The sequence below is a fragment of the Streptomyces sp. NPDC005551 genome, assembly GCF_042871785.1.
Classification (GTDB): domain Bacteria; phylum Actinomycetota; class Actinomycetes; order Streptomycetales; family Streptomycetaceae; genus Streptomyces.
Window position 1 is genome coordinate 200,334 of sequence record NZ_JBIAJE010000005.1, and the last position, 56,856, is coordinate 257,189.

A 56,856-nucleotide genomic window follows, 5' to 3' on the forward strand; every position below is an offset into this window, starting at 1 on the left:
CGTCTCCACGCTGGCACCCGCGCGCCAGCGCGACGACGTGACCCTGCTGCTCGCGCGCATGATCGGCCACCGCAAGGGGGACACCGCGACCTGGCGGCTGCCCGCCCGCGACGACGCGCCCGCCCGTGCCCGCGCGCACGTCTCCGCGCTGCTGCGGCAGTGGCGCACCAGCAACGACACCAGGGACGACGCGACGCTGCTGGTCAGCGAACTGGTCACGAACGCGGTGCGCTGTGCCCGCGGTCCCATCACGGTACGACTGATCAGAGGCGGTCAGGGCCTGCTCTGCGAGGTGGGCGACACCGGTAACGGCAGGCCGCGTCTGAGCCGGGGCGGCCTGCTCGACGACGGCGGGCGTGGCCTGCACATCGTGCACAAGCTCACCACCCGGTGGGGGGTGCGGTGGACGGACACCGGCAAGGTGGTCTGGGCGCAGGTCGGGAGGTGACGCGGCCGCGTATGCGGGACCGGTCGCGTGCCCGATGATGCGGGCGCCCGGTTCGCCGACGGGGTTCGCGTGGGCTCGTACTACAGCCACTCCCCTTCCAGGGCGGTGGCGGTGAGGCCAGGAGCGGCCGCGTACAGGACGGCACGGCTGCCCGGCTGCTGCCCGGCGTCGTGCGCCCGCCTCAGGATGTCGAACACGGCCGCGCCTCCGCGGTTGCCGCTGGTGTAGCTTTCCCGGCTGTGGTCCAGCAGCCCCGACGGCCACGCGTCGGGCATCGTCTGCTCCATGTACTCCAGCACCCGGGTACCGCCGGGGTGCGCGAGCAGCACGTCGGGGTGCCAGGAGCCGGGGGCGTCCTGGTAGCGCAGGCGCAGCCACTCCCACATCGCGGTGACCGTCTCCTGCACGGCGCGCGGCCCGCGGCGGTCCATCACGAAGTGGGTGCCGTCCGCCCGCGTGTCCAGACGGTGCAGGTCCTGGGTGCCGGGCAAGGTGTGGTGCCAGGCGGCGTCCAGCCGCACGATCGACTCCCGCCTCGGACGGCCCGTCACCACCGCGGCCACCGCGGTGTCCGCGAACAGCAACCGGACGATCAGGGACTCGAGGGTGTCGTCCGCCGGCTGGTAGGTCGTGCTCAGCGCCTCCGCGATCACGACGAGGACCACCCGGTCGGGGTCCGCGGCCACGAGGTCCGCCGCCAGGGCAAGCGAGCGGGTCCCCGCGACACAGGCCCACTGCGTGGCCGGCAGCAGCAGCACGTCGTCGCGGAGCGGAAGCCTGTTGGCCAGGGCGATGTCCAGACCCGGGAGCGCCGGGGTGGTGGAGTGACTGGTGATCAGGCAGTCGACGTCCGCGGCGTCCAGGCCGGCGATCTGCAAGGCCCCGCGCGCCGCCCGCTCCCCGTAGGACTGCACGGCCTCCCAGGCCGGCGCGGTGCGCTCCTGGACGGTCTGCGGCGCGGGTATCGCCTCGAGGGCGGCGATCACGCGGTCCACGTCCTGCCGGGTGAACCCGTCGCGGGCCAGCGCCTCTTGGGCGTGCCCGACGCCGGCAGCCCCCAGGCCGCCGCCGTTGCCGGGCGCCAGGGCGGTCTCCAGCGGCAGCATCCACCCGCGGGTCTCGATGCCCGTACTGGCCGCGATGCCGTCGATCCGCGGCGCCCACGGCGCGTGCGGGTGCCGGTCGCGCACCTCCGCCACGATCCGGCTGGTCTCCACGGTGTGCTCGCCGTGTATGACGGCAGGAGGACAGAGGTATGCGGCCATGATGGGCACCTTTCCAGGGGAACGCGGAAGAACGTCACGAGGGCTGCGTCATGGGCCACTTCGGAGCTTCGTGCCCATGAGGAGGGGCTCCGCTTCGGGAGTCGCTGTCCTAGAAGCATGGACGCCAAAGGGACATTTCCGCTGTGACGCAGACAACTTGGGCGCCTACTGGAAGGGGTGATTCGGCACACATCGCCGGAAGAGGGACCTCGGAGTGGTTCCGCGGCTCACGACTGACTGACCGCCAGTCCGGAAACGGGATGATCTGCCGTACAGCGTCACCTGAGGGCGGCCGGAGCCTTCACGGCCAGGATCTCGGCAGAAGCCGAGCGCCGACAGACCGGAGGCCGGGCTCGAGCGGCCCGGCCTCCGGTGAAGTGCACCGCGCGTCTACTGGGCCATCTCGTACGTGCCGGACAGCGCCTCGACCTGCTGCCAGACCCGCCCCGTGCGGGCCTCGTCGACGACCGGTCGCCGCACGGCACCCAGCGCCCACTCCTGCTGCGCCTCGGTCGCCGAGTCCTTGCCGTGCAGTTCGACGGCGTGGGCGGAGAAGTCCCGCACGAGCACGGCGAAGAGTTCGTCGAGCACGTCCTCGTCAAGTCCGGTGAGGGCCGCCTGCTCCAGGACGAGCTGCCCGTGCACGACGAGGGCGAAGAGCTGACCGACCGCGAGGGCGAGGTCGAGATCGCGGCTCTGCTCCGCGTCGGGAGCGGCGGTGGTGACGAACGCGCAGAGCGCGTCTGCCTGTTCGCGCAGACGGCTCACGTTGGGCAGGTGCGCGTATGCCTCGAAGGCGGGCCGCCAGTCGTGGAAGCGCACCGCGCCGAGGCCGCGGGCCGGCCCCTGCCGGAACAGGAAGTCGTCGTCGGTCGCGTCGAGGCGGGTGGGGACGCCGGGATACTCGACCGGGTCGAGGAGGTGGTTGCGCATGAACTTCAGGATCAGCGCCAGGTTGACGTGGACCGTGCCCTCCAGCTTCGGCAGACCGCGGATCTCCACCGCCGCCTGGGCGAAGTAGTTGTCCTTCTCGAAGCCCTTGGCGGCGATCACGTCCCACATCAGGTCGATGACCTTCTCGCCCTCCGTGGTCACCTTCATCTTCGTCATCGGGTTGAAGAGCAGGTAGCGGCGGTCGTCCGGGCCCGCGGAGCGGAAGTAGTCGACGGCGCGGCCGCTGAACAGCTTCATGCCGACGAGCCGGACGTAGGCGTCGGTCAACTCGCGCCGCACGTGCGGGAAGGCGGTGACGGGGCGGCCGTACAGGATGCGGTTGTGGGCGTGGGTGACGGCCTCGTACATCGCGTGCTCGCAGATGCCGATCGAGGCGGTGCACAGGTTGAACTTGCCGACGTTGACGGTGTTGAGGGCGGCGTCGAAGGCCGCGCGGCCGGTGTGCAGGACGTCCGCGGCCGTCACGGGGTAGTCCTCAAGACGGAACTCGCTGACGAACTTCGAGGAGTCGACGACGTTCTTGACCAGGTGGTAGGCCGGGTGACGGCTGTCGGCGGCGAAGAACACGTAGCCCTCGGGGCCCTCGACGTCGCTGCGGCGGCCGAAGACGGAGACGAGTCCGGCGGCGTTGCCGTTGCCGATGTAGTACTTGGAGCCGGTGGCGCGGAAGCCTCCGTCGCCGTCGGGTTCAAGCAGCATGTCGGTGGAGTAGATGTCGGCGCCGTGGACCTTCTCGGACAGGCCGAACGCGAACACCTCTCCCTGGGCGAGGAGTTCCGCGGCGCGGGTGCGGGCGGCGGCGTTGTCGCTCTGCCAGACCGGACCGAGGCCGAGGATCGTCACCTGCCAGGCGTACCAGTAGTCCAGGCCGTAGAAGCCGAGGATCTCGTTGAGCGCGGCGATCCGGGCGGTGTCCCACCGCTTGTCCGGCTCCCCCTCCCCCGCGGCGGACGACGGCGTCAGGAAGGTGGCGAACAGGTTCTCCTTCGCGGCGAAGGCGAGGAAGTCACCGAGCCACGCACGCGTCCGGTAGTCCTCCAGCAGCCGACGCTTCCCGCGCTCCTCGAACCAGTCGACGGTGGCACGCAGCAGGCGGCGCGTCTCGGGGTCGAAGTGCGCGGGGTCGTAGCCGCGGGGGTTGAACAGTAGCTGGTCAGCCATGGTGGGACGCCTTTCGGCAGAGGTGAGGGCGGACATCGGGAGATCTGACGGCCGGGCGGTGCGGCCGGGGAGGAGCCGCGGAGCGGGGCGGCGGCGGGTGCGGGCCGGCCCGGAGCGGCGGAGGGTGCGGGCCCGGTCCGGGAGGAACGGAGGGTGCGGGCCGGCCCGGGACGAGCGGCAGGCCGCAGGGCCTCTCGGGCGCGGCGCCGATCAGCGGACCGGACCGAACCGGGCCAGCGTGACGAGTACGTCGTCCAGCCAGTCGATCATCATCCGTTCGTACGCGATACCACCGCGCAGGACGACGTGCTGGAGTTCTCGTTGCGCGTCGAGCGGCGCCCGTGTACCGGCTGCCTCCGCCTCGGGTCCCGTGAAGTCCCTCGCCTCGCCCACGAGATAATGCGCGAGCCGGTCCCGGTGTGTCTGCCGGTGTCGCTCCACCTCGCGGACCAGACCGGCGGGATCGTCGAAGGCGGCGCCCCGGATCTTCACCGCCAGGTCGTGGCGGACACTCTCCGGCTCGATCGGCTCGCGCAGCCAGGATGACAGCGCCGCCCGTCCGAGGTCGGCGACGGAGTACTCCTTCTTGTCCGGCCGCCCCTGCTGCGGGACGTCGCGGACGTCGACCCAGCCGTCGTTCTCCATGCGCTTGAGCACGCGATAGATCTGCTGGTGCGTCGCGGTCCAGAAGTAGCCGATGGACCGCTCGAAACGCCGGGCCAGTTCATAGCCGGATCCCGGCTTTTCCAGGAGCGACACCAGGATCGCCTGTTCGAGCGCCATGACGCCGATCCTGCTATGCAACTCGTTGCATAGCAAGCCTCGCCCGCCCCGATGCGACGAGGCTCACGCCGCGGACGCCCCTTGCGCGTGGAGCCCTGCTACGGCGATTTCGAACTCCGGACCTGGGCGGTGCCGAGCGGGACGGCGCCCGCGACCTCTCCATGGTGGCCGCGCGCACTCCCGCGGTCAGAACTATGGTGTCCCACCACATACGCCCCTGCCCTGCGCGTTCCTACGGTGTGGCGACACGCAATCGTCCCCGTCGAACGCCAGGAAGTGGTGCCGATGTCCTCCCCCGCGACCGCTCCGCCAGCCCCGTCCAGCCTCAAGCGCATCGTCGCCGCGAGTCTCATCGGCACCACCATCGAGTGGTACGACTTCTTCCTCTACGGATCGGCCGCCGCGCTCGTCTTCAACGAGCTCTTCTTCCCCAACTCCGAACCGCTCGTGGGAACCCTGCTCTCGTTCCTGACCTATGCCGTCGGGTTCGCGGCCCGCCCGGTCGGCGCCCTCGTCTTCGGACACTACGGCGACCGCCTGGGCCGCAAGAAACTGCTGGTGCTCAGCCTGTTGCTGATGGGCGGAGCGACCTTCGCGATAGGCCTGCTCCCTACCTACGGCACCATCGGCGTCGCCGCTCCGGTGCTGTTGACCACCCTGCGCCTGGTCCAGGGCTTCGCGCTCGGCGGCGAATGGGGCGGCGCCGTCCTGCTGGTCTCGGAGCACGGGGACGCGAAACGGCGCGGTTTCTGGGCCTCCTGGCCGCAGACGGGAGCCCCCGCCGGACAGCTTCTGGCGACCGGAGTGCTCTCGCTGCTGACCGCCACCCTGTCGGACGACGCCTTCGGCTCCTGGGGCTGGCGCATCCCGTTCCTGCTCTCCGGCGTACTGGTCGTCGTCGGTCTGTGGATTCGCCTGTCCGTCGACGAATCCCCCGTGTTCAAGGAGGCGTTGGCGCAGGCGCAGGCCCGCAAGGCGGCACAGGCCGCCGGCGCCCCGGCCGCGGAACCGGAGAAGATGCCGCTGGTCTCCGTCCTGCGGTACCACTGGCGCGACGTGCTGGTGGCGATGGGTGCGCGCATGGCGGAGAACATCAGCTACTACGTGATCACCGCCTTCATCCTGGTGTACGCCACCACGTCCGTCGGCGTCTCCAAGCAGACGGCGCTCAACGCGGTGCTCATCGCGTCCGCCGTGCACTTCGCCGTCATCCCGGCCTGGGGCGCCCTCTCGGACCGCGTCGGCCGCCGCCCCGTCTATCTGCTGGGCGCGGCCGGAGTCGGGATGTGGATGTTCCCGTTCTTCCGCCTGATCGACACCGGCGGCTTCGGCAGTCTCCTCCTCGCCGTGACCGTCGGCCTGGTGCTGCACGGGGCGATGTACGCGCCCCAGGCGGCCTTCTTCTCGGAGATGTTCGCGACCCGGATGCGCTACTCGGGCGCGTCCATCGGTGCCCAGTTCGCCTCCGTCGCGGCCGGCGCGCCCGCCCCGCTCATCGCGACCGCCCTGCTGGCCGAGTACGACGACTCGACTCCGATCGCGCTGTACGTGATCGCGGCGGTCGTCCTCACGCTGATCGCGGTGGGCGTCGCCAAGGAGACCCGGCACCGGGACCTGACCGACGTGGACACCCCGTCCGACGCGGAGCCCACCCCGGCGGCGGCGCCGGCGGACGTACGGGCCCTCTGACCCGGGAACGCGCCACCGACCCTCGTACGCCGACGCGTACGGGGGTCAGTGCCGTGCCGCAGCCGACAACCGGTGCAGGCGCAGGGCGAGTTGGATCTCCAGCGCCCGGGCCGGGCGCTGCCAGTCCTCCCCGAGCAGCCGCCCCACGCGCTCCAGTCGCTGCGCCACCGTGTTCACGTGGACGTGCAGCTCGTCCTTGGTTCGGGCCGGACTCATGCCGCACGCGAAGTAGGCGTCGACGGTCCGCACCAGGTCGGTGCCGCGCCGCTCGTCGTACGCCACGACCTTCCCGATGGTGCGCTCGACGAACCCGGTGATGTCGCGGTCCCCGGCGAGCAGCAGTCCCAGGAACCCGAAGTCCTCGGCGGCCGCCCCGTCCCCGGCGCGACCGAGGAGCCGGAGGGCTTCGAGGGACCGCAGCGCCTCCGCGTACGCCGCGGCCACGGCGTCGGGACGGGTCGCGAGGTCCTCCACGGGGGGCGAGGCGCCCACGGTGACGGCCTCGTGGACGGCCTTGCCGAGGTGTCCGGCGGTGCGGCGGGCCAGGTCCGTCGCCGCGTCGCCGGGGTCGAGGGGCAGCAGCAGGACGGTGCCGCCGTCCCGTGCGGCGGCCAGTCCACGCCGGGTGCCTGCTAGATGCGACGCGGCGGACCACAGGCGCCGGCGGGCCGCGGCTTCCTGGTCGGCGTCGGCCGCCGGGCCGTCGAGCCGGGCGGCGAGCACCACGTGGCGGGCGTCGAGGTCGGCGTGGAGCCGGGCGGCGCGGTCGCGCAGCAGACGGGGGTCCCGGTCGCGGGAGTCGAGCAGGTCGTCCAGCAGCTCGCCCCGCACGCGCTGTTCGGCTTCGGCTGCCGAGCGTCTGGCGAGGAGGAGCAGGGAGGTGACCATCGCGGCGCGTTCCAGGGTGCGCTGGTCGACGGGGTCGAGGCCGGGCTGGCCGCGCAGCACCAGGGCACCCAGGAGCTCTCCCCCGGCCGTCACGGCGGCGATCCAGTCGCCGCCGCGGCGCACGGCGTGCCCCTCCGCACGCGACGCTTCCAGGGCCGCGTCGGTGGTGGTGCCGTCCTCGGTGAACTCCACGGTGCCGTCGAGTACTTCGGACACCGCGGCGGCCACGTCGTGGACCCCGCCGCCGCGCAGCACGAGCTCGGCGAGGCGGTCGTGGACGTCCGAGGCGCGCTCGATCACCGCGCTGCGGTCCTGGATGATCTCGTTGGCCCGGCCCAGCCGGTCGAGGGCCGAGCGGGTCTCGGTGAGCAGGTTCGCGGTGTCGATGGCGGCCGCGGCCAGGGCGGCGAAGGAACCGAGCAGGGCGATCTGCTCCCGCTCGAAGACGCGGGCGCGCCGGTCGGCGGCGAACAGCACGCCGATGACGTGGTGCCCGATCATCAGCGGTACGCCGAGGATCGCGACCAGCCCCTCGTCCCGCACCCCGGTGTCGATGGCGTGCGTGTGCTGGAAGCGGTCGTCCGCGAAGTAGTCGTCGGTGACGTACGGGCGGGCGGTTTGCGCGACGAGTCCGCCGAGTCCCTCCCCCATGCCGAGCCGCAGCTGCTGGAAGCGGGCGGCCACCGAACCCTCGGTGACCCGCATGTAGGTGTCGCCCCTGACCGGGTCGTTCAGGCTGAGGTACGCCACGTCCGTGCCCAGCAGCGACCGGGCGCGCTGGACGATGGCCTGCAGCACGGCGTCGAGGTCGCGCAGTCCCGCCAGGTCGTGCGCGGTCGCGAAGAGCGCGGAGAGCTCCGCCTCGCGGCGGCGCCGCCCCTCCATCTCCGAGCGGACGCGCAGCGCCAGCGCTTTCGCCTGCTCGAGCGCGGCGACACGCTCGGCGGGCCGGCCCTCGGCGCGGGCCAGCAGGACCGGCTGCTCGTACGCCTCGGCGGACGCGCCGCGGGCCAGCAGCTCCAGGAAGGGCGCCTCGGCGCCGGCTGCGGAGCACTCGGCGGACTGCACGTGATCGCGGGACATGCTCACAGGATTACCTGTCGGCGGGCCGGCGCCGCCAGCCCTGTGGACAACTCGGCCGGGGGTCCATCAGTGGGCGGTCCAGCCGCCGTCCAGCGCGAGGGAGGTGCCGGTGACACAGGACGCATGCGGACTGCACAGGTACGCGACGGCCTCGGCGACCTCCTCGGGTTCGATGAGCCGCTTGACGGCGCTGTCCCGCAGCAGGATCTCGGTCAGCACCCGTTCCTCGGGGATCCCGTGCGCCCGGGACTGGTCGGCGAGCTGCTTCTCGACCAGTGGGGTGCGCACATAGGCGGGGCTCACACAGTTGGAGGTGACTCCATGGGGGGCGCCTTCCAGGGCGGCGGTCTTCGAGAGTCCTTCGAGGCCGTGCTTGGCGGACACGTACGCCGACTTGTAGGCCGAGGCCCGCAGGCCGTGCACCGAGGACACGTTGACGATCCGGCCCCATCCCTGCCCGTACATGTGCGGCAGTGCTCCGCGGATGAGCCGGAACGGGGCCTCCAGCATCACGGTCAGCACGGTGTGGAAGACGTCCGGCGGGAACTCCTCCAGGGGGCGGACGAGTTGCAGTCCCGCGTTGTTCACCAGGACGTCGGTGCCCGCGGCGACGAGTTCCGCCGCGTCCAGGTCGGTCAGGTCGAGGACGTGCGACTCGACGGTGCCGGGCAGTCCCCGCCCCTGCTCGGTGAGGGAGTCAAGGCCCGCGGCGTCCCGGTCGACCGCTCTCACCTTGGCGCCCGCGCCGGCGAGCCGCAGCGCGCAGGCACGGCCGATGCCGCTCGCGGCACCGGTGACGAGGGCGGTGCGGCCGCCGAGGTCGAGAGGCGGGGCGGGGAGACCCGGAAGGGCACTGGGCGCGGTCATGTCTCGACCCTAGGCAGCCCCCGCACCCCTCCCGATATGGTCACCACCCATACTTCGCGCTCAGTTCATGGGGTCGAACCACGTGGGTGCATCGGACAGTGCCTGCTTGATCCGGAACCGTCCGAACTCGTTGAGCTCCGGCAGGGCGTCCATGCCGAACCAGCCGACCTCGAGCGACTCGTCGTCGTTGACCCGGGCCTCGCCGCCGACGGCCCGGCACCGGAACGTGATGTCCATGTACTGGCAGGTGTCGCCGTTGGCGTACGTGACCGGTTCCAGGGCCTGGACGAGCACGACGCGTTCGACGACGCAGCGCACCGCCGTCTCCTCGAAGACCTCCCGCACGGCACAGGCCGCGGGCTGCTCGCCCGGATCCGGGATGCCACCGATCACCGACCACTTGCGGGTGTCGGTGCGGCGCCCCAGGAGCACTCTGCCGTCGTCGTCGAGGACGATGGCGGTGACCCCGGGGAGCCAGAGCAGCTGGTGGCCCGCGGAGGCGCGGATCGTGCGGATGAAGTCAGGAGTGGCCATGGAGCGACCCTAACGGCCCCGCTCCACAGCTCCGGCCGCCCCCGGTGTCACCGTCGACCAGGCCGGCCGTTCTGCGGGAACGCCGACCGGCTCTCCACCGGTGGTGGCGCTGTTTCATCCGACGGGTCGGGCGCGCGTCCGGGCGAGCCCCGCCTCGGCGCTGTTCAGCAGCGTTTCGAGGAGTACCGGGTATGCACTTTGCGTCATCCGCCCGGCGAGGAGCGGCGCCGTGGCCGCGATGTGCGGGTGGGTGTCGGCGGACAGTTCGGCGTAGGTGGAGTTCCACATCTGCTCGTCCGCTGCGCGGGTCTCGTCGCTCAGCGTCAGGGATCCGGCGTCCAGGGCGGAGAAGGCCAGGGCGAGGTCGATGAACGCGTGATAGACGACGACCGCGTTCGCGTCCGGGAAGCCTGCCGTGCGCAGGATGCGGAGGATGGTCTCGTCCGCCGCGATCTCACGGGGGCGGCCGGTGACTCGGCTTGCGGTCAGGACCGCCGCTTGAGGGTGGGCGAGGTAGGTGGCGTGGATGGACCGGCCGAGGGCACGCAGGTCGGTCCGCCACTCCCCGGTGGCCGTCCAGGCGTCCAGGGCCTGCCCCATCAGCTCCTCGCCGATGGCTCTGGTCAGGTCGTCCATTCCGGCGAAGTACCGGTAGAGGGTGCTGGCGTCGGCACCCAGCGCTGCGCCCAGTCTGCGTGCCGTCAGTCCCGTACTGCCGTGCTCGCGCAGCATGCGCAGAGCGGTGTGCACGATCACCTTCTCGGACAGGACCGTGCCCTGTCTCGTCGGCCGGCGCCTGCGTCGCGCCGCCTCCGGTACCACTGGTTTCGCCACGCCCGGTCCCCGTCTCGCACTCGCGGCTCTTATGCCAACACCGTTGACCTTAACTCGGGCGTTCCCGTTGTATCGCGTCCAATCCCGGGGCGTCCGTCCCCGGCAACCGGAAGGTGTGGGGCATGCGGGTTCTTCTCGTGGGCGCGGGCGGCGTGGGCACGGCCATCACCCGGATCGCGGCTCGTCGCGACTTCCTTACCCACATGGTCGTCGCGGACTACGACCTCGCACGCGCCGAGGCGGCCGTCGCGGCGCTGGAGGGACACGGGGACCGGTTCAGCGCCCTGCGTCTGGACGCCTCCGACGAGGACGCCGTACGGCGGGCGCTCGTCGAGGAGGAGTGCGACGCCTTGCTCAACGCGACCGACCCACGCTTCGTGATGCCGTTGTTCGGCGCCGCCCGCGCGGCGGGCACGCACTACCTCGACATGGCGATGTCCCTGTCCACGCCACACGCCACCCACCCGTACGAGCAGTGCGGCGTGAAGCTCGGTGACGCGCAGTTCGAACAAGCCACTGCCTGGGAGCGTTCCGGGCGGCTCGCCCTGGTCGGCATGGGGGTGGAGCCGGGCCTGTCGGACGTCTTCGCGCGGTACGCGGCGGACGAACTCTTCGACGAGATAGCGGAGATCGGCGTCCGCGACGGAGCCAATCTGGTGGTCGAGGGTTACGACTTCGCGCCGTCCTTCAGCATCTGGACGACCATCGAGGAGTGCCTCAACCCGCCAGTGATCTGGGAGAAGGACCGCGGCTGGTTCACCACGGCTCCTTTCAGCGAGCCGGAGGTCTTCGACTTCCCCGAGGGCATCGGCCCGGTGGAGTGCGTCAACGTCGAGCACGAAGAAGTCCTGCTCATGCCCCGCTGGATCGATGCTCGCCGGGTCACGTTCAAGTACGGCCTCGGTGACGACTTCATCGCCAAGCTGAAGACTCTCCACGAACTGGGTCTGGACGCCACCGGGAAGGTCACCGTTCCCTCGGAGAACGGACCCGTGGACGTCTCCCCGCGGGACGTGGTCGCCGCCTGCCTGCCCGACCCGGCCACCTTGGGCGACCGCATGACCGGCAAAACCTGCGCGGGCACGTGGGTCAAGGGGACCAAGGACGGCTCACCACGCGAGGTCTACCTGTATCACGTGGTCGACAACGAGTGGTCGATGCGCGAGTACGGGTCCCAGGCGGTGGTGTGGCAGACCGCCGTCAATCCCGTCATCGCACTCGAACTCGTCGCCCGCGGAAGCTGGTCCGCCGCCGGCGTGCTGGGCCCGGAAGCGTTGCCGCCGCGTCCCTTCCTCGACCTGCTCGACGAGTACGGCTCGCCGTGGGGACTGCGCGAGGAGAGCTGAGCCCCCGGAGGACGGTCACGAACCGAGAGCTACTGGCCCCGGGCATCGTCGCCGCGCCGGGCACGGACCGCAGAGGCGCCGGCCCAGCCGAGTCCGCCGAGTGCGAGCGCCACGAGGACCAGCTCGGGGAGGATCCCGAGGCGGGTCGCGGGGGTCTCGGAGGAGCGCAGCGGCACCGTCTGGACCAGGGAGTCGGCGACGAACATCCCGGTCCGCCGGGTGATCTGCCCGTCCGGCATGATCACGGCGCTGACTCCGCTGGTCACGGGCACCGTGACGGTGCGGCTGTGCTCCACGGCGCGCACGCGGGACATGGCCAGCTGCTGGTAGGTCATCTCGCTGCGGTCGAAGGTGGCGTTGTTGCTGGGCACCGAGATCATCCGGGCCCCGTGGGTGACCGTGTCGCGCACCGCCCAGTCGAAGGCGGCCTCGTAGCAGGTGGCGAGACCGACCCGGGTGCCCGCCATGGTGAACACGCCCGGTTCGCTGCCGCGGCTGAAGTCCTGGCGGACCATGGACGTCCAGTTCTCGTTGACGGCACCGAGGAGGGAGCGCATCGGGAGGTACTCCCCGAAGGGCTGCACCTGTCGTTTGTCGTACCGGTCGACGGGGCCCTCGTCCGGGTCCCAGAGGATCTGCTCGTTGTAGAGCCTGCCGTCGCGCTCGACGACGCCGCCCACCGAGATCGGGGCGCCGATCGCGCGGGCCGCGCCGTTGATCACGGCGCGCGCGTCCGGGTTGGTGAACGGGTCGATGTCCGAGGAGTTCTCCGGCCACAGCACGAAGTCGGGCCGGGCGGCCCTGCCCGCCTTCACCTCGGCGGCCAGGCGCTCGGTCTCCTTGACGTGGTGGTCGAGAACGGCGCGCCGCTGGGCGTTGAAGTCGAGTCCCGCCCGCGGCACGTTGCCCTGGATCACCGCAACGGTCGCCGTGCCGTCCTCCGCCCTGTCGCTCACCAGGGAACGCGCGGCGAGCGCGCTCAGGAGGGGCACGGCCACGCTCAGCAGGGCCACCGCGGCGGCCCCGCGCCTCACGGCACCGGTGCGGCGGCCCTCGACGACCAGGCGGACGACGTCGTGGAGGCCGAAGCCGCACAGCACGACCGCGAAACCGAGCACGGGAGTCCCGCCCACGGCGGCCAGGGGAAGGAAGACACCGTCCGCCTGACCGAAGGCGATCTTGCCCCAGGGGAAGCCGCCGAACGGCGCACGCGCGCGTGCCGCCTCACCCGCCGTCCACAGGGCCGCCGCCCACAGGGGCCACGCGGGCAGCCGGGAGACCGCCGCGATGCCCGCGCCGACGAGCGCGACGAACACCGCCTCGACGACGACGAGCGCCACCCACGGGCCGGGGCCGACCTCCACGCCGGTCCACACCAGCAGCGGCAGCAGGAATCCGAGGCCGAAGAGGTAGCCGAGGCCGAGGGCCGTCTTCCAGGTGCGCCCGCGCAGGGACCAGGCGAAGACGGCGAAGGCCGGCAGCGCGAGCCACCACAGCGTGCGGGGCGGAAAACTGACGTAGAGCAGAAGGCCGGAGAGTGCCGCGGCGGCGCACGGAACGAGCCGCCGTACCCGTCCGGCACCGCGGGAGACGAACGGGGCCTGGGGTCCGAGCTGCTCCGGCTCGTCCACGGAGGTTGCGGTCGCGGTCACCCGGCGAGTCTACGGCGCGTGACCTGGGCACCGACAGCACGGTCGGTCCCGCCCGCCCTGGACGGACCCGCCCGCCCGCTGGGCGCGGAAGCACCCCCGGAAGAGGCCGGGCGTCACGGCGGTCCCGACCGGGTCCCGCGGCTCGCCCTGCCGACCTGGCCGGCCCACCGGCACGGCGAGCCGCGCCGGGTCCCGTCAGGGGGCTGCGGGTGTCCCCGTACCCGGGCGCAGGTGGTCGCGGATGATCCGTACCGCCGCCTCCGCGTTGTCGACCGTGATCGTGAACGTGTGGCCGTCGCCGAGGCGCAGGACCACGCCCTCACCGCGCCGGACGATCACTCCCGTCCCCTTCTCGGGCCGCCAGCGGTAGCCCCAGCCGCCCCACTGGCGCGGGGTGACCTGGGGCGCGAAGTCCGCCCCGACCACGTGCGCCAGCGGGATGCGGCGGCGCGGCAGACCGATGTGGCCGCAGCGCACTTCCAGGCAGTCCTTGTCGACGGTCACGGCCACGTGCACGAAGGCCAGTGTGCCGAAGAGGATCAGCAGTCCCGCCGCGATGCATCCGACGACGGACATCACGAGCGGCGCGCTGCCCGAGGTCCATGTGGAGTCGACGGCCAGCTCGATACCGAGCGCCATGCAGGCGGCACCGCCGAGGGCCGGCAACCACTGGACGCGGTTCCTCGCGCGTCCCGTCCAGACCTTGGGGTGGGGGGCGTTCTCGCCGTGGGGGTGGTCCCTCATGAATATGAGACTACTCAGATTTCGCAGCGCGCGTACCCGGTGGCGGACTGTGACTGCTCCGGCCGGGCGGCCTGCCCCGCACGGTGGCGCCGGGGGTTTCCGGTCAGCGGGCGGGGCTGACCGTCTGCAGGAGGCGGCCTTCCTCGTACGCGAGGGCGGCCTCGGGCAGGGTGCCCTCGTGTCCGCCGAGCAGGACGGTGAGGGAGCCGGTGGCGGGTGCGTCCGGCGCGGGGGACGCGCCGATCCTGCGCAGTGCCTGGGCGGCCACCGCACCGGCCGAACCGTGCAGCACGAGCGGCGGCAGACCGGGCTGCTGGACGGCCTCGCGGATCCGCTCGGCGACCAGCTCGTAATGGGTGCAGCCCAGGACGACGGTGGTCACGTCGTCCGGGGTGCGGTCCGCGGCCGCGGCGATCGCCGCGTCGACGGCCGCCTGGTCCGCGTGCTCCACGGCGTCGGCGAGCCCGGGGCAGGGCACCTCGGTGACCCGCACCCCGGCGGCGAACTCGCGGATGAGGCCGCGCTGGTACGGGCTGCCGGTGGTGGCGGGCGTCGCCCAGATCGCCACGGGTCCGCCACCCGCCGCGGCCGGCTTGATCGCCGGGACCGTGCCGATCACGGGCACCTCGGGCTCCAGGCGGGCACGCAGGGCGGGCAGGGCACGCACGGAGGCGGTGTTGCAGGCGACGATCAGCGCGGCGGGCTCGAGCCGGGCGGCCGCTTCGGCGACGGCGAGAGCGCGCGCGGTCACGTCCTCCGGCGTCCGGGGCCCCCAGGGCATGCTGCCGGGGTCCGAGGAGAGGACGAGATCGGCGTCGGGCCGCAGACGGCGTACCGCGGTGGCCGCGGCGAGCAGACCGATTCCGGAGTCCATGAGCGCGATCTTCACCCGGTCACCATAGACGATGGGCCTCTACGGGCCTGCGGGGTGGGGCAGACTTCGCCGGGTGAGCGCCGTTGTGTGGACTGCCGTGGGATCACTCGCCGCCTGGCTGTGGCTGCTGCTCTGCCAGGGCTTCTTCTGGCGCACGGACGTACGGCTCCCCCCGCGCCGGGAGCCGGACGACTGGCCGTCCGTGTGCGTCGTCGTCCCCGCGCGGGACGAGGCCGCGGTGCTGCCGGACAGCCTCCCGTCGCTGCTGGCGCAGGACTACCCGGGGCGGGCCGAGATCTTCCTCGTGGACGACGGCAGTACGGACGGCACCGGGGAGCTGGCCCGGGAGCTGTCCCGTCGTCACGGCGGCCTGCCGCTCACCGTGGACTCCCCCGGCGAGCCCCCCGCCGGCTGGACGGGCAAGCTGTGGGCCGTACGGCACGGAATCGGCCTCGCCCGCGCACGTACCCCCGCCTACCTGCTGCTGACCGACGCCGACATCGCGCACGCGCCGGACAGCCTCAGGGAGCTGGTGGCGGCGGCGCGCACGGGCGGCTTCGACCTCGTCTCCCTGATGGCCCGGCTGCGCGTCGACAGCAGGTGGGAGCGGCTCGTGGTGCCCGCCTTCGTCTACTTCTTCGCCCAGCTCTACCCGTTCCGCCGGATCGGGGCGCGCGGGTCGCGGACGGCGGCAGCGGCGGGCGGCTGCGTCCTGCTGCGCGCCGACGCCGCCGAGCGGGCCCGGATCCCCGAGGCGATCCGGCACGCCGTCATCGACGACGTGGCGCTGGCGAGAGCGGTCAAGAACAGCGGGGGCCACATCTGGCTGGGGCTCGCCGAGCGGGTGGACAGCGTGCGCCCCTACCCACGGCTGCACGACCTGTGGCGCATGGTCTCCCGCAGCGCGTACGCCCAGCTGCGGCACAGCCCGCCGCTGCTGCTGGGCACGGTCCTGGGTCTGACGCTGGTGTACCTGGTGCCGCCCGTCACGCTGGTCGCCGGACTGGCCGGGGGAAGTGCGGGAGCGGCGATCGCGGGTGGTCTCGCCTGGCTGGTGATGACGGCGACGTACCTGCCGATGCTGCGCTACTACCGCCTGCCTCTTTGGCTCGCTCCGCTGCTGCCGGCGACCGCGTTCCTCTATCTCCTCATGACGGTCGACTCCGCCGTGCAGCACTACCGGGGGCGCGGTGCGGCCTGGAAGGGCCGCACCTACGCACGTCCGGACACCGCGGCCCTCGACGAGAGCTGACGGCTCACTTCCTGCCGGGGGTCCAGTTCATGCCCCACCCGTAGGCGTGGTCGACGGTGCGCTGCGGGCTGACGCCGCGCTCGGGGATCAGGTAGCGGGCCTCGCGCTGGACGACGAGGTCGCCGCGGTCGCTGGTGATCAGCGCGAGGGCGCAGACGGTGGAGGGCACCGTGCATTCGTCGAGCGAGAAGTCGATCGGCGCGCCGTTCAGCGGCTGGAGGGTGACCTTGGCGTGCAGGTCGGCGAAGGAGCGCGCGCCCTCGTAGATGGTGACGAAGATGAGGATGCGCCGGATGCGCTGCTTGTGGTCGAGGTTGATGGAGAGGTTCTCGCCGCTCGTCGCGGCACCGGTGCGGTCGTCGCCGTCGAGATGGATGTACGGGGGCTGATGCAGCGACCCGAAGGCGTTGCCGAGGGCCTGCACGACACCCTTGCTGCCGTCCGTCAGTTCGTACAGGGCGCACAGGTCGAGGTCGAGGTCCGAGTGCATCGCGACGGCCCGGCCGAGTTTGCCTGCCCATCCCGAGAACTGCTTGCGCACCTCCCAGTTCAGGTTCACCCGCATGGCACCGGACGTGCCACCCTGCTTGCTGAGCGAGACCGACGGGGATTCCTTGGTGAGCGTGACCTTGGTGAGCCGGACCGGCGGCGTGGGAGGTGCGGGCGGCGGAGTCGCTGCGGGCGGCGGCACGGTGACGGGCGGCGCGACGGGCGGGGGCCCGGCCGGCGGGCGCACGGAGACGGGCGGTGCCGCCGGGGGCGGGCCGCCGGCGCGACCGGGCGCGGCCTGGGGCGCCGCCTGCCGGGGTTCGTCCACGGTGATGCCGTAGTCCGTGGCGAGCCCTTCGAGTCCGCTCTCGTAGCCCTGGCCGACGGCACGGAACTTCCAGGCGCCCTGGCGGCGGTAGAACTCGCCGAGCACGAAAGCGGTCTCAACGGTGGCGGCACTGTCGAAACGGGCGATCTCGGTGCCCTGCCGGGCGTCCACCACCCGGATGTACAGGCCCGGGATCTGTCCGAACGTGCCGCCGTCCGTGGAAGCGGCCAGGACGATGGTCTCGATGGCGGGCTCCACGCGCCCGAGGTCGACGAGGAGCGTGTCGGTCGCCTGACCGCCCGCCTCGCCCCTGCCCTCGTGGCGGACCGCACCGGAGGCGTGCTGCGGCTGGTTGTAGAAGACGAAGTCGTCGTCCGAGCGGACCTTTCCGGACACCAGCAGCAGCGCCGACGCGTCGGCGTCGGGCACGCCGGGGCCGGAACGCCGGCCCAGTTCGACACGCAGCGCGGCCGTCGGCACGGCCACGTTCGACCCCTTGGACATTGACATGTACGCCCCCATCGACGTCTTCGCACCGCGCCACCCGGAACAGTGCGGTAGACCCGGCCGACTCCGGATCCGTCCGGGCCAACCTAATCCCCCCGGCCGCGAACGCCCATGATCCGGGCCGGAAGCCCCGCAGCCGACCGCCGGTAACCCCCCAGGAACTGGACCTTTACACGATCTCAACCCCGTTTGGCGTCCCTTTTTGCCGAGTTCGCTCGGATTGGGGATCCCACGTCACCGCCGACACGGAAAACAACCCTCTTATCGGTCTCCCCAACCAGCACATCGTGGGCTTAACTTATGTGCCATGACCTCCCCCCGCTCCACCTATGGCGGCGGTTACTACTCCGCGCCGTCCTTCCCGGACACCCCGATCTACGACTCCCTCGTCGCCGAACGGGGCACCCCTCAGATCGCCCCCATCCGGGTCCCCTCCGCGTACGACACGAGCAGCCACCTGCCCGCGCTGCCGTCTGCTCTTCCCGCGCTGCCCTCCGGGCACTCCCAGCAGGCCTACGGCTACCCGCAGGCCCAGCAGCCCGCACCCCTCCACCAGGCTCCGACCGGCTACATCCCCCAGCAGGCCGCGGGACCCCGTGGCTACCCGGGCCCCCAGCAACAGCAGCCCCGCCCCATGGCGGCCGGCACCGGCTACGAGGCCATGCGCCCCGCGGCTCCCCGCCCCGCCCCCGTGCCGTACCAGGACCCGTACAACAACGGGCAGCAGTACCGCGGTTACTGACCGGCCCTCGACCCGTCGGGGCCGGGACCGGTGCCTGCTGGCACCATGGCCCCATGTCGAACAATCCGGCGCTGCACGCGATTCATGTCCACCCGGTCAAGGCACTGCGGGCCCACGCGGCCGGTGAGGCCGTGGTGGAGCCCTGGGGGCTGGCCGGAGACCGGCGCTGGGCACTGATCGACGACACGGGGAAGGTCGTCACGCAACGCCAGCAGCCCCGCCTCGCGTTGGCCGCCGCCGAGCCCCTGCCCGGCGGCGGCATCCGGCTGTCCGGGCCCGGTCTCGACCCGCTGACCGTCGCGGTGCCCGATCCCCTCGCCACGACCTCCGCGGCGTTCCCGCGCCAGAAGATCGAGACGGTCGCCGCCGACGCGTCCGCGAGCGCGTGGTTCAGCACCTACCTGGGCACGGACGTGACCCTCGTCCACCTCGACGACCCCGCCACGCGCCGGCCCATCGACGACGCCCCGCACTCCCACCCCGGCGAGACCGTCAGCCTCGCCGACGCCTACCCGCTGCTGCTCACCACACTCTCCTCGCTGGACGCCCTCAACTCCCTGATCGCCCAGGGCGACCACCCCGGCGAGGGCCCCCTGCCCATGAACCGTTTCCGGCCGAACGTCGTCGTGGCCGGCACCCGGGCGTGGGCCGAGGACGACTGGGCGCGCATCGCCATCGGCGAAGTCACCTTCCGGGTCGCCAAGATGTGCGGCCGCTGCGTCGTGACGACCACCGACCAGGGCACCGCCGAGCGCGGCAAGGAACCGCTGCGCACCCTCGGGCGCCACCGCCGCGTCGGTGACAAGCTCGCCTTCGGCCAGAACCTGGTGCCGGAGTCCCCCGGCACGGTGCGGGTCGGGGACCCCGTGAGGATTCTCGGCTGACCGCCGCCCGGACCCTCGACGCGCCGGATCCGCTCCTCCCGGACCCGCCCGTCCCGGTCCGGTGAGGGAACTCCCGGGCGGGAACCCGTGGGCCCGGCACCGGCGTTGGGACTGCATGAGCAGTCCACGGGAGGCCGCGGTGACGGGCGGGTGATTTCGCTCTCTCTTCCCCGGGCTCACGGGTGAACGGCCTCGCGGAGGGTTATCACGGAGGCGGAAGGGGGTGCGGGGACGGTGCGAGCACTCGGCGGACTCTGGCGGTGGCGGCGCAATCCGCTGCGGCGGACGACCGATCTCATCGAGGCCTGGCTGGCGTTGACGGCCGTCCTGCTGGTTCTCCTCGCCGCTCCGCTCGCCGGAATCGCCGTCGGGGGCGCCGCGCACCGGGCACTCCAGCAGTCCGTCCGTGACCAGCGCGAGGCACGCCATCAGGTCGTGGCCACCGTGATCAGGCGGCTGGACCGCTCCCCCCTCGACCCGGACCCCGAGACCTCCTCGACACGCGACGCGCACAGCCGGGTGCTCGCCCGCTGGACCGGCCCGGACCGCACCGCGCGGCACGGCACGGTCATGGCCGACCTCAGGGTCCCCCGCCGCGGCGACCGCTTCATCGTGTGGACCGACCGGCACGGCCGCATAGCCGGCCGCCCCCTGGAATCCGCCACCGCGACGACGCACGCCTTCCTGGCCGGGTTCGGAGCGGCGGCGGCGACCGCCGGGCTCGTCGAGGGCGGCAGGCGGCTGATCGTGTGGCGCATGGTCCTTCGCAGGTACGCCCGTTGGGACCGGGCCTGGGACCGGGCGGGCCCGGACTGGGGAAGGACCGGCACCGGCAGCTGACGGCCTTCCCGCTCCGGTCAATGCGCCGTGCCCGCGCACGCTACGGTGGACCGGCCGAACGGTTCGGCACCTTCGTGAGAGGTTGTCCGCGGTCTTCGCATGATCGGATCTCCTCGGGGGATCCGTTCCTCGACATGACGCGGCCGGCCACTCAGGACCCGCGTACGACTAGGTGGGGGCACAGCAGCGCCATGGCACAGGGCACGGTCCAGGTGACGCACACCGGCACGTCGCGGTGGCGGCGCCGCACGGGTGAGTACGCATCGCTGGCCGCCGCCCTGGAGGCCGCGGCCGACGGCGACGTCCTCACCATCGCTCCCGGCACCTACCGGGAGAACCTCGTCGTCCAGCGGGCGGTGACCCTGCGGGGCCCCGACGGCACGCCCGGCTCGGTCCGCATCGCCCCGGTGGACGGGGTGCCGCTCACCGTGCGCGCCTCCGCCGTGGTCCAGGACCTGTACGTGGAGGGCCAGGACGCGGCCGCCCCCGCGGTACTCGTCGAGGAGGGCACGCCGGAACTGATGGACCTCAGGATCGTCACGCGGTCCGCGGCGGGGATCGAGGTGCGCGGCGGCGCGCGCCCGACGGTGCGGCGGTGCACGGTCGACAATCCGGCGGGCGTCGGCATCGCGGTGCTCGACGGCGGAGGCGGCGTCTTCGAGGAGTGCGAGGTCGTCGCGGCCGGCCAGTCGGGCGTCGCGGTGCGCGGCGGCGCCCGCCCCCGCCTGGAGCGCTGCCGGATCCACCACACCTCGGGCGCGGGACTCTCGGCCACGGGCGAGAACTCGTCCCTGGAGGCGGTCGGCTGCGAGGTGTACGAGGTCAGGGGATCCGGGGTGCAGATCACCGGCCGGGCCACCGCGCACCTCACCGACTGCGACGTGCACCGTACGACCGCGGACGGTGTCACGCTCGACACCGACGCCGTCCTCACCCTCGCCGACTGCCGCATCCACGACATCCCGGAGAACGCGGTCGACCTGCGCTCCCGCTCGGTGCTCACCCTGACGCGCACCACGGTGCGGCAGTTCGGCCGCAACGGCCTGTCCGTGTGGGACCCGGGTACGCGCGTCGACGCCAACCAGTGCGAGATCTTCGACAGCACCGGCGACTACCCCGCGGTGTGGGTCAGCGACGGCGCGGCCGTCGTCCTCGAATCGTGCCGGGTGCACGACGTGCCGGACGCCCTGTTCGTCCTCGACCGCGGCTCCCGGGCCGACGTCGTCGACAGCGACCTCTCACAGGTGCGGAACACCGCGGTGTCGGTCAGCGACGGCGCCACCGCGCAGCTCGACGACTGCCGGATCCGGGACGCCGCGACCGGCGCCTGGTTCCGCGACCACGGCAGCGGCGGCACCCTGTCCGGCTGCACGGTGGACGGCACCCAGACCGGCGTGATCGTCACCAAGGGCGCCGACCCCACCATCGAGCGCTGCACGGTCGACTCGCCCGCGGAGGCCGGCTTCTACGTGTCGGCCGGCGGCCGCGGCAGTTTCCACAACTGCCGGGTCACGGGCAGCGGCGGCTACGGCTTCCACGTGATCGACGGCTGCCGCACGACGCTGAAGAAGTGCCGCACGGAACGGTGCGCGCGCGGAGGCTACGAGTTCGCGGAGGCCGCCACCGGCGCGGCGCCCGGCGGAGGGCCGCTGGTCGAGGACTGCACCAGCGACGAGAGCGCCCACCCCCGGCCCCCGGCGCCAGAGACGGCCGTACAGACCGCGAGTCACTCCCCCGGCCTGCTGGGCGCCGTCCCGGACCAGCGCACCGGCGGGCAGGCGCCGGTCGCCGCGCCCGCGCCGGAGCCCGAACGGCCCGCGCGCCCGTCGAAGGCCGTCCTCGGTGAACTCGACGCGCTCGTCGGCCTGGAGAGCGTCAAGCGCGAGGTGCGCGCCCTGACCGACATGATCGAGGTCGGCCGTCGCCGGCAACTGGCGGGCCTGAAGGCGGCCTCCGCGCGCCGCCACCTGGTCTTCACGGGCTCCCCCGGCACCGGCAAGACGACCGTCGCCCGTCTCTACGGCGAGATCCTGGCCTCGCTCGGCGTGCTGGAGAAGGGGCACCTCGTCGAGGTCTCCCGGGTCGACCTGGTGGGCGAGCACATCGGATCGACGGCGATCCGCACCCAGGAGGCCTTCGACCGGGCGCGCGGCGGTGTGCTGTTCATCGACGAGGCGTACGCGCTGTCCCCGGAGGACTCGGGACGCGACTTCGGCCGCGAGGCGATCGACACGCTCGTCAAGCTGATGGAGGACCACCGGGAGGCCGTGGTGGTGATCGTCGCGGGTTACACCGCCGAGATGGAGCGGTTCCTCTCCGTCAACCCCGGTGTGGCGTCCCGTTTCTCACGCACCATCACCTTCAGCGACTACGTGCCGGAGGAGTTGCTGCGGATCGTGGAACAGCAGGCGGAGGAGCACGAGTACCGGCTCGCTCCCGGCGCCTGTGAGGCTCTTCTGAAGTACTTCACGGCGATCCCGAAGGGACCCGCATTCGGCAACGGCCGCACGGCGCGCCAGACGTTCGAGGCGATGGTGGAGCGGCACGCGGGGCGCGTCGCGCAGTTGCACGAACCGAGCACGGACGACCTCACCCTGCTCTACGCGGAGGACCTGCCGGACGTGCCCTGAGGGCCGTCGCCGTCCGGCGGGCGCGGCGGCTCCTCGTCGTCGCAGGCACGCGGGCCGGGCACGTCCGGCGTGAGCCGTGCGAGCAGCCGCTCCCGCTCCTCCGCGAACGCCGGATCCGCCTGGTAGTCGCTGTGTCCGAGGATCGGCGCGGGCAGCGGGTGGCGCTCGGTGCGGCCGTAGGCGAGGGGGTCCTTCAGTGCCTCGCGGTCGACCTGCGGCCCGCAGTCACCCGGCAGCCGGACGGGGCCGCCAATGGGATCCGTGGGGCGGTACAGATTGCGCCAGCAGTCGACCTCGCGGTGCAGGGAGGTCAGCGCGGCCGGCCCGAACTGCGCGGGGAACCAGCGGCCGTACAGTCGCTCCAGCGGTGATCCGTACGTGAGCAGTGCGACCCGCCTGCGGACGGAGGGCTTCAGCTGCCAGGCCGCGGCGGCCGCGAGCACGCTGCCCTGGGAGTGGCCTGAGATGACGAGCCGTCCGCCGGTGGCGCGGGTCCAGGAGGCCATGCGCCAGGTCAGGTCGGGTACGGCGCGCTCCGCGTAGCAGGGAGGAGCGAAGGGGTGGGCGGCGCGGGGCCAGAAGGTGCCGACGTCCCACAGGATGCCGATGGTGCGGCGCGCGGAGGCGTCCTTGTAGGCGCGGCGCCCCCAGGTGACGAACAGGATGAAGCCGAGTCCGATCAGCCAGGAGCCCAGGGTCTGCGCGGTCTGCGCGGCGCCCTGCACGAAGGCGGACGAACCGCGGGCCGCCTCACCGGGCGCCTGCTCGGTCATCGCGGCTCCGAGCAGGGCCGCCGCGCCGAAGAACAGGGTCGCCGCCGAGACGATGCCGACGATGCGGGGCGCGCGGTCGGTGAGGGAGGCGTGCGCGCGCGTGGACGCGATGCGGCGGGTACGGACGGTGTCCTTCTCCTCGCCGGGGTATTCGAGCTCCACCCGCTTCATCTCCAGGCGCCGCAGCAGCCGGGTGCGCCCGGCCAGCCATCCGGCGAGCGCCAGCAGGACCAGCAGCAGGGGCGGGATCGCGGACGCCTGCCACGTCAGCAGCACCGGCGGGCTCACCAGCGTGTCCCGGGTGCCGTCCAGCCAGTCGGCGACCCGCTGGGCCACTCCCCCGGACATCACCCCGCCCAGCGCGCAGGCCAGCATCGCGACGGCGGGACCGGCCAGACCGCGCATCGCGGTGCGCCGGTCGGGACGGGTGCGGTACAGGACACGGGCGACCACGCCGAGCGCGACGACGAGCAGCCCCTGTCCGAGGGAGATGGCACCGAACGTCGTGTCACCCGGCAGCCGTCCCGTCGACTCCCAGCCCGGGCGCGACCAGCCGGCGTACAGCATGGTGAGCCCGAGGAGGACGATCGCGCCCTGTGGCAGCCGTCGGACGAGCGTCTCGTCGAGTTTCCGGTCGAGACGGTGCTCACTGCGGCCCCGGCGGCAGACCACCCACACCACGACGGCCGCTCCCAGGACGAGCGTCGCGTCGAGAAGCCGCCCGAGGGCCTCCAGGAGGGCGGGGCCGCCGGCCCCCCGGTCGTGGCGGGCGGCCGACGTGCCGACCGCCGCGGCCACGGTCAGGAAGCCCGCGGCGGTGTGCGCGGCGCGCAGCCGGGCCACCAGGCGGCGCCCGTACCAGAACCCGGGGCGGCCGAGACCGGTGCGCCCGGTCTCCTCGTCGGGCTCGGCGCGGCGCGACATCGGCTGCTGTGACTCGTATGCGCTCCAGGTGCGGTGGGAGAGGTACCAGAGCAGTCCGGTGAGCGCGGCGGGCACCACTGCAGCCAGCGCCAGCCTGCGCCCCGGCAGGCTCCACCAGCCGCCGTCGGACACGGCGGGCGAGAGGAAGCCGAGCCAGGAGTGTTTCGCGGCGCACGCGCGCGTGCCCGCGCACTGCCAGGCGGTCAGGTCGAGGGCCACCTCGCAGGCGGCGGCCACCAGGAGCACGGTCAGGCTGAGTCCGGCGAGCCGCACGATCAGCCCGTACAGCCGGACGGTCCGGGTCCTGCCCCGGGCGGTGGGGCGCATCCAGTGGGCGAGGTTGACCACCATGAAGGGCAGCAGCAACAGCCACAGGGCCCGGGCGCCGTTGCCCGAGGTCAGGTTGCACCAGACGTACGCCTCGGGCACCGGCGCCGCACGGCACCCGCCGGGGCGCTGTTCGGCGTCGGCGTCGTCGACGCGCCGGTAGACGGCCGCTGTCTCGTCGCCCGTGATCCGTACCGTGCGCGGGTCGTCGAGCATGTCCTGGGGTGTTGCACCGCCGACTCCGTGGACCAGGAGTTCGAGGGCCGTCTCGTCCCCCGCGGGCCGCCCGGGAGGGTCGGCGTGCTCTCCCGTCGAGTGCTGGAGGGAGTCGCCGCGCTCCCCGGCCAAGGCCTGTTCCCGTGCACGCTCCACTGTTCTGCACTTCCCCCGTGCTGCCCGATGGCGTGTCATGTGCAGGCACAGGATCTCCATTCGGGGACCGGCTCACACCTCTCGTCACGGAATCTCCCCTGTACGTGTGACGGTGACGGCCGGAACCCGTGCACAGGCAGTGGCGCGACCGTCGGCGAGCCGTGCGAGGATGGGTCGTCCTCCGGACCCCCGGCGCGGAGAATGTCCCTCGTCGGAGCGGGTCCGGCGGCGTGTCGGGCGGGCTGAGGCGAAAGGAACCGGAGCGGACGTGAGCGAGAATCAGAACCTCCTCGCGGAGCAGCGGCGCGCTCTCATCCTCGACGAGGTACGGCGCCGCGGCGGGGTCCGGGTCAACGAGCTGACGCGCAAGCTCGGCGTCTCCGACATGACGGTCCGCCGCGATCTCGACGCCCTCGCCCGCCAGGGTGTGGTGGAGAAGGTGCACGGCGGCGCGGTCCCGCTGGCCGAGGCGAGCACGCACGAGCCGGGTTTCGAGGCCAAGTCCGGTCTGGAGCTGACGGCCAAGGAGGACATCGCCCGGGCCGCGGCCGAGCTGGTCGTTCCCGGGACGGCGATCGCGCTCTCCGGCGGCACGACCACGTACGCGCTCGCCCACCGGCTCGTCGACGTGCCGGACCTGACCGTGGTCACCAACTCGGTGCGGGTCGCGGACGTCTTCCACTCGGCGCAGCGCGTCTCGGGTCAGCGGCCGGGAGCCGCCACGGTCGTCCTGACCGGTGGAGTGCGCACGCCCTCCGACTCGCTCGTCGGACCCGTGGCCGACCGGGCGATCGCCGCGCTCCACTTCGACCTGCTGTTCCTCGGGGTGCACGGCATATCGGCGGAGGCCGGTCTGTCCACGCCGAACCTGGCGGAGGCCGAGACGAACCGGCGGCTGGTGCAGTCCGCTCGGCGGGTCGTCGTGGTCGCGGACCACACCAAGTGGGGCACGGTGGGCCTGAGTTCGTTCGCCGCGCTGGAGCAGGTCGACACGTGGGTGACCGACACGGGGCTGTCGGCCGAGGTGCGCACGGAGATCGCGGAGCACCTCACGCGCCTGGTGGTGGCGGGTGAACCGGAGGACGGTACGGACATCTGACGGTCCGCCGGACAAGGTGTCGTCCAGACGTCGCCCGACCCCCGGCCCCCCGCCGGTTCAGTCCCGCCACACCCCCGTCAGCAGCAGCGACTCGATCGCCGCCGTGTAGGGCGCGATGTCCAGCCCCTGCTGCTCGAGCCAGGCGTCCGAGTAGTACTTGTCCAGGTAGCGGTCACCGGGGTCGCACAGCAGGGTCACCACGCTTCCCGTGCGGCCCTCCGCGACCATCTCGGCGACGATCTTCAGCGCGCTCCACAGGCCGGTACCGGTCGACCCGCCCGCCTTGCGTCCGATGACCCGCTCCAGTGCGCGCACGGCGGCCACGCTGGCGGCGTCGGGGACCTTCATCATCCGGTCGACGGCGCCGGGCACGAAGCTGGGCTCCATCCTCGGCCGGCCGATCCCCTCGATGCGGGATCCGCAGTCGGTGGTGACGTCCGGATCACCCGTCGTCCATCCCTCGAAGAAACACGAGTTCTCCGGATCGGCGACACAGATGCGGGTGTCGTGCTGCATGTAGTGCACGTACCGCGCGATCGTCGCCGAGGTGCCGCCCGTGCCCGCCGTGGCGACGACCCACGCCGGCTCGGGGAACCGCTCCCGCTCCAGCTGGCGGAAGATGGACTCCGCGATGTTGTTGTTCCCGCGCCAGTCCGTGGCCCGCTCGGCGTAGGTGAACTGGTCCATGAAGTGGCCGCCGGTCTCGACGGCGAGGGCCGCGGACTCCTCGTACATCCGGCGCGGGTCGTCCACGAAGTGGCACCGCCCGCCGTGGAACTCGATCAGCCGGCACTTCTCGGCGCTCGTCGTACGCGGCATCACCGCGACGAAGGGGACCCCGATGAGCTTCGCGAAGTACGCCTCCGAGACGGCCGTCGACCCGCTGGACGCCTCGATGACGGGGCGTCCGGGCCGGATCCAGCCATTGCAGAGGCCGTAGAGGAAGAGCGAACGGGCGAGCCGGTGCTTGAGACTGCCGGTCGGGTGGGTCGACTCGTCCTTCAGATAGAGGTCGATGCCCCACTGCTCGGGCAGCGGGAAGCGCAGCAGATGCGTGTCGGCCGACCGGTTGGCGTCGGCCTGGACCTTGCGGACGGCTTCTTTGAGCCAGGCGCGATACGCGGTGTCGCTGTGGTCGACGTCGAGGGTCTGGCCGGTTCTGGCCGGAGGAGTGGTGGTCACGGCGGGGCTCCTTACGCATTGCGCCGACGCCGGTCGACATGGTCGGACACCTCGATCATAAACATCTTCCTCACGCTTCTCACCTGCATAAACGCATCTTTGAGCAACTCAAAGGAGGCCCTGGGGCACGGGGTGTCGCGGTGCGGGGGCGCATCGGGGCGAGTGCTTCCGCCGCTCCGCGGGACCTCGTCGTGCGTACTGGTGCTCGTCACCGGAGGCGGGCAGACTGCACGGCACGGGGATGCTTCACTGGACCGGGAACCACGCTGGAGCACGACGGAGCGGGAGCCGACCGCGCGAGGGGGCGGGGCATCATGGCGGAGCCGGAGTTCACGGCCACGGGGGTGCGGATCGAAAAGAGGCTGCGCTCACTCACCCGGGCCGGACAGGTCCGGATCAGCGACGGCAGGCTCGAGTTGCTCACCAGCTACGGCAGCGAGATCGACAGCGCGCCGGTACAGGCGGTGCGGGCGTCGAAGCCGTGGTTCGCCCATGACGACCGCGCGTCGGCCGACATCAACGGCACGCGCTACCAGCTCACTCTCGGAGAGCACGATCCGGCGCCGGGAAAGCCGGGCCCGCCCTCGGCACGGCGGTTCATCGAAGCGGTGCGCAGGGCGGCGGGGCGCAACGGTTGAATGCGCCGCGAGTTGCGGGACGGCCTCCCCTGGGTGACGCTGATCTCACGTCACTCTGGGTTTACCGGCGATAACGCTGCGAACCAGCCCGCCGGACATCACAGCAGGCGGTCGTTCCACGCAGCCATCTGCTGGATCCGATCTCCGTCTTCTTCCGGACCTCAATTCGGGGAGTCGCAGCCGTGATCAGCCAGCCAAGCAGGCATTGCACGGTGGGGCTCCAAGCCCTGCCGGCGCGGATCGGCCAGGTCCGCAGAATCGTATCTGCGCAGTTGCGCTACTGGCATCTGGACTCGTTGATAGACCGCGCAGCGCTCGGCGTGACCGAACTCCTGACCAATGTTCACCGGCACGCCCAGCCCGACAAGATGTGCACCGTGGAGATCGAGTTCCTGCTCGACCGGCTCACGGTCTCGGTGCACGACAACGACCCGCGCCTGCCCGTCGTGGAGGACGCGGACCCCTTCGCCACCTGCGGCCGCGGCCTCGCCATGGTCGCCGCCATGAGCGAGAGCTGGGGCGTGCGGCCGAACGGGGACTCGGGCAAGGTCGTGTGGTTCACGTTGCCGGCGCACTCCGCCGCGCTCGCCGCACCGCCCCGACCGCCGTACGGCACCGCTCTGGAGACACCTGCGCACAGGTTCGGCCCCGAGGGACTCAGGCCCGAGCACGCTCCCGCCCGGTCCGCCGTTGCCGGCTGACCGGGCGGCGACCTCCGCGTCGCCCGGCTGCGTCATTCGGCGGCGAGGGCGCGGAGCACGCCCGGCCGCGCCGCACGCCGAGCTGGACGCAGTGCCGCGAGGGCGACCGGATCGACCGCCGTGAGCTGCGCGGGCGGTACCGCGAGGGCGAGGGCGCCCGACCGGTCGGGGACTGCACGTACGGTGAAGTCCGGCCACCGTGAAGCCTCCGGCCGGGAACCCGACGCTCACCGTGCCGGGTCCGCACGGCCGCCTCACCGCGCCGGGTCCGCACGGCCGGCTCACCGCGCCGGGTCCGCACGGCCGGCTCACCGCAGCCGTACACCTCGACGGCCTCGGTGACCCGTGCGGCACGGCGGACCGTGGCCTCCAGGGTGACGGCCCACTGCTCACCCCTGGGGCCGCCGGAGCGGCAGCAGAATCCCACCGACGATGCGGCAGCGGCTCGGCCGGGAACTCCCGGCCGAGCCGCTGCATACACTGCTCACCTACACGCCAGTGATCACGTGTTGCGACGATTCTTGGAATTCGCCCCTCCGCGGCCCGGGCCTTCGCTCGTCTCGTGCCCAGCCGGGTTCCCGCCGGGTGGGGTCACGCCGTGGTAAGGGCCTTGCGGACGAGTCCGGTCGCGACGTCGAGGACGAGGAACGCGAGGAGCGTGATGCCCAGGACGGGCAGTGCCCAGCCGAGAGCGACGACGGCGGGGACGCCGAGGATCAGGACGGGCAGGGGCAGGGTGCGCCAGATGCCGCGCGCGGGGGCCTTGCCGAGGAGGGCCGTGCGGTCCTCGCGGACGGGGCGGCGCTGCCACCACATCCGGTAGCCCCACAGCACGACGAAGACCAGGCCCAGAGCGATGACGGCGAGGAGGATCTGGTTGGCGACGCCGAAGAGCCGCCCCATGTGTCCCTGGACGCCGAGCTTGGTGAGCTTGGCCGTGACCGGATAGTCGGCCCAGCGGGTCTCGGCGGTGACCTCACCCTTCGCGGCGTCGACGGCGACCTTGTCGTAGTGGACGGGCCAGCTGGGATCGTCCTGGGCGACGGTCCACGCACTCGCCGGGTCGGCGGGCGGGGTCACCACCATCTTGCCGCCCAGGCCCTCGTGGCGAGCCACGGCGAGAACCGCGTCGAAGGCAGCGGGGTCGGCCGATGCCGCGTCCTGGCCGGCGTGGTGTCCGGTGTGTCCCGCGTGCTCGTCACCGGCGGCGGTCTCGGCGCCGGGAAGCGCGGTGTCGAGTTCGGGGGCGTGTCCCTTGACCGTGTCCAGGAGTTGCCCGAACCGGTCACCGGCGTAGTGGGACCAGGTCAGGCCGGTCGCGCTGAGGAACAGCAGGCCGAGGGCGATCCACACGCCGGTGGCGGCGTGCCGGCCGCGGGTGCGGCGAACACCCCGGGCGGACCGGTCGGGCAGCAGAACACCGCGCGCGGACCCGGCGCGCTGTCCACGGGCACGTCCCAGCCACAGGACGAGTCCGCCGGCGACGAGCACCCACAGCCAGCTGGCGGCGACCTCGGAGTACAGGCGTCCGGTCTCACCGAGGTGGAGGTTGCGGTGCAGGTCGTCCAGCCACGTGGTGAGCGGGGTCGAGCCCCACCAGGTGGTCAGTTCACCCTTGACCTCGGCGGTGTAAGGGTCGACGAACACGGTGCGCTGCTTCTCGCCCAGTTCCGGCACGGACAGCACCACCTGCGTGGTGTCCCCCGGACCGGGTGGGGTGGTCACGGAGGCAAGGGCGCCCTCCGGGTGGGCGGTGCGGGCCGCGGAGATCTGCTCGGCCAGCGGGCGTGGCTGTCGGCCGGACTGCTCCACGTGCAGCACGTCGCGGTAGACCAGGTCGTCCAGTTGCGGGGTGAAAATGTAGGCCAGCCCGGTCAGGGCGGCCACGAGCAGGAAGGGGGCGACGAACACCCCGGCGTAGAAGTGCAGTCGTACCAGCAGCGCCCGCACGCCCCGCCATGAGCGGACCGGCCGCGTGTCGCCCGCGGTGTCGGAGGCCGTGGTGTCGGCGGCTGCTGTATAGGGGGTCTCGTCGAGGACCGTGTCGGTGGCCTCGGACTCGTCCTGCGGTTTTTGTTCCTGGGTTGAAGACATGGATGCATCCCCAATGGGCACCCGACGTCAGCGACGCGGGCGCGAGTGAAGTTGGCGAGTCGGTCCGCCGGGTAGCGGCGGCATGGCGTGCGCGGCGGAACCGCCTCCCGGGAACGGCTCGATGAGACGCGGCCGTTCCAGGAAGTGCCGTCCAAGAGGGCACGCCGGACTGCGCCCGTCGCACCACTGGGTACGACGGACGGTCAGCGGCAGACTGCAGACATCGGGGGACCCCGGCGCGCGATGTCGTGCTGCAGGAGCACACCACGCACCAACCGCACCGGAACGAAGAACACCGGACGTGCCGGGGACTGCACCTGGCGCACGACACGGATCCGTCCGGCCCGCCGCAGCGGAGCGAAGACGGACACCGCCAGCGCACGGCCGGCACGGAAGACTGCGGCCTCGCCACGCCACAGCCACAGTCCGCACAGCACCGCGGCCAGGGAGTGTGCCACGACCATGCCCAGGGACCCGTGACTCGTCATCGGGCCGTCCATGGGCATCGCTCCCATCGCCGACGACATGTCATGAACCATCCCGGCCCCGGAACCGGCCATGGCGGGGGGAGCGGAGGAGGACTGGGCGAAGTCGAACCACCCGTGCAGAGCGAACTGCACCGCCACCGTTGCACCGGTCACCGCCAGCACACCGCGCTCGCGGGTCCCGGCGATCCACCACGCCCCTGCGGCCGTGGCCGCGAATCCGTACCCCACCGCCCAGGCCGGAACCTCCTGGGACATCAGGGCGTGGCCGAGACCCGTCACTGTCACGCACACGGCGGCGAACACCGCGGCACGTGCGAGACGGAGAGCGGGTCCGGACGACATAGGGAGTCATCATGCCAGCCGCCCCCCGGCACCACCGCGGCGCATCGAAGCACGTCCGGGCGTCGACGATGCGCAGGTTGCGCTGGGAGTTCTCGCCGGTGAAGCGCGGGTTGGTCTTGCGCCAGTCGTCGTCGGCGAAGTCGTCGACGGTGCGGATCTGCCCGGTCAGCAGGCAATGGCCGAGCGGCGAGTAGGGGACGAAGCCGATGCCGAGTTCGTGGAGCAGCGGGAGGATCTCGGCCTCGACGTCGCGGGTCCAGAGCGAGTATTCGGTCTGCAGCGCGGCTACGGGATGCACGGCGTGTGCCCGGCGGATCGTCTCGGGGCTGGCCGCGGAGAGTCCGATGTGGCGGACCTTGCCCTCGGCGACCAGTTCGGTCAGCGCGCCGATGGTCTCCTCGATGGGCTACGAAGGCGGGGCCGGCGGTGACGGCGTCCAGGACCCACTGCAGGCTCCGGTGCGCCTTCCCCTGTGCGGTGCGGCGCCGGGGTGGAGGAGGTCGCCGCGGCGGTTGGCGATGATCGCGACGGCGCCGCGGGCGGCGGCCGGCTCCTCGGCCATGGTGGTGTCGGAGTGCATGCCGACACGCTGGTGGGGCAGTTGAGGATCACGCGGCAGCCTGGACCGTCTGGTTCGAAAACCAGGCGGCTGCCATGAGGGCCTGCATGCGGGTGCGATCGAACCGGCTGCCGGGCGTCAACCCCCTCGAGGGGGCGGAAAGCGGCCGGGGCGTCGGCGAGGGCGGTGTTGATCTGGGCATCGGCCCAGCCCGCGAGGGTGCTGTTGAGCCAGGCGGGGACCGGGGAGGCGAAGCCGAGCTTGTCCCCGCCTGGCCCAGACCTCGCGGGGCAGGCCGAGGGCCTTGGCGGCGTCCCGCAGGATCCGTTTGCCCTGAGCCGGGTCGCTGATCTTGTGCTCGGCGGGCAGCCGGTAGGAGACCTCGATCAGGTCGCGGGCGAGGTAGGGGGACCGGCGTTCGAGCGCGTAGGCGGAGGCGAGCTTGTCGCTGGTCATCACCAGCGGCCTCCAGATCCGCCGCATCGAGCTGCGCGAGGCCACCGCAGCGGGCTCGGACGCGGAGTACCGCGGGGAGGACTTCCGGTGAACTCCGGCGCCGCGTGACCCTCGTCCACCGGGGTCTTCTCACAAGACCAGGTCAGTCCGGGTCCCCGGTGGCCTGGAGGCGGCGCAGGGCCAGGATCAGATTGCCGCTGCCGAACGTCGCGAGAGCGGCGACGCCCCACAGGGTCGCCGTGACACCGGCCCGGTCCAGCACGGCGCCCGCGGCCAGGAAGCCCAGCGGCCCGGCCAGGGTGCTGATCGTGACCACGGCCTGCAACACCTTGGGCCCGAAGCCGTCCGGCAGCCGGGCGGAGAGCAGGCCCATCAGCGGCGCGTTCGCCAGGGGTGCGGCGGCCGATGACAAACCGACGGCGATGACGAGCACGCTGGCTGGCACGGGCACCAGGAGCGTCCACAGGGGCAGAGCGACGCAGACCAGGGCCGTGCAGGCGAGTCGTACGGGGGCGACCCGTGCCGCCAGCGCATAGGCGGCCACCGAGCCCACCAGGCCACCGGCGCCATGGGCGGCGATCAGCAGGCCGCCGACCCTGGCGTCCCCCTCGAACCGGGCGAACGCCAGCACCGGCATGGTGATCATCAGGGTCCGCAGCATGAGCCCGAACACCACGGTGGACAGCATCGCCCGGCTCAGGAACCAGTCGCCGCACAGATGCCGCACCCCCGCCCACAGGCCGCGGGGGCCGGCCGCGGACCCTCCGGCCCCGCCACCCCCTGCCGGGACGCGGCGCAGCAGCAGCAACCCGGAGAAGGCGAACGTGGCCGCGTCCAGCCACACCACCGATGTGGTCCCCACCAGCGGGATCAGCGCGCCCGCGAGCGCCGGTCCGGCGAACGCCGAGCCGTTCTGCACACCTGCCAGCGCGCTGTTGGCGCGGGCCAGAGAGCGGGCGTGCGGGCTCAGCAGTTCCATCGCCAGCACCCGCTGTGCCGCGTGGTACGGAACGGCCAGCGCCCCGAGCGCCGCGACGATCGTCATGAGGACGGCCAGATTTAGCGCGCCCAGGGTCTGCAGCAGCGGGATCAGCGCCACCACCGGAGCGCGGGCGAGATCGGAGACGACCATGGTCCGGCGGGCGCCCAGGCGCTGGATGACCTCTCCGCCCGCGAAGCCGAGCAGCGCCATGGGCAGCACCTGGGCCGCGAAGACCAGGCCCGCCCGGGTGGCCGAGCCGGTGGTCTCCAGCACCAGCCAGGGCAGCGCGAGCATGGTCATCTGGGTGCCCAACGCCGTCACCGCGCCCGCGACGTAGACCGCCGTCAGCGCACGGCTCGGCCTGCCACCCGGTGTGCCGTTCGGCGCTCCGCCGGGCGGGACGGGGGTTGCGCCGGGCCGGGTCGCCGCGATCGTCATCGGGTCGCCCCTTTCTCCTCGGTGGGTCCGGGCCATGTGGTCGCCCCCGCACCCTGTCGCCCGCCCACCGTCCGGTGCCAGGGAAGGACCGGCGGTAGCTCACCGCCGGTGCCGCTGCGCTTTCTTCTCTGCCACGCAGCCCGCCCGTCCGGCAGTGTGATGGCCGTCGGAGCCCACCACGGCCGAGACCACCGGCGGCGGAAGCGGACACCAACGAAGGGAGGGACGGCGATGAGCGGCGGTATCGGAACGGCGGTGCACGTCCCGTCCTTCGCCGCCCGCGACGGGCGGCGAGCGGTCGAGACCCGGTATGTGGACGGTCTCCCGCAGATCGTGGCCTGGGATCTGACGACGGGTCAGCGCCGCCAGGCGACCACCGCACCGCTGGGTGTGGAGACCGCCGCCATCGAGCCGGACGGCCACGGCCTGTGGTGGTTCGACGCCGCTCCCGGCGGTCAAGGCCGCTGGCTGCGCGGGCCGTTCGGGGGCGGGCACCCGCGTCCGGCGCTCGACGGCGTACCCGCCGGGCGGATGCACGGCCTGGCCTTCGACCCCCGCAGCGGCCTCGCCGCCGTCGGCGTCGGGGTCGCGGACCGCTCGCGGTACTACCTCGGCCGACCGGGCGAGCGCGCCCGCCTGGTGGCCGAGGAGCCCGGCTATGCGGCAGTGGTGGGCCTGGCGCCCGGCGGCCGACTGCTGGCCACCGCGGGGTGCCCGGCCGGAGAGGCCGCGGTCCGGCCGTGGTCACCGGCCTCCGGCGTCCTCGTGGACGCCATCCCCGGCGCAGCGGGGGACGGCGGCGCGGTGTGGGCGCTGGGCTTCCGCCCGGACCTCACCACCGCACGGCCGGAACTGCTGCTCGTCCTCGAACGCGCGGGCCGCTACACCCTGGCCTTCTGGCGGCAGGGCGAGGGGATCCGTACGCACGGTCCCGGCTCCGCCCTCGATTTCGATACGGAGATCACCGCCTGCTGGTACGGGCCCGGCCGCACGGCGCTGGTCCAGCAGGACCGGGCGGGACGCAGCCGCCTGCTCCGCGCCGACCTCGACCGCGGTACGACGACGGTGCTTCCCACGCCCGAGGGCACGATCATCGACTTCTCCTGCGCACCCGACCGCACGGTCCACTGCCTGTGGAGCCGCGACGGCGAACCGCCCCGGCCACTGATCTGCCACCCGGAAAGCCCGGAAAACTCGGAAAGTGCGGAGCACCCGGAACCCCCGGAACGTCCCGCCCGCTCCGGCCACTCCGGCCACTCCGGCCGCTCCACGACGGCGTCACGCGGCACGGCGCCCGGCGGAACGACCGGATCCAGGCGCCGCGAGCTGTGGACACGTCGGCCGTACGGGCAGATCCACAGCTTTGTGGCCACCCCGCCCGGCCGCAGGGCGGGCCACCGCCCCTGGCCGACGGTCTTCCTCGTCCACGGCGGGCCCCACACCCACGACCGGGACGCCTATGACGCCCGGACCGAGGCCCTGGTCCGGGCCGGATTCGCCGTGGTGCGCACCAACTACCGCGGCTCGACCGGCTACGGCCCCCGCTGGCGGGACGACTTCGGCCACCGGGTCGGCCTCGCCCAGCTCGAAGACCTCGCCGCGGTGCGCGGCCACCTCATCGACGCGGGAGTCTCGGAGCCGGGCCGTACCGGCCTGTGCGGCTACTCCTGGGGCGGCTATCTGACGCTGCTGGCGATGGGCGTCCAGCCCCGGCTGTGGGACGTGGGGCTGGCCGTCGCCCCGGTGGCCGACTACACGGCGGCGTACCGGGCGACGACGCCGGCGCTGCGGGAGGTCGACGACCGCCTCTTCGGCGGCACCCCCGAGCAGGTGCCACACCGCTATCGCGCGGCCTGCCCGACGACCTATGTGGGCCGCGTACGCGGCCCGCTCTTCCTCGCCGCCTCGGCGGACGACGAGAAGTGCCCTCCGGAACAGATCGAGCGCTATCTCGCCGCGCTGCGGCGCCGCGACGTCCCGCATCGCGTCCGGTGGCTCGGCGGCGGACACGACGTGGGCCGTGACCCAGCCGGACACGCCGCCGCCTGGGCCGCCATGGTGCGCTACGCCGACGACGCGCTGCGCGCCTCCCCCGGAACCGCCGACCGCCGCAACAGCGGGCGGACCGGCTCGCACCACCCCGTCCACCACCCCGAAGAAAGGTCAACCCCATGAAGCGTCACGGACTGCGCGTCGACCCCATCAGCGCCACCGAGCGGGAGCGCGGGATCATCATTCCGCCGGACACCCAGGCCGCCCTGGACAAGGCGGTCCCGGTCCGGCCGAACGGCCCGGCGCGGACCTGCACCACCCGCACGAAGAAGAACACGGAGAAGAAGTCGCCTCTGCAGTGAGCCCAAGCAGCGCCGTAGCGGGGTGCCACGCTTGGCACCCCGCCGCGGCGCCGGCCGTACCGGTGAGGACAGGAAAACATCATGACCACAGCTACGGCAGCGACGGCAGCACCCCGGACGAACAGTCCCCGACCGGAGAAGCATCGGCCGGACAAGCCCGAGACGACGGAACCGCGCCAGAACCCGCCGACGTTCCTCAGCGACCCGTACCCGACCCTGGCCAGGATGCGGCAATCGGCCCCGGTCTCCGTGCTGCACAGCGACGGCGGCCTGCGGCTGTGGATCATCCCGCGCTACGACGATGTCCGGGCCGCGCTCTTCGACCGCCGCTTCGCGCAGGATGTGCGGCGCGCCCAGGCCCTGGCCGACAGCCGGGTCGAGGGCGTCAACCTGGGCACCGAGATCACCCATATGCTCAGCAGCGATCCGCCCGACCACACCCGCCTCCGCCGCGTGGTCCAAGCGGCGTTCAGCCGCAAGCGGGTCGAGGCGATGCGGCCGATGGTCGAGCGCATCACCCTCGAACTCCTCGACGGGCTGGACGCGGCAGCCGCGCGCCACACGACCCGCACCACCACCGCCACGGTGGACCTGATACGTGATTTCGCCTTCCCGCTGCCCATCCTCGTCGTCTGCGAATTGCTCGGCTTCCCGCCCGAGGACCGCGACCTCTACCGGAAGTGGTCGACCGCCATCGTCACCCAGGAGGGCGACCACGCGGCGTTCCGGCGAGCCGTTCAGGAGATGGGCTCGTACGTCCTGGCCATCGCCGACCGGCGTATCCGCCGCAATGACCGTCCCGCCGATCTGCTCACCGAGCTGCTGGCGGCCCGCGAGCGCGGGGAGCTGACGGACGACGAGATCGTGGGCATGGTCGCCCTGCTGCTGATCGGCGGGCATGAGACCACCGTGAACCTGCTGGGCACCTCCTGCCTCGCGCTGCTGCGCGATCCCGGCCAGGCCGCCTGGCTGCGCGCCGATCTCACCCGGATGCCCAGGGCCGTCGAGGAGTTCCTGCGCTACGACTCCCCCATCTGTATGGCCACCACCCGCTTCACCACCGAGCCAGTGGATGTCGGCGGGGTGGAGATCCCGCAGGACGAGTTCGTGCTGCTGTCCCTCGGCGCGGCCAACCGCGACCCGGCGCGCTTCCAGGACCCCGACCGCCTCATCCTCGACCGCCGGGACGCCGGCCATCTCGCCTTCGGCGGTGGCATCCACCGCTGCCTCGGGGCCCTGCTCGGCAAGCTGGAGACCGAGATCGCGCTCACCGCGCTCCTCGCCCGCTTCCCCGGAATGACCCTGGCCTGCCAGGAGCGCGACCTGCGCTGGCGCAACACGATGATGCTGCGCGGCTTGGAGGCGCTGCCCCTCACCCTGCGCCGCTGATCCTCGCCCTGGCCCTGCCGCCCTCACCATCGCGCCCTGGGCCGGGTCGGTCAAGGAGAACGGGACACGGGGTGCGCAAGGGGGAACCGCGCCAGACGTACGGGCCGCCGACCGACGCCGACCCGCCGGTCCGCCGATCAGGCGCCCGCCCGGGACCGTAAGATCGGGTGCCCTGGTGGTGGGGTGAATATGGTGAAGCGGCGCCCTGGCACCACGCCGACGCTGGAGGAAGTGGCCGCGCTTGCCGGGGTGGGGCGGGGCACGGTCTCCCGCGTCATCAACACGCGACCGGTGTCAAGGAGTCGACCCGGCGTGCCGTGCAGCAGGCCATCGCCGAGCTGGGCTACGTCGTCGACGTGCTGGCGACGGTAGGCGACGACCAGGGCGACGAGCGCGCCGGTCCCGGCGACCACTCCGAAGGAGAGCTTCACCAGGTCGAAGAGCGTCTCGGCGTCGAGTTTCCGGTTGCTGTCGATCTCCTTGAAGTCGAGCAGCACCACCAGGCCGTAGAGGATGCCGCCCGCGGACAGGACAGCGGCAGCGAAGGCGAGGCCCAGCGCCCAGTCGACCTTCGACAGTCTCAACTCCCGGTCGGCTTGCGTGGACCACGGCTTCCGGTTGGCTGTCATGAGGAGGGAGACAGGCTCGGAAGCCCATGGTTGCACCGAGCGACCGCTTCGGCTTCCGTACTCTGCGGACAGGCTCGTCACTGGAGCCCGCGCTCCGCACGCGCTGCAAGTAGACCAACCGGAGCGTCCTGCCGCCCGGCATGAAGGCCCTCGCCGAGTTCGGTGGGCCTTTCTGCTGTCAGGTAGTCGCGGGCTTGCGCTGAAGTGCTCGTACCGGAGCGAGGCACTCGTTGCGCAGCGGGCTCGCGCCGGGGCCGTGCTTCTGGGTCGGCCGCTGACACCGGGCGCAGGGGCCGACGTTGGCCGTGGAGCAGGTGGGCGGCTCGTACTGCGGGGCGGAAGTGCTCATGGCGGGCCTGTCCTTCGGGATGGAGCACGAACGACGTGGCGCCTCGAACAGGAGTAGAACGCGGGCAGACGGCGTCCGGGGACCATGGTCTGTCGCCACGCGGCCGACGGCGGGCGCTATCCCTGTGGCCGCGTCCTCTGCCTGCGGGCCGGGTACGCCCGAGTGGGCTCGGGGCAGGGGCTGCGGCAGGTCGCCGCCCTGACCCGGCTTGCGGGACGGAGCGGCTGCGCTGCGGTGAGCAACCTTGAGCCCCTGATGAGGATCTGAAAACGGCCAGGCCCGCTCTCGAGTCCCCACTTGGTTGCGCGTGCATCGAAGGCCGGAGTCGCCCGTCCCCGTAGGATCCGGCGGCACGTCGCCCCCGGTGAGGCGGTCCCGCTCCACCTGAAGGCGGTCGCGTTCGCTGGTCACCCGAGCGGTGGGAGGCGAGGACGACTTCCGCAATGGCCAACCGGCTGCGACTGCGGAAATCGCTGTCCGATCACCGGAGCACGGTGATAGACATCCGGCGTGGAAGAGAATCTTGAGTTCCCCGACCTGTTGAGACTGATCGATGAACGGTCGACCGCCTTCCGCGCCGTGGTCGCCGCCGCGCCCGGTCTCGACGCACAGGTGCCGACCTGCCCCGGGTGGACGCTGTTCGATCTGGTGAAGCACCTGGGTGGGGGAGATCGTTTCTGGGCCGCCATCGTCGGCGCGGGGCCCGCCGACGCGCCCCCGGCCGAGGCCGTCGCCGCGCGCGCCGCGCTGGAAGTGCCGCAGGAGCGCGAGGCCCTGCTGGCCTGGCTGGACGCGTCGACGCAGCTTCTGCTGGGCGCCCTGCGTGCGGCGGGACCGGAGAGCGGTTGCTGGACGTGGTGGCCCGCGTCGCAGTCTCCGCAGACCGCCGGCGGCACCGCCCGGCACCGGGTCCAGGAGACCGCGGTGCACACCTACGACGCCCAGCTCGCCGGGGGCGCACCGCAGCCGCTGCCGGTCGAGCTGGCACTCGACGGTGTGGAGGAGTTCCTGTTCACCGTCTGCGCAACGCCGAGTGCCTGGCCGCACAAGCCCACGGCCTTCGACTTCCACGCCGCCGAGGGCTGCTCCTGGCGCCTCACGGTCGACGGCGACGGAGCACGCTCCACCCGCATCCCCGCGCTCACTGCCGCGACCGGCGAGGACTCGGACGCAGCCGGCGCCTCCGTCCACGGCACGGCCGGTGAGCTGGTCCTCTACTTGTACGACCGGATCCAGGCCGACTCCTTGCACGTTGACGGAGACGCAGGGCTGCTCGACTTGCTCCGCGCCTGGGAGCCGGAGGAGAAGTAGGACGTAGCAGGGGCGGTTGGCAGCGCCTCGAGCCGGTAGGACACGACTCTTCGCCAGGTTTTTCAGGTTCGTCAGTCGCAGCACCGGGCTCGAACCTGCGAGGCGGCCTCGGGGCGTCACCAAGCCGACCGTCTACCTGGTCAGAGCTCGAACTCACGACCTCCGCACGATCGGAGACGACTACGTCGATAGCCGGGCAACCGCCGGCCGGCTCGCTCTCCGTATGCAGCGAGCCGGCGGTTCTGCGTCGAGGCCGCCCCCTGGCCGCGCTCCTGGTCCCACGAACCCGCCAGATGATCACCAGAACCATCCCGAAGGCGCGTGTCGCGGCTGCGGCCACAGCCGGAGGTCGTAGGCCCGCCGTCCGTCCGGTGCGTCGTAGTGCGCCCGTACGACCCTGCGGCAGAAGTCGCCGTTCACGTGCAGGTTGATCCGTACCACCTCGTAAGGCCCGTAGGTGGCGGACAGCGGCATCGCGCGGCACGTCGTGCGAGGGGTTGGTACTCGACCGTGCGCTGCGGGGCCTTGCCGAGGCGGCTGCGCGCGATTCGCGGATCGCGGCCGCCCGGGACCGCCTGGAGGAATGGCTGCTGATCATGGCGGCGGCGGTGCAGCCACGCGCGGAGTACGCGGTCGTGCACGGCGAACTGGGACCCGACCATCCCGTGGCGATCGACATCGAGGGACTGATGCACGATGCCTACCAGCGGCTGGAGGCGGATGGCTTGGACGAGGACCGGCTCGCGCTCTACATGCTCGCGCAGCGTTTGTCTCTGACAGCGGGCCCGCTGCGACTGCTCGACGGCACTTCCCTGACCGGGCGTTCATGGCGGGCATCGCCGAGTACAACCTGAAGCAGGCATTCGAACCGGCCCACGCCTGAAGCTCTGGCAACGTGCAGTCTTTCGGTGTCGGTCGGAGGTGTGCTGGGGGACGCCGCGATGTCACTCCGGATGAGACAACGTCAAGTGGCTGAAGAAGCGTCGAACTTCGACTCAGCCGCCCACCCGGCAGGCAGCGTGGGGCTGTCCACCGGGACGGCGACCATCAGCTCGGGCAGGGCCCACACGCGCCTCTACCCCCACCTGCGGTGGCAGAGGCTGACAATGCCGGGGCCGGCGACGCCGTCGGCGCGCTGGCACAGCTGCCGCATCTGCCCGGGTCCCGGCTGCGGGTGGGGACGGTTGGGCGCGGTCCGGGCGCGCGGGTGCCGCGCGGGCGGCTTCGGCTGCACCCGGAGCCGGGGCGCGGCGCGTTCGCGGGGAACCGGGCTGGCGGCAGGCGCGGCGCGCGGTGAGCGTTGGACCGGCGCCGCGTGCCGGCGGGCACGCTTGGTGGTCTTGAGGCGGGGACGAGTGGGCGTGATGCCGACCAGGGCGCTGCGCTGCGAGGGTGCCGCGACCGGTGGGGCGGATGCGTCAGGGAGGTGCCGAGCATGCCTGCCCGATGGGCGCCCGTCGGTCGAGGAGCCGGGCGCCACCACGGTGGTGCAGCTGGTGGCGCCAAGGAGCACCAGGAGCAGGAACAGGAGAGTGAGCGGTCGGCGGGGCACCGGCTCACTGTGGTGCACCCGGTGGAGCCTGGAGGCGACACCACGCTGCCGGTCACCTCAAGGAGGGACAGCACACCCGCCGGCCCTGGTGGAAGCCGGGTCGCGCTGCGCACTGGCTGCGCCCCTGGGCGTCGTACACAGTCAGCCCCACAAGGGTCGTGGCGTTCCGGAAACCCCGCACTCTACAAGTCCGCCCGACCCCCGCACGCGCCAAAGCGCTCTCTGGCGTACGGCGCTTGGGAACCTCGGCGATTCGGCCAACCGACCTTGGTGGCAGTGCCGTTGCAGGAGCTGGGTCGGTGCCGCCTCCACCGTTCCTCGAACGCTCTATCCCGGGACTTCAGGACCGGCCGAAAAACGTGTGTTCGATATCGGGGGCTGCGTCGTTGAGCCTCGCGAACCAGCCGTGACCGACCGACAGGGGGATCGACTTGACCTCGGGCAGCACAGCAGCAACACCGAGCACAGACGAAGCGGACGGGACTCCGCCGGACAGCGGCGGCACGGCGCAGAAGGAAGAGTTCCGGTACCGGGACGAGTCTCGGTTCCAAGCCGGCGCGCAGATGACGACGACCACGATGGCGCGGCGTCTGCCCGTGCTGGTGCGCCGGTCGCTGCGAATGGCGTGGCAGGTTGACCGGGGCGCGACGGCCGGACTCCTCGCGTGCCAGACCGGCACCGGCGTGCTGGCCGCACTGGGCCTGTTCGCCGTCACCGGCACCCTCACCGCGCTGATCTCCTCCGGCGACATCACCGACCGGCTGCGGGAGGCGGCCCCACAGCTGGCCGTCATCGCCGGAGCCGCCGGCCTGCGTGTCCTGCTGGGAGTCACGGTGACCTGGCTGACCGGGCGGCTGCGGCCGGTGCTCGCCCGTGCCGCGGAGGTCAGCATGGTCGAGGCTGCTCTCGGCGCCGAGGCCGCGGCGAACAACAGACCGGGGTACAACGACCAGTACGACATCGCCGACCGCGGCGCGCAGGTCACTCCCGATCTCGTGGAGGAAGCCCAGGACGTGCTGGCCGCCACGGCGACGCTCGCTGCCGGCGCGACGGTCCTCACCGTGATCCATCCGGTTCTGTTGCCTCTACTTCTCCTGGCGTGCCTGCCGCAGGCCGCCGCGTACGTGCGCGCGGCCCGCGTGGTGTACCTCGCGAGCCTGGAGACGTCGGGGCGCCGGCGGATGCTGCACAAGCTGCGCTGGCACATGTCCTACATGGAGTCCAGCGAGGAGATGCGGGCCTGCCTGGCCGGCCCGTTCCTCCTCGGCCGCTACCGGCGCCTTGCCGCCTCCGTCAACGTCTCCGAGCGCGAGGCCGCGAACACCGGTGCCTGGATGGGCCTGGCCGGTGCGGCGGCCGGCGGAGTCGCCTCGGCGGCGGTCTGGGCGACCCTGCTGTGGCTGCTGGTTTCCGGCCGGATGGACCTGGCGGCGGGCGGCGGCGCGGTCTTCGCCCTGCAGACGGCGACCGGCTCCGTACGCGGCATCATCAACGGCGGGGCCCGGCTGGTGCGCACCGGCTGGTACGTGCAGGACTGGCAGAACTTCATCGACAACGCGCACGGGCAGGCGATGGTGGCCTCTCGTGGCTCCGAGGTGCTGTCGGCGCCTCCGGAGCGGTTCGAGGTCCGCGACGTCACCTACCGGTACGACGGTGCGGATAAGGACAGCCTGGCCGGGGTGTCGCTGAAGGTACGGCGCGGGGAGATCATGGCGCTGGTCGGGGAGAATGGGTCGGGGAAGACGACGCTGTCCCGGCTGATCTGCGGGCTGCTGCTGCCGACCTCCGGGGAAGTGGCCTGGGACCACACGACCACCGCGCGGCTGGAGCCGTGGGAGGCGTGGAAGCACGTAGCGGTAGCACCGCAGCGGTTCACCTACCTGCCGCTGACGCTGCGCGACAACGTCACCCTGGGGCAGGGCGACACCAGCGACGCCGCGCTCATGGCGGCCTGTGAGGCGTCCGGAGCCGCGGACATGCTGCCCGCCCTCCGTTCCGGCCTCGACACCCTCCTGACCAGCGAATGGTTCGGCGGCCACCAACTGTCCGGCGGGCAGTGGCAACGCGTCATCCTGACCAGGGCCTTTCACCGGAAAGCCGAACTGCTGGTGATGGATGAGCCCACGGCCGCCCTCGACGCCCGAGCCGAGCACCACGTCTTCACCGGCCTGCGGGACCTGGCCAAGGACCGCGCCATCCTTCTGATCACTCACCGCCTCGCCAACGTCGCCGTGGCCGACCGGATCGTCGTCCTCGACCGGGGCCGCCTCGTCCAGGAAGGCACGTACGCGCAGCTCACCCGCGAACCCGGGCTCTTCCGGACCCTGTGGGAACTGGAGCAGCGCACCGGCGGCGCACCCGATCCGAACTGAGCCCCGCCGCCGCGGTCCTGAGCCGATTTCGGCCGTCCGCCAACGGCCGGGGTCGGCCGACCCGCCGGCCTGGCCGGCCGACCCCGGCACCCCGACGACCAACGCGACAGACCCCCGGGAGGAACCGTGTTCCCCGTCCGCACCGAATCTGATGGCGGTGGGCCCTGCTGCTCCGCCGTCCCGCGCCCGGGCGCGAGGTCTGCCGGATGAGCCCGACGAAGCTGCCGCCCGCGGCCCTGCAGCGCTGGGCGGAACAGCAGGTCGGCCCCGTCCCCGACGCCTCGCACGACTGGGACCGCTCCCGGGTGTGGGACCTGGAGGGCGAACGCGGGGTGCACCACTACCTGAAGGTCTCGCCCTCGGTGAAGTTCTTCACCCGTGAGAGCCGTGCCTACCGCCACATCGTCCCCGTCCTCGGACACACCCGGGCGCCCCGCCTCATCGACAGCCGTGCCCAGGACCTGGCCCTGCTGCTCACCGCGGTCCCCGGCACCCCGGCGAAGAAACTGAGCCAGAGGTCCCTGAGACAGATCCTGTGCGAGCCCCGCTTCGAGGGCCGCATGCAGGCCGCGAGCACCACGGTGACCGCAGGAGCCCGGCCCCACGCCGCCGCGGCCACTTGCGCCTTGGTCCTCTTCCTTGGCGTCGGCGGCACCCTCACCGTCGGAGCGGTCCTCCAGATCGTCCCCGTGATCCTCCTGTTCGCCTCCCCTGTCCGCGCCCTGCGGGACATGCCCGTCCCGTCCGCGGGGACCGCCGTGCCGCCCGCCTGTGAAGGAGCCTCATGACGACGACCTCGACCGCCGCGTACTGGGAACCGCTCTGGGCAGGCGGTCGTCGCTACCGGCAACTCGACGGCCCCGAAACCCGGCTGATGGATGAACACCTCGGCCCCGGCCGCGGCCGCCCCGCCCTCGACCTCGGCTGCGGCGACGGCACCCTGGCCCGCCACCTTCACCACGAGCTCGGATACCGCACCACCGGCATCGACATCTCCCCCAGCGCCGTCGCACTCGCCGCCGCCCACGACGAAGGCGCTCCCGGTCCGGCGTGGCGGTGCGGCGACATCACCACCAGCGACCTCACGGCGCTGCCGGAGCCTGCGTACGCGGTCATCACCTGCCGCCTGGTCTACCGGTGGGTGGACGACAGGGCGGCCTTCCTCAACCGCGTCCGCCACCTCCTCGTCCCCGGGGGGACGTTCTGGGTGGTCACCGAGATCGCCGGACGCCGCGAGGACACCGACCCCCGCCACGGTCTCGGGATCAGCCCCGCCGAGACCGAAATCCTCACCGCCGGCTGGTCCGCGGTCCAGGCCGCCGACCTCGACGTGCTCCGCTGCTACGCCCTGCGCCCCTGACCCCACTCACCACCCCCTTCCGCTGGAGGCCTCGGTGACCACCGAGAAGGACACCGTCGACGTCTGGAACACCTACGGCACCCACCAGATCACCAGAGGACTTCAGCTGCCCGGACTGGACCGGTGGGACTGGGGAATCCCGGAGGCCGGCCCCGGCATCAACGCCCTCGGCGATGTGTCGGGACTACGTGTCCTAGACCTCGGCAGCGGCCTCGGCCGGCACGCCGCGAACCTTGCAGCCCTGGGCGCCAAGGTCACCGCCGTCGACGCCTCACCCGCCCAGCACCAGCGCGCCCTCACCCGCTACCCGGATCACCCCGGCCTGCGCCTGGTGTGCGCCGACGCGGTGGCCCACTTGCGAGCTGCCGACCCGTACGACCTGATCTACTCCGTCTGCTCCGTGCCGTACCTGGACCCCAACCGGTTGCTGCCCGCCCTGGCCAACGGGCTCAAACCGGGCGGACGCCTGGTCTTCTCCACGCTGCACACCAACTCGGACGGCGCCGGGCCCTCGACCGAGGTGACCCCGCGCCCCGAGATCCTGCGACTGCCCGGCACAACCGAGGACCACCCCGTGAACATGTGGGTCCTCAGCGTGCAGCTCTGGGAAGACCTCCTGGTCCAGCACGGCCTCACCCTGGAATCGGTCACGGCGATCGACTCCCCGACGGCGGGCAATGCGGTCTCCTACCGGCTGTACACGGCCCGCCGTCCGGACCGCGTGCCGAGCCGCCCCCGCACCAACGCACCTCCCCCGCCGAACACCGCCCTCGGAGTCGGCGTGATCGTGCACGGCCCGGACGGAGTCCTGCTCGGCCAACACCGGCGCCGTACCTGGGAGCTCGCCGGCGGGAAGGTCGAGCCGGGCGAGACCTTCGCCGAGGCCGCCGTCCGCGAGCTTCGCGAGGAGGCCGGCCTCGTCGCTGCGCCCGACGACGTGGAGGTACTGGGCACGCTCCTGGACCGGGTGGGCGACGTCGTACGGCTGACGGTGCCCGCCCTGATCACCTGCTGGTCCGGCATTCCCCAGCAACGAGAGGAGGCCATCGGGTCCTGGCGGTTCTGGCGCCTCGATGCGTTGCCCCAGCCGTTGTTCGTGCCCAGCGCCCAGTGCCTGACCGCCTGGGACCCCGCCCTCCCGCTCGATCACCCGCTCGCCCACTTCCAGCCGTACGTCTCCCCCGGCCGGTAGGCCGGCACCGACCACGCCCGCGACTGCGTTCGACGAAAAGGGTCTCACCCGTGCCTCCGTCCTCTTCCGCGTCCCGGCCGTCCCTGCTGGGCGTCTGCGGTCATCCGGACGACGAGTCCCTCCTGGCCGGCGGCGTCCTCGCGCAGCACGCCGCCGCGGACCGGTCGCTGGACACCTCACGAACCACCGGCTGAGCAACTTGCCACCTTTTCAGGCCGCTCCGCACTCGGAACCGAGATCTATGCGGGACAACCCTCAGACGTCGTTTCTTTTGGCGGTTCGCGGTGTGCAGGGATAATGCTGTGGTGCTGTCGACGTGGATTGCTGAGGTGGCGGACGAGCCTCTGGTGCTGGAGCCGGCTGACCGGCGGGTGGAGTTGGAGACGCCCCGCAAGAGGTTCGCCAAGAGAGGGACCGCGAGTCTTGATCACCATTGAGGCCGCTGATTGGCTGGCAGACATGAAAGATCTCGGACCCGTTGCGTGGCCACCTGCACCGATCAAGACCGAGAGGCTCGTGCTGCGTGAGCCCGAGGCTTGGGACCGTGCGGCGTTCATCGAACTGCACGCCTCGTCGGAGGTGCACACCTACCTCGGCAGCCCCCGCCCGCGTGACGAGCTTGAGCGCGAGATGCCCGAGGTGCCCGAGCGGCGGCCCGGGATGTTCGTCGTGGATCTCGAAGGGGCGATGATCGGCCAGATCCTGCTCAGGAGAGCAACGGAGCACCTTTGCCCCACTGCCGTGGGGAAGGTCGATCTCGGCTACCTGTTCCTGCCGCGGGCCTGGGGATTCGGGTATGCCGCCGAGGCGTGCGCGGCGGCACTGGACTGGCTCGAAGACGTCCTTCCGGGTGAGCCGGTGGTGCTTGCCACTCAGACCGCCAACGTCCGTTCAATGCGCCTCGCGGCAAAGCTGGGGTTCACCGAAGTAGAGCGGTTCCGGGCCTGGGACGCCGATCAGTGGCTCGGCCTGCGGGCCCCGGTCACGCCCTCTGATTGAGTTCGCGCTCGACAGCGTGGCTCTGTCGAAGTGCCGTTGTTCTCGCCGACGAAGCCGGTCGGGTTGGCGGGGCATGCAGGCGCTGGAAGGAGCGGCGCAAAGGCCTGCTGTTCGTCGAACGCGGCGCAGGACCGAACTCGCCGGAGTCCCGCGGCCGGTCCAGCGCGCCGTGGTGCACGTCCCGGCCGTGCTGCAATTTCGGCACCCTGCAGGGCCGCCGGCCCGACGGTTGTGGCCGGGCCGACGGGTGCTTCCTGTCCAATACCGCCGGGCCTGGGTTTCCGGGGGTTTGCGGTGGGGCAACTGCGGGGGCGCAACTGAGCCCGCGCGGCGGCACCATCACTGTGACCGGGGCCCCGGCCATCCACGGCCCCGGAGCGCGTCAGGAGATCGAGCCCTTCGCTGGCCAGGTCGTCCACTTCGTCCCGACGGGCGAGGGACTGCCGACGGTCTACGTCAGCGGCGACACGCCTCGCTCGACGCGGTCAGGGAGATCGCCGACCGCTTCGCCCCGATCGACACCGCCCTCCTGTTCGCCGGCGCCCCCCGCTTCCCCATGCTCTTCGACGGCAACCTGATCGTCCTGGACAGCGCCCGAGCCGCCGAGGCCACCCGGATTCTTGACGCCCACCGCGTCGTCCCCGTCCACCACGACAGCTGGGCCCACTTCACCGAGGGCCGCGACGAACTGGAGGCAGCCTTCGCCGCCGCGGGCCTGACCGACCTCCTGGACCAGGACTGGGCGCAGCGCGCCTGAGCCCGGACCGCAGCTCAGGAACCGAGACCTCGTGCCACGTGACGGCCGACCCCGTGCTCATGTCGCTTCTCCCTTGCCGGTACGCCCGAACTGCTCGTCCAGGACGGAGAGCCGACGCCAGTACTCGTCCTCGTCGATCTCGCCGGAGGCGAAGCGGCGGCCGAGCACGGCGATCGGCGAGTCACCCGCCGGGCGGCCTCCGCCGGCGGTCCGCCACGGACCGCCGCGACCGCGCCGGGCCGTGCCGCGCAGGACGGTCACGACACCGATCACGACGGCCGCCCAGATCAGCGGGAAGAACAGGATCCACGGGCCGGGGCCGCCGTCCCAGTTCGCCAGGGTCTGCATCTCGGTTCATCTCCTCGGTGGTTGTCTCGTGATGCTCCGAGCCTCTCCCCGGGAGGGGTGCCGGGTCGTCGTACGAACAGCGGCGGTGTGCGTACCACCCCGGGAGTACGCGGCAGGTCTCCGGCTGCTCCTGTGGCTCACCGCACCCTCTCGATTTCTGTACCTACTAGTATGTACAGTGACGTCATGAGCACTCCGGAGCGACTGATCGAGTCCACCCGCGCACTGCTGTGGGAACGCGGCTACGTGGGCACCAGTCCTAAAGCGATCCAGCAGCACGCGGGCGCGGGCCAGGGCAGCATGTACCACCACTTCAAGGGCAAGCCCGACCTGGCCCTGGCCGCCATCACCCGGACCGCCGAGGAGTTGCGGGCCACCGCCGAGGGCGTGCTGAGCGCCTCCGGCACGCCGTACGAGCGCATCGAGGCGTATCTGCGGCGCGAGCGCGACGTGCTGCGCGGCTGCCCCGTCGGGCGGCTGACGATGGACCCGGACGTCATCGCCAGCGAGGAACTGCGCGCACCCGTCGACGCGACACTCGACTGGCTGCGTGAGCGCCTCGCCCACCTCGTCGAAGAGGGCAAGGAACAGGGGCAGTTCGCTCCCTCCCTCGACGCCGAGGAGATCGCCGCGACGATCGTCGCCACCGTCCAGGGCGGCTACGTCCTCGCCCGCGCGTCCGGCTCACCCGCCGCGTTCGACACGGGCGTGCGCGGACTGCTCGCCCTTCTCTCCCCTTCGCGCTGAGCACGCCTTCCCCGGCCGGCACCCGGCCCGATCACCCCTTTCGGAGGCACGATGCACGCCATGCAGTACGAGCTGACCCTGCCCGCCGACTACGACATGAGCGTCGTCCGCGACCGGGTCGCGCGGCTCGGACACCGGCTCGACGACTGGGACGGTCTCGGCTTCAAGACCTACCTGATACGCGAGCGGGGCGTGCACGGCTCCCCGGTCAACCAGTACGCCCCGTTCTACCTGTGGAACACGGTGGAGGGCATGAACGCCTTCCTGTGGACCGGCCCGTTCCAGGGGATCGTCGACGACTTCGGACGGCCCGTGGTGCAGCAGTGGACCGGACTCGCGTACGAGGAAGGAGGCGCCGCCGGTTCTCCGGGCGCGGTCGCGGTGCGGCGCCGCCGGTCCCTCCCGGAGGGAATGCCGCTGTCGGAGGCGGCGCGGGAAGCGGCCCGCGAGGCCGGACGGCTGGCCGCACTGGACGGTGCCGTCTGCGCGGCGACCGCCGTCGACACCCGGAACTGGGAGGTGGTGCACTTCTCGGTGTGGGCCCACGACGCCCCCGGGACGGCCGGTGAGGTGTTCGAGGTCCTGCACATGTCGCAGCCCGGGCGCACCCTGCTGCCGCGGGGGATGCAGTGGTGAGCGCGGTCCGCACCGTCCTCGGGGATGTGCTCCCCGGACAGCTGGGCGTGTGCGACGCACACGACCACCTCTTCTTCGGCAGCCCCCGCCTCCCCGGTCAGGAACTGTGCGACGCCGCCTCCGCGCGCGCCGAACTGGCCGCGTTCCGGGAGCAGGGCGGTGCGAGCGTGGTGCAGTGGACGCCGTACGGACTCGGCCGGCGGGCCGCGGATCTGCCGCTCCTCTCCCGCGACACGGGAGTGCACGTGGTCGCCGCGACGGGCCTGCACCAAGCCGAGCACTACGCACCGGAGTTGCTCACCGGCCTGCGCGGCAGGCTGGCGGAGGTGTTCGTCGCGGAACTGACGCGGGGCATCGGCACGACACGGGTCCGGGCGGGGCTGATCAAGGTCGCCGGGGGCTTCCACGCCCTGGACGCGCACGCCCGCTGGACCGTGACCGCGGCGGCCGAGGCCCACCACGCCACGGGCGCCCCCGTCGCCGTCCACCTGGAGCTGGGCACGGGTGCGCTCGACGTACTCGACCTGCTGTGCGGGGAGTTGGGCGTTCCGCCGCACCGGGTGATCCTCGGGCACCTCAACCGGTCGCCCGACCCGGTGGTGCAGCGCCAGGCCGCCGAGGCGGGTGCCTACCTCGCCTTCGACGGGCCCTCGCGCGCCCACCACGCCACGGACTGGCGGATGCCGGACGCCGTACGGGCGCTGGCCGAGGCCGGTTTCGGCCATCGGCTGCTCCTGGGCGGCGACACGACGACCGCGGGTGCCCGCTCGGTCAACGGCGGCCCCGGGATGCCGTATCTGCTGCGCCGGGTCCGGCCTCGGCTCGAAGTCGCCCTCGGCAGGGAGCTGGTGGAACGCGTCCTCGTCGAGAACCCCGGCCGCGCCTTCGCGGTCGAGTGGCTCTAGGAGGTCCGCGCCGGTCCGGGTGTCAGAGGACGGCGAGCGCCGTCAGCGGGTCGTCGAGGACCGGCTGCCAGGCCAACTCGGCGGCGCCCACCAGGCTGTTGTGGTCCAGCGTGCAGGGAAGGATCGGCACGCCGCCGCTCTGCCCCCACAGGCTGCGGTCGGCGACCACGGCCCGCAGGCGGTCCGGGTCGGCGTCCAGGAGCGTGCGGTGGAGTCCGCCCAGGATGATGCGGTCCGGATTGAGGATGTTGACCAGCCCCGCGAGCCCGAGCCCGAGCCGGTCGATCAGTGCCTCGGTGGCCGTGCGGACGGCCGGGTCGGCGTACTGGCCGCGGATCAGGTCGTTGGACTGCTTCAGCAGCGAGACCTCGGGCCCCGGCGTGCGTCCTGAGGCGTCCAGGAAGGCCAGCGGGTCCGCCTCGACGTCGAGGCATCCCCGGCTCCCGCAGTGGCAGGGCCGCCCCTCGGGATTGACGGTGAGGTGCCCGACCTCCAGCGCGAGGCCCGAACTGCCCGTGTGCAGCCGCCCGTCCAGCACGAGCGCACCGCCCACGCCCCGGTGGCCGGTGGCCACGCACAGGAGGTCACGGGCGCCACGGCCCGCGCCGTGCCGGTGCTCGGCGAGCGCGGCGAGGTTGACGTCGTTGGCCGCGAAGGCCGGTCCGAGGATGCCGGCGGCGCGCACCCGCTCGGCGAAGATCTGCCGGACCGGCGCGCCGGCGGGCCAGGCGAGGTGGAGCGGGTTGAGGGCGAGCCCGTCCGGTTCCGCCACCGCCGACGGCACGGCGAGTCCGGCGCCGACGCAGCGCCGCCCGGTCGCCGCCAGCAAGTCGGCGCCCGCCTCGACCACCGAGCCGAGGACCTTCGCCGGGTCGGCGTCGACCGTCTCACAGCCGGGCGCGGTGGCGACGATCCGGCCGCCCAGGCCGACCAGCGCCGCGCGGAACCCGTCGGCGTGGACCTGCGCGGCGAGCGCGACGGGGCCGTCCTCGGCGACCCCGAGGCGGTGCGAGGGGCGGCCCTGTGATCCGGCGGCCGCTCCGGGCCGCGCGTCCACACGGATCAGGCCCAGCGCCTCAAGCTCCGCGGCCACCGCGCCGGCCGTCGCCCGGGTGACCCCCAGTTCGGCAGTGAGCACGGCACGGGTCGGCGCACGTCCGGTGTGCACGAGCTCCAGCGCGGGTCCGAGCGCACCACGCCCCCGGTCCAGCCGCGTCCGCGTGTTCCCTTCCCCCGCCGCCCGGGGGGCCGCCTTGCCGTTCATGAGGGCGAGTCTCCCATGATCCGGACAGGCGCTGGGCCCGTCCCCCCGGGCACGTGGTGACGAGGTGAGCGGCGCGCGCGGCGGGACCAGGCAGGAGCAGCAGGACGACCAGCGGTACAGTTCTCCAGTTAGGTGTCCTGGACCATGCGGTACACGGCGTCGGTGACGTCCCCGTACCCCTAGACGCCCGCGAGCCACACGTCCCGCTGGAACCCGCCCCAGGTGCGGCCCTCGAAGTGGGCCAGGCCCCAGGGCTTGTCTCGTCTCGGTGTGGTCGTGTGTTCAGCCTTGCCCGCCGTACTCGTACAGGGCACCGAGGACCAGTACCGCGGCCGGAGCGAAAATGAGCCCCGTCGCCATGAGCCAGCCCATCTTCCTCGACGTCTTCTTCGCGACCTTGGCGCACAGCCACCAGGCGGGCCCCAGGTACAGGACGAGGAAGAAGAGGACGATGAAACCGGCACCTGAACCCATGACCGCTTGCCTGCTTTCTCTGCTGTGCTCATGCGATGTGCTCCGGCCACCAAGGGCCGGGCCTGCCGTTCACTCGTTGACGCGAGGGCCGCTCCGGCACAACCGGGCGGCCCCCGCGCTCTGAACGTCACACGCTACTGCGTGTAGTTCTCCGAGAACCTGTTCGCCGGATCGTCACAGTGGACGACGTTCGACGGTCGGAAGCCGGGTCCGTCCCCGATGACCGGGACGGGCGGCTCGACGTTCCACGGGTTGCCGCCGTTTCCACGGGTGGCGGCACTGCAGGTGCCGAAGGCGTTGCCGTTGGGAGCCGTCAGCGGGAGGTTGGAGAAGTTCTTCCAGTCTCCCCCGCGGATCCTCGCGTTCGACGGCCGGCCGAGGTTGTCGGTCATCGTGTCGTCGATGTAGAGGTACAGATCGGGCATGTAGCTCTGGAACGCGATGCCGTTGTGCGGCGTGGCGTCCCCGTTCTCCTCCATGTGCGTCGGCTTGACGCTGCCGTCCGCGCAGAACGCGGCGGCGATGTCCTGCCAGATCGGAGGCGCGTTGCCGATCATGCTGCCGAAGACGTTGTTGTCCCCGCTGTTCTTGAAGAACATCGAGTAGATGTCGCCGGCGAAGTTCTTGACAGCGTAGTTGGTCTCCAAGTTGGAGTTGATTTTGTCAACCCAGGCCTTGACGTTGTCGTTGATGTACTTGTGGGCGACCATCGGCCGGTAGCCGTGGACCCCGCCGCCCACAGCGCGGAAGTCCACGCATGTGCGGTCCGAGTTCAGGTGTGCGCCCCGGAAGTGAGGGAAGTACGCCTGCCCGGGGGTGTCGCCGTCGGTGTACGGGTGCGAGGTGAGGACGTTCCCGTACTCAAGGGCATCCTGGGTGGTGTAGTCGATGTTCGGCTTCGGGATGCCGTAGTCGGCTTCGATGGCCTTCATGATGTCGGTCACGAAGTACGGAAGGTGGGCGTTGCCGACACGGACCCGGTAGCTCGCCCCCTCACTGCCGGCGACGATCTTCCCGCTGTCGTCGGAGACGAACGTGACGTCGACTTCGCTCTTGATCTTGTAGCTGTTGTCGCCGTTCAGCGCCACACTCGCGGGCTGCGAGGGATCGGGCCGCTGATTGGACATGCCCATCCAGACAGGGATCGACATGGCAGGCGCTGAGCCGTCCGAGGTCGGCTTCTCCCCGCCGGCCTTGATGTCCGTGTACCACTTGTCGGCCGCGTCCCAGGTCTTCTGGCCGGTGCACTCGCCCACCGCCTTGGCGGTCGGGCAGCGTGCCTCGTAGGAGAGACCGCTCGCGTCCGCCCCAGCATTGTCCCAGCGGGGGCCTTCATACGCGAGCCCCTGACCCCAGTCGTGCAGGGTCTTTGCGTTCCGCAGAGGGGTGTTCAACTCCTCCGGCATGTTGGAGTCGAGGTTCTGGTTCGGGTCGAAGATCGCGGCCGCGGTGAGGGAGCGGTGCACGAACTTGCCCTTGATCGGCTGGAAGGCGACGGCGCCCCAGGCGATGTCATCGTCGGCGGTGCCTCCCACGGGCGTGTAGTTCGACAGGCTCACGCTCGGGGTGGAGGTGAACTTGTAGGCGCCGAGTGACACCCACTTGCTGCTGTTGCCGTCCTGGTTGACGTACCGGTCGTAGGGTCCGCCGACCGCGCCGTTGACGACGTAGTGGGCCCGGTGGGTCTGCGCCCCGGTGTCGGGAACATGCGCGTACACCTGGGCCAGGTCCATGCTCTCACCGAGCGTCCAGGTGCCGTCGATGGTCATGTAGCCGTTGGGACCGCCAAGATGGGACCTGTCGCGGGTGTGGGTGTACCAGAAGTGGCCGCCGTAGCCGCCGCCGACCTGGTGCAGGTCCGCCTTCGCTTCGTAGCGACCCTCTGTGCCGGGGTAGAACCCGAACTGGAAGCTGCCCGAGGAGGTTACCTGCCCGCAGTCGCTCCACGATTCGGTTCCGTTGGGGACGGACGCGACGACATGGGCGCCGGTGGGCACGCCGGAGCATACGGGCGTCCCGTTCTTGAGTCGGTAGCCGCGCCCCGGCTCCGGGATCTCCGTCTGATACTTGATGTTCTCGTGCCCGCAGTCGTTGGCGCAGTTGGTCTTCCACTGCACATTGGGCTTGTTCCACCAGTACTTCGCGTAGCACGCCTCGTTATTGCAGTCCGGCGGCGCGCTCGGGTCACAGTTGTTGTTGCCGTTGCAGAAGGTGCTCAGCGGCGGCGAGACCTGGCTGCGCTGACCGGGGCTGGTCCACCAGGCGGGCTGGAAGCCGGCCGAGGAGAACCCGGACTCACCCTTCCAGTCCTGACGGCCCGAGGTGCCGTAGGAGAAGCCGGCGTCGATGGACCAGGCGGACCAGCCCATCACCTTCTCCTCGTACGGCCAGTCCTGCGGATGCGCCGCATCCTTGTTGGCTTCCGAGCCGTCCACGGAGGTGTCCATGAAGGGGTGGCCCCAGCTCTTCTTGTAGAGCGGGTTGGCCGGGTTGTTGTACCAGCCCAGGCCCCAGTGCCCATCGTGCTTCGACGCCTCCGACGGCGGGTTGAAGCCGAGGTTGTAGTTCCACACGGCGGTGAACCAGTTCTCCACCATGGACGGGTCGTCGTTGTTGACGGTGACCTTCTGCCCGTCCGTGTGGACCTCGTTCCACTTGCTGGCGAGGATCTTCATGGAGGCGGCGATGTTCGTCGCGTAATCGACGGCCACGGCCTTCTGCAGGGCCGGGGAGAGGCTGGTCTCCCCCGGCTTCTCGTGACCCGCCAGGCGCATGCCGTCGGTGACCTGCCCGACGCCGTAACCGCAGTCCGACTTGTCCCAGTTGATCTGCCAGTAGGCGTCCGGGTCACCGTCCACGGCCTTGTGACCGTAGTAGCCGTCCACGGCAGCGAGGGGGCTGCCCATCTGGCCGGGGATCGAACCGCCCTCGGCCTGCCACAGGTTCGACTCCTGGGCCATGATGCCGAGGAGTACGTTGGCAGGGATGCGCCCCTGACCGTCGCCGCCCTTCAACGTCGGCGGGCGAAAGACGCCCTGCGGGTCGATGGAGCTGATGCCGGTCTGGTTGCGGTACCCGCCCTGCCGGATCACCCCGGCGCGCAGCTTGCCGCGGACGGCCATGTCGACGGCCCATTCGACCTGGTTCGGGGTCGGCTGCAGCGCTTGGACTCCGGTGTCGTTGCGGGAGATGGCGCACCAGCGGTCGGTGTCGACCGGAGTGTGTGACACCTCGGCCGCGGTGCGCGCCAACTGCTTCTTCTTGCCCTGCGACCCGCCGGCGGCGAGGGCGGGCGAGAAGGTGTCGTTCCCGGTGGGAGCCGTCGTCTCGGGAACGGACTGGGTGATCTTCTCGCCGGTGGTGGTGGCGGTGGAGGTCACAGTCGTCGGCGCGTCCGACGTCACCGTTGCGGGAGCCTGCGCAGACCGGTCCTGCGGGGAGGGTTCGGTCTTGGTGAAGCCCTTGCCCGCGTTCTTCACCCGTTCCAGGCCGGCACGGACGCCAGGAGTGAGGACCGGGTGGACGGCGAGCCGCCCCAGGGAGGAGACGTCCGTGTTCGAGGGGGCGTTGACACGGGTGACCCCGGTGCCCTTCGTGCGCGGGGTGCCGGTGGGGTGTCCGGTGAGGAACACCCGGCCCGCCGCGCCCTGCATCAGGTCGAGGTCGCCGAGCTTGCCCGAGGCGATGACGGACGGCTTGGCCTGCCCGTTCAGGAGCTTGGCGTGCGCGGTGGTGTCGTCGCTGCGGTCGACGAAGGCGATCTGTCCGTCTGCGGCAGGGCGGATGTCGAACGGGACGCCGTCCGCAGTGGTCAGGTTCTTCACCTTGCCGGACCGGCCGATGTGCACCAGGTGACGGCCGAGTGCGGCCACCGTACCGTCCTTCACCGGAACAGCGCTGGTGACCTCACCACCCGTCACGGTCGTGCCGGTCGTCTTCCCCGCCGTGTTCACGGTCATCACGCGCGTCTTCGTGCGTTCGGGGTCGTTCATGTCCCGGTAGGCGGTGAACGCGACCGTGTGGGTGTCCGGGTTGCAGGTCGGGTCGAA

General features: G+C 71.9%; 48 protein-coding genes and 4 pseudogenes (2 of these 52 running past the window's edge). 27 read left to right on the forward strand and 25 right to left on the reverse strand.

The window, feature by feature from the left end; all coding sequences use genetic code 11:
- Positions 1-448 carry the end of a SpoIIE family protein phosphatase gene (locus ACFYP4_RS16310; RefSeq protein WP_388785892.1) on the forward strand. 1,715 nt of this gene lie to the left of the window's left edge, so 448 of the gene's 2,163 nt are visible here — the last part of the coding sequence; its start codon lies off the left edge, out of view; its stop codon occupies positions 446-448.
- Between the two features lie 80 nt (positions 449-528).
- Here ACFYP4_RS16310 and ACFYP4_RS16315 read toward each other — a convergent pair whose 3' ends face one another.
- From ACFYP4_RS16315 to ACFYP4_RS16325, 3 genes are all read right to left on the reverse strand, one after another.
- Positions 529-1,713, reverse strand: a complete 1,185-nt coding sequence (locus ACFYP4_RS16315; RefSeq protein ID WP_388785894.1) for a type III polyketide synthase — start codon at positions 1,711-1,713, stop codon at positions 529-531.
- A gap of 390 nt (positions 1,714-2,103) precedes the next feature.
- Positions 2,104-3,828, reverse strand: coding sequence for an acyl-CoA dehydrogenase family protein (locus tag ACFYP4_RS16320; RefSeq protein ID WP_358852168.1), 1,725 nt, complete (start codon positions 3,826-3,828; stop codon positions 2,104-2,106).
- Between the two features lie 210 nt (positions 3,829-4,038).
- Complete coding sequence (locus tag ACFYP4_RS16325) at positions 4,039-4,611, reverse strand: PadR family transcriptional regulator (protein ID WP_388785896.1); 573 nt, start codon at positions 4,609-4,611, stop codon at positions 4,039-4,041.
- A 285-nt stretch (positions 4,612-4,896) separates the two neighbouring features.
- Between ACFYP4_RS16325 and ACFYP4_RS16330 the strand changes: the two genes are divergently transcribed.
- The gene (locus ACFYP4_RS16330; RefSeq protein WP_358852170.1) at positions 4,897-6,300 is read left to right on the forward strand and encodes an MFS transporter; all 1,404 of its coding nucleotides are present in this window, start codon (positions 4,897-4,899) and stop codon (positions 6,298-6,300) included.
- 45 nt (positions 6,301-6,345) lie between these two features.
- Here the strand turns inward: ACFYP4_RS16330 and ACFYP4_RS16335 are convergent, their stop codons facing one another.
- The 4 genes from ACFYP4_RS16335 to ACFYP4_RS16350 all read right to left on the reverse strand — a co-directional run bounded on the left by ACFYP4_RS16335 (position 6,346) and on the right by ACFYP4_RS16350 (position 10,506).
- A complete protein-coding gene (locus ACFYP4_RS16335) occupies positions 6,346-8,271 on the reverse strand; it encodes a GAF domain-containing protein (RefSeq protein ID WP_358852171.1) in 1,926 nt (641 codons plus the stop codon).
- Between the two features lie 66 nt (positions 8,272-8,337).
- The gene (locus tag ACFYP4_RS16340; RefSeq protein ID WP_358852172.1) at positions 8,338-9,138 is read right to left on the reverse strand and encodes a 3-hydroxybutyrate dehydrogenase; all 801 of its coding nucleotides are present in this window, start codon (positions 9,136-9,138) and stop codon (positions 8,338-8,340) included.
- 60 nt (positions 9,139-9,198) lie between these two features.
- On the reverse strand, positions 9,199-9,672 hold the full coding sequence (locus ACFYP4_RS16345; RefSeq protein ID WP_358852173.1) for an NUDIX domain-containing protein: 474 nt from the start codon (positions 9,670-9,672) through the stop codon (positions 9,199-9,201).
- 114 nt (positions 9,673-9,786) lie between these two features.
- Positions 9,787-10,506, reverse strand: coding sequence for a TetR/AcrR family transcriptional regulator (locus ACFYP4_RS16350; protein ID WP_388785899.1), 720 nt, complete (start codon positions 10,504-10,506; stop codon positions 9,787-9,789).
- Positions 10,507-10,628: 122 nt separating this feature from the next.
- On the opposite strand from ACFYP4_RS16350, the gene ACFYP4_RS16355 reads away from it, so the two are divergent.
- Positions 10,629-11,852: a saccharopine dehydrogenase family protein gene (locus tag ACFYP4_RS16355; protein WP_388785901.1), complete on the forward strand. Its 1,224-nt coding sequence runs from the start codon at positions 10,629-10,631 to the stop codon at positions 11,850-11,852.
- Positions 11,853-11,881: 29 nt separating this feature from the next.
- Here ACFYP4_RS16355 and lnt read toward each other — a convergent pair whose 3' ends face one another.
- From lnt to ACFYP4_RS16370, 3 genes are all read right to left on the reverse strand, one after another.
- On the reverse strand, positions 11,882-13,504 hold the full coding sequence (lnt, locus tag ACFYP4_RS16360; RefSeq protein WP_388785903.1) for an apolipoprotein N-acyltransferase: 1,623 nt from the start codon (positions 13,502-13,504) through the stop codon (positions 11,882-11,884).
- 195 nt (positions 13,505-13,699) lie between these two features.
- Positions 13,700-14,248: a hypothetical protein gene (locus ACFYP4_RS16365; protein ID WP_358852177.1), complete on the reverse strand. Its 549-nt coding sequence runs from the start codon at positions 14,246-14,248 to the stop codon at positions 13,700-13,702.
- A 103-nt stretch (positions 14,249-14,351) separates the two neighbouring features.
- Entirely contained in the window at positions 14,352-15,137 is a 786-nt protein-coding gene (locus tag ACFYP4_RS16370) for an aspartate/glutamate racemase family protein (protein ID WP_358852178.1), read from the reverse strand.
- A gap of 16 nt (positions 15,138-15,153) precedes the next feature.
- Between ACFYP4_RS16370 and ACFYP4_RS16375 the strand changes: the two genes are divergently transcribed.
- Positions 15,154-16,374, forward strand: coding sequence for a glycosyltransferase (locus ACFYP4_RS16375; protein WP_388785906.1), 1,221 nt, complete (start codon positions 15,154-15,156; stop codon positions 16,372-16,374).
- A gap of 4 nt (positions 16,375-16,378) precedes the next feature.
- On the opposite strand, the gene ACFYP4_RS16380 is transcribed toward ACFYP4_RS16375, so the two are convergent.
- Entirely contained in the window at positions 16,379-17,701 is a 1,323-nt protein-coding gene (locus ACFYP4_RS16380; RefSeq protein WP_388785908.1) for a TerD family protein, read from the reverse strand.
- Between the two features lie 304 nt (positions 17,702-18,005).
- On the opposite strand from ACFYP4_RS16380, the gene ACFYP4_RS16385 reads away from it, so the two are divergent.
- The 4 genes from ACFYP4_RS16385 (at position 18,006) to ACFYP4_RS16400 (ending at position 22,794) form a co-directional block, all read left to right on the forward strand.
- The gene (locus ACFYP4_RS16385; RefSeq protein ID WP_358852181.1) at positions 18,006-18,440 is read left to right on the forward strand and encodes a DUF6643 family protein; all 435 of its coding nucleotides are present in this window, start codon (positions 18,006-18,008) and stop codon (positions 18,438-18,440) included.
- A gap of 53 nt (positions 18,441-18,493) precedes the next feature.
- Positions 18,494-19,324 (forward strand): MOSC domain-containing protein, encoded by an 831-nt coding sequence (locus ACFYP4_RS16390; protein WP_358852182.1) that lies wholly within the window; start codon positions 18,494-18,496, stop codon positions 19,322-19,324.
- 234 nt (positions 19,325-19,558) lie between these two features.
- A complete protein-coding gene (locus tag ACFYP4_RS16395) occupies positions 19,559-20,164 on the forward strand; it encodes a hypothetical protein (RefSeq protein ID WP_388785910.1) in 606 nt (201 codons plus the stop codon).
- A 191-nt stretch (positions 20,165-20,355) separates the two neighbouring features.
- On the forward strand, positions 20,356-22,794 hold the full coding sequence (locus ACFYP4_RS16400; RefSeq protein WP_388785912.1) for a right-handed parallel beta-helix repeat-containing protein: 2,439 nt from the start codon (positions 20,356-20,358) through the stop codon (positions 22,792-22,794).
- On the opposite strand, the gene ACFYP4_RS16405 is transcribed toward ACFYP4_RS16400, so the two are convergent.
- Positions 22,764-25,034, reverse strand: a complete 2,271-nt coding sequence (locus ACFYP4_RS16405) for a hypothetical protein (protein WP_358852192.1) — start codon at positions 25,032-25,034, stop codon at positions 22,764-22,766. The genes ACFYP4_RS16400 and ACFYP4_RS16405 overlap by 31 nt on opposite strands.
- 424 nt (positions 25,035-25,458) lie before the next feature.
- On the opposite strand from ACFYP4_RS16405, the gene ACFYP4_RS16410 reads away from it, so the two are divergent.
- The gene (locus ACFYP4_RS16410) at positions 25,459-26,289 is read left to right on the forward strand and encodes a DeoR/GlpR family DNA-binding transcription regulator (protein ID WP_358852185.1); all 831 of its coding nucleotides are present in this window, start codon (positions 25,459-25,461) and stop codon (positions 26,287-26,289) included.
- A gap of 57 nt (positions 26,290-26,346) precedes the next feature.
- Here the strand turns inward: ACFYP4_RS16410 and ACFYP4_RS16415 are convergent, their stop codons facing one another.
- On the reverse strand, positions 26,347-27,471 hold the full coding sequence (locus tag ACFYP4_RS16415; RefSeq protein ID WP_358852186.1) for a PLP-dependent cysteine synthase family protein: 1,125 nt from the start codon (positions 27,469-27,471) through the stop codon (positions 26,347-26,349).
- 314 nt (positions 27,472-27,785) lie between these two features.
- On the opposite strand from ACFYP4_RS16415, the gene ACFYP4_RS16420 reads away from it, so the two are divergent.
- Complete coding sequence (locus ACFYP4_RS16420) at positions 27,786-28,109, forward strand: hypothetical protein (RefSeq protein WP_358852187.1); 324 nt, start codon at positions 27,786-27,788, stop codon at positions 28,107-28,109.
- Positions 28,110-28,291: 182 nt separating this feature from the next.
- Positions 28,292-28,810: an ATP-binding protein gene (locus ACFYP4_RS16425; RefSeq protein ID WP_358852188.1), complete on the forward strand. Its 519-nt coding sequence runs from the start codon at positions 28,292-28,294 to the stop codon at positions 28,808-28,810.
- A gap of 591 nt (positions 28,811-29,401) precedes the next feature.
- Here ACFYP4_RS16425 and ACFYP4_RS16430 read toward each other — a convergent pair.
- The 6 genes and pseudogenes from ACFYP4_RS16430 to ACFYP4_RS16455 all read right to left on the reverse strand — a co-directional run bounded on the left by ACFYP4_RS16430 (position 29,402) and on the right by ACFYP4_RS16455 (position 34,169).
- Positions 29,402-30,904, reverse strand: a complete 1,503-nt coding sequence (locus ACFYP4_RS16430) for a PepSY domain-containing protein (protein ID WP_358851309.1) — start codon at positions 30,902-30,904, stop codon at positions 29,402-29,404.
- A 203-nt stretch (positions 30,905-31,107) separates the two neighbouring features.
- Positions 31,108-31,734: a hypothetical protein gene (locus ACFYP4_RS16435; RefSeq protein ID WP_388785916.1), complete on the reverse strand. Its 627-nt coding sequence runs from the start codon at positions 31,732-31,734 to the stop codon at positions 31,108-31,110.
- A gap of 61 nt (positions 31,735-31,795) precedes the next feature.
- A pseudogene (locus tag ACFYP4_RS16440) lies at positions 31,796-32,140 on the reverse strand (aldo/keto reductase); the annotation flags it as partial.
- Positions 32,141-32,314: a hypothetical protein gene (locus tag ACFYP4_RS16445; RefSeq protein ID WP_358851323.1), complete on the reverse strand. Its 174-nt coding sequence runs from the start codon at positions 32,312-32,314 to the stop codon at positions 32,141-32,143. It abuts the pseudogene before it with no gap.
- Between the two features lie 117 nt (positions 32,315-32,431).
- Complete coding sequence (locus ACFYP4_RS16450; protein ID WP_388785918.1) at positions 32,432-32,776, reverse strand: asparagine synthase-related protein; 345 nt, start codon at positions 32,774-32,776, stop codon at positions 32,432-32,434.
- Between the two features lie 115 nt (positions 32,777-32,891).
- Positions 32,892-34,169 carry an MFS transporter gene (locus tag ACFYP4_RS16455; RefSeq protein WP_388785920.1) on the reverse strand — a complete coding sequence of 426 codons (1,278 nt, stop codon included), beginning with the start codon at positions 34,167-34,169 and terminating at the stop codon, positions 32,892-32,894.
- A 231-nt stretch (positions 34,170-34,400) separates the two neighbouring features.
- On the opposite strand from ACFYP4_RS16455, the gene ACFYP4_RS16460 reads away from it, so the two are divergent.
- The 4 genes and pseudogenes from ACFYP4_RS16460 to ACFYP4_RS16475 all read left to right on the forward strand — a co-directional run.
- Positions 34,401-36,344: a prolyl oligopeptidase family serine peptidase gene (locus tag ACFYP4_RS16460; protein WP_388785922.1), complete on the forward strand. Its 1,944-nt coding sequence runs from the start codon at positions 34,401-34,403 to the stop codon at positions 36,342-36,344.
- On the forward strand, positions 36,341-36,523 hold the full coding sequence (locus ACFYP4_RS16465; protein WP_037934591.1) for a hypothetical protein: 183 nt from the start codon (positions 36,341-36,343) through the stop codon (positions 36,521-36,523). Before ACFYP4_RS16460 ends, ACFYP4_RS16465 begins: the two co-directional genes overlap by 4 nt.
- A 225-nt stretch (positions 36,524-36,748) precedes the next feature.
- Entirely contained in the window at positions 36,749-37,912 is a 1,164-nt protein-coding gene (locus ACFYP4_RS16470; RefSeq protein WP_358851305.1) for a cytochrome P450, read from the forward strand.
- Between the two features lie 189 nt (positions 37,913-38,101).
- Positions 38,102-38,277, forward strand: a pseudogene (locus tag ACFYP4_RS16475) (LacI family DNA-binding transcriptional regulator); the annotation flags it as partial.
- 442 nt (positions 38,278-38,719) lie between these two features.
- On the opposite strand, the gene ACFYP4_RS16480 reads toward ACFYP4_RS16475, so the two are convergent.
- Positions 38,720-38,890 (reverse strand): hypothetical protein, encoded by a 171-nt coding sequence (locus ACFYP4_RS16480; RefSeq protein WP_388785924.1) that lies wholly within the window; start codon positions 38,888-38,890, stop codon positions 38,720-38,722.
- 510 nt (positions 38,891-39,400) lie between these two features.
- Between ACFYP4_RS16480 and ACFYP4_RS16485 the strand changes: the two genes are divergently transcribed.
- Complete coding sequence (locus ACFYP4_RS16485; protein ID WP_358851304.1) at positions 39,401-40,201, forward strand: maleylpyruvate isomerase family mycothiol-dependent enzyme; 801 nt, start codon at positions 39,401-39,403, stop codon at positions 40,199-40,201.
- Positions 40,202-40,498: 297 nt separating this feature from the next.
- On the opposite strand, the gene ACFYP4_RS16490 is transcribed toward ACFYP4_RS16485, so the two are convergent.
- The gene (locus tag ACFYP4_RS16490) at positions 40,499-40,675 is read right to left on the reverse strand and encodes a hypothetical protein (protein ID WP_358851303.1); all 177 of its coding nucleotides are present in this window, start codon (positions 40,673-40,675) and stop codon (positions 40,499-40,501) included.
- On the opposite strand from ACFYP4_RS16490, the pseudogene ACFYP4_RS16495 reads away from it, so the two are divergent.
- From ACFYP4_RS16495 to ACFYP4_RS16530, 8 genes and pseudogenes are all read left to right on the forward strand, one after another.
- Positions 40,675-41,084 (forward strand): annotated as a pseudogene (locus tag ACFYP4_RS16495) (aminoglycoside phosphotransferase family protein); the annotation flags it as partial. The gene ACFYP4_RS16490 and the pseudogene ACFYP4_RS16495 overlap by 1 nt on opposite strands.
- A 1,100-nt stretch (positions 41,085-42,184) precedes the next feature.
- A complete protein-coding gene (locus ACFYP4_RS16500) occupies positions 42,185-44,125 on the forward strand; it encodes an ABC transporter ATP-binding protein (protein WP_358851302.1) in 1,941 nt (646 codons plus the stop codon).
- A gap of 206 nt (positions 44,126-44,331) precedes the next feature.
- A complete protein-coding gene (locus ACFYP4_RS16505) occupies positions 44,332-44,913 on the forward strand; it encodes a hypothetical protein (protein ID WP_358851301.1) in 582 nt (193 codons plus the stop codon).
- On the forward strand, positions 44,910-45,485 hold the full coding sequence (locus ACFYP4_RS16510) for a class I SAM-dependent methyltransferase (RefSeq protein ID WP_358851300.1): 576 nt from the start codon (positions 44,910-44,912) through the stop codon (positions 45,483-45,485). The genes ACFYP4_RS16505 and ACFYP4_RS16510 overlap by 4 nt, the downstream gene beginning before the upstream one ends.
- 34 nt (positions 45,486-45,519) lie before the next feature.
- On the forward strand, positions 45,520-46,677 hold the full coding sequence (locus tag ACFYP4_RS16515) for an NUDIX domain-containing protein (protein WP_388785927.1): 1,158 nt from the start codon (positions 45,520-45,522) through the stop codon (positions 46,675-46,677).
- A gap of 50 nt (positions 46,678-46,727) precedes the next feature.
- Complete coding sequence (locus tag ACFYP4_RS16520; protein ID WP_358851298.1) at positions 46,728-46,871, forward strand: hypothetical protein; 144 nt, start codon at positions 46,728-46,730, stop codon at positions 46,869-46,871.
- A gap of 265 nt (positions 46,872-47,136) precedes the next feature.
- Positions 47,137-47,676: a GNAT family N-acetyltransferase gene (locus ACFYP4_RS16525; RefSeq protein WP_358851318.1), complete on the forward strand. Its 540-nt coding sequence runs from the start codon at positions 47,137-47,139 to the stop codon at positions 47,674-47,676.
- Between the two features lie 323 nt (positions 47,677-47,999).
- Positions 48,000-48,433 (forward strand): annotated as a pseudogene (locus ACFYP4_RS16530) (MBL fold metallo-hydrolase); the annotation flags it as partial.
- 57 nt (positions 48,434-48,490) lie between these two features.
- On the opposite strand, the gene ACFYP4_RS16535 reads toward ACFYP4_RS16530, so the two are convergent.
- The gene (locus tag ACFYP4_RS16535) at positions 48,491-48,781 is read right to left on the reverse strand and encodes an SHOCT domain-containing protein (protein ID WP_358851297.1); all 291 of its coding nucleotides are present in this window, start codon (positions 48,779-48,781) and stop codon (positions 48,491-48,493) included.
- Positions 48,782-48,967: 186 nt separating this feature from the next.
- Here ACFYP4_RS16535 and ACFYP4_RS16540 point away from each other — a divergent pair, with 186 nt between their 5' ends.
- From ACFYP4_RS16540 to ACFYP4_RS16550, 3 genes are read left to right on the forward strand one after another with little or no spacing between them, the layout of a single operon-like run.
- Positions 48,968-49,528: a TetR/AcrR family transcriptional regulator gene (locus ACFYP4_RS16540; RefSeq protein WP_358851296.1), complete on the forward strand. Its 561-nt coding sequence runs from the start codon at positions 48,968-48,970 to the stop codon at positions 49,526-49,528.
- 51 nt (positions 49,529-49,579) lie between these two features.
- Positions 49,580-50,164 (forward strand): DUF4865 family protein, encoded by a 585-nt coding sequence (locus tag ACFYP4_RS16545; RefSeq protein ID WP_358851295.1) that lies wholly within the window; start codon positions 49,580-49,582, stop codon positions 50,162-50,164.
- A complete protein-coding gene (locus tag ACFYP4_RS16550; protein WP_388785930.1) occupies positions 50,161-51,069 on the forward strand; it encodes a phosphotriesterase in 909 nt (302 codons plus the stop codon). Before ACFYP4_RS16545 ends, ACFYP4_RS16550 begins: the two co-directional genes overlap by 4 nt.
- 22 nt (positions 51,070-51,091) lie before the next feature.
- On the opposite strand, the gene ACFYP4_RS16555 is transcribed toward ACFYP4_RS16550, so the two are convergent.
- From ACFYP4_RS16555 to ACFYP4_RS16565, 3 genes are all read right to left on the reverse strand, one after another.
- Positions 51,092-52,333 carry an ROK family protein gene (locus ACFYP4_RS16555; RefSeq protein WP_358851293.1) on the reverse strand — a complete coding sequence of 414 codons (1,242 nt, stop codon included), beginning with the start codon at positions 52,331-52,333 and terminating at the stop codon, positions 51,092-51,094.
- 282 nt (positions 52,334-52,615) lie between these two features.
- A complete protein-coding gene (locus ACFYP4_RS16560; protein WP_358851292.1) occupies positions 52,616-52,807 on the reverse strand; it encodes a hypothetical protein in 192 nt (63 codons plus the stop codon).
- Positions 52,808-52,941: 134 nt separating this feature from the next.
- Positions 52,942-56,856: the 3' portion of a hypothetical protein gene (locus tag ACFYP4_RS16565; protein WP_388785932.1), read on the reverse strand. It continues 492 nt past the right edge of the window; the window shows 3,915 of its 4,407 coding nt (coding positions 493-4,407); the start codon falls outside the window, past its right edge; the stop codon is at positions 52,942-52,944.

Bases quoted from the DNA above. Each gene is read 5' to 3' on its own strand.
- ACFYP4_RS16315 (WP_388785894.1), bottom strand. From the start codon at position 1,713: ATGGCCGCATACCTCTGTCCTCCTGCCGTCATACACGGCGAGCACACC.
- ACFYP4_RS16320 (WP_358852168.1), bottom strand. From the start codon at position 3,828: ATGGCTGACCAGCTACTGTTCAACCCCCGCGGCTACGACCCCGCGCAC.
- ACFYP4_RS16325 (WP_388785896.1), bottom strand. From the start codon at position 4,611: ATGGCGCTCGAACAGGCGATCCTGGTGTCGCTCCTGGAAAAGCCGGGA.
- ACFYP4_RS16330 (WP_358852170.1), top strand. From the start codon at position 4,897: ATGTCCTCCCCCGCGACCGCTCCGCCAGCCCCGTCCAGCCTCAAGCGC.
- ACFYP4_RS16335 (WP_358852171.1), bottom strand. From the start codon at position 8,271: ATGTCCCGCGATCACGTGCAGTCCGCCGAGTGCTCCGCAGCCGGCGCC.
- ACFYP4_RS16340 (WP_358852172.1), bottom strand. From the start codon at position 9,138: ATGACCGCGCCCAGTGCCCTTCCGGGTCTCCCCGCCCCGCCTCTCGAC.
- ACFYP4_RS16345 (WP_358852173.1), bottom strand. From the start codon at position 9,672: ATGGCCACTCCTGACTTCATCCGCACGATCCGCGCCTCCGCGGGCCAC.
- ACFYP4_RS16355 (WP_388785901.1), top strand. From the start codon at position 10,629: ATGCGGGTTCTTCTCGTGGGCGCGGGCGGCGTGGGCACGGCCATCACC.
- ACFYP4_RS16365 (WP_358852177.1), bottom strand. From the start codon at position 14,248: ATGAGGGACCACCCCCACGGCGAGAACGCCCCCCACCCCAAGGTCTGG.
- ACFYP4_RS16375 (WP_388785906.1), top strand. From the start codon at position 15,154: ATGGGCCTCTACGGGCCTGCGGGGTGGGGCAGACTTCGCCGGGTGAGC.
- ACFYP4_RS16380 (WP_388785908.1), bottom strand. From the start codon at position 17,701: ATGTCAATGTCCAAGGGGTCGAACGTGGCCGTGCCGACGGCCGCGCTG.
- ACFYP4_RS16385 (WP_358852181.1), top strand. From the start codon at position 18,006: ATGACCTCCCCCCGCTCCACCTATGGCGGCGGTTACTACTCCGCGCCG.
- ACFYP4_RS16390 (WP_358852182.1), top strand. From the start codon at position 18,494: ATGTCGAACAATCCGGCGCTGCACGCGATTCATGTCCACCCGGTCAAG.
- ACFYP4_RS16400 (WP_388785912.1), top strand. From the start codon at position 20,356: ATGGCACAGGGCACGGTCCAGGTGACGCACACCGGCACGTCGCGGTGG.
- ACFYP4_RS16405 (WP_358852192.1), bottom strand. From the start codon at position 25,034: ATGCTCGACGACCCGCGCACGGTACGGATCACGGGCGACGAGACAGCG.
- ACFYP4_RS16420 (WP_358852187.1), top strand. From the start codon at position 27,786: ATGGCGGAGCCGGAGTTCACGGCCACGGGGGTGCGGATCGAAAAGAGG.
- ACFYP4_RS16430 (WP_358851309.1), bottom strand. From the start codon at position 30,904: ATGTCTTCAACCCAGGAACAAAAACCGCAGGACGAGTCCGAGGCCACC.
- ACFYP4_RS16435 (WP_388785916.1), bottom strand. From the start codon at position 31,734: ATGTCGTCCGGACCCGCTCTCCGTCTCGCACGTGCCGCGGTGTTCGCC.
- ACFYP4_RS16445 (WP_358851323.1), bottom strand. From the start codon at position 32,314: ATGCACTCCGACACCACCATGGCCGAGGAGCCGGCCGCCGCCCGCGGC.
- ACFYP4_RS16450 (WP_388785918.1), bottom strand. From the start codon at position 32,776: ATGCGGCGGATCTGGAGGCCGCTGGTGATGACCAGCGACAAGCTCGCC.
- ACFYP4_RS16455 (WP_388785920.1), bottom strand. From the start codon at position 34,169: ATGACGATCGCGGCGACCCGGCCCGGCGCAACCCCCGTCCCGCCCGGC.
- ACFYP4_RS16460 (WP_388785922.1), top strand. From the start codon at position 34,401: ATGAGCGGCGGTATCGGAACGGCGGTGCACGTCCCGTCCTTCGCCGCC.
- ACFYP4_RS16465 (WP_037934591.1), top strand. From the start codon at position 36,341: ATGAAGCGTCACGGACTGCGCGTCGACCCCATCAGCGCCACCGAGCGG.
- ACFYP4_RS16470 (WP_358851305.1), top strand. From the start codon at position 36,749: ATGCGGCAATCGGCCCCGGTCTCCGTGCTGCACAGCGACGGCGGCCTG.
- ACFYP4_RS16480 (WP_388785924.1), bottom strand. From the start codon at position 38,890: ATGAGCACTTCCGCCCCGCAGTACGAGCCGCCCACCTGCTCCACGGCC.
- ACFYP4_RS16490 (WP_358851303.1), bottom strand. From the start codon at position 40,675: ATGCCGCTGTCCGCCACCTACGGGCCTTACGAGGTGGTACGGATCAAC.
- ACFYP4_RS16505 (WP_358851301.1), top strand. From the start codon at position 44,332: ATGAGCCCGACGAAGCTGCCGCCCGCGGCCCTGCAGCGCTGGGCGGAA.
- ACFYP4_RS16510 (WP_358851300.1), top strand. From the start codon at position 44,910: ATGACGACGACCTCGACCGCCGCGTACTGGGAACCGCTCTGGGCAGGC.
- ACFYP4_RS16525 (WP_358851318.1), top strand. From the start codon at position 47,137: ATGAAAGATCTCGGACCCGTTGCGTGGCCACCTGCACCGATCAAGACC.
- ACFYP4_RS16535 (WP_358851297.1), bottom strand. From the start codon at position 48,781: ATGCAGACCCTGGCGAACTGGGACGGCGGCCCCGGCCCGTGGATCCTG.
- ACFYP4_RS16540 (WP_358851296.1), top strand. From the start codon at position 48,968: ATGAGCACTCCGGAGCGACTGATCGAGTCCACCCGCGCACTGCTGTGG.
- ACFYP4_RS16545 (WP_358851295.1), top strand. From the start codon at position 49,580: ATGCACGCCATGCAGTACGAGCTGACCCTGCCCGCCGACTACGACATG.
- ACFYP4_RS16555 (WP_358851293.1), bottom strand. From the start codon at position 52,333: ATGAACGGCAAGGCGGCCCCCCGGGCGGCGGGGGAAGGGAACACGCGG.
- ACFYP4_RS16560 (WP_358851292.1), bottom strand. From the start codon at position 52,807: ATGGGTTCAGGTGCCGGTTTCATCGTCCTCTTCTTCCTCGTCCTGTAC.